This window comes from Kitasatospora sp. NPDC088346 (genome assembly GCF_044740765.1).
Taxonomy (GTDB): domain Bacteria; phylum Actinomycetota; class Actinomycetes; order Streptomycetales; family Streptomycetaceae; genus Kitasatospora.
The window spans coordinates 1-53,183 of sequence record NZ_JBIURH010000049.1; the positions used below are offsets into that span (position 1 = coordinate 1).

Annotated in this window: 47 protein-coding genes; 24 read left to right on the top strand and 23 right to left on the bottom strand. The window is 75.3% G+C overall.

Annotation, left to right across the window (positions count from 1 at the left end):
* The first annotated feature begins 546 nt into the window (after positions 1 to 546).
* Positions 547 to 996, top strand: a complete 450-nt coding sequence (locus ACIOFR_RS35080; protein WP_401003714.1) for a PTS glucose transporter subunit IIA — start codon at positions 547 to 549, stop codon at positions 994 to 996.
* 23 nt (positions 997 to 1,019) lie between these two features.
* Positions 1,020 to 2,690: a phosphoenolpyruvate--protein phosphotransferase gene (ptsP, locus tag ACIOFR_RS35085; protein ID WP_401003716.1), complete on the top strand. Its 1,671-nt coding sequence runs from the start codon at positions 1,020 to 1,022 to the stop codon at positions 2,688 to 2,690.
* Between the two features lie 66 nt (positions 2,691 to 2,756).
* Here the strand turns inward: ptsP and ACIOFR_RS35090 are convergent, their stop codons facing one another.
* The 3 genes from ACIOFR_RS35090 to ACIOFR_RS35100 form a co-directional block, all read right to left on the bottom strand.
* Positions 2,757 to 4,775 carry an acetoacetate--CoA ligase gene (locus ACIOFR_RS35090; RefSeq protein ID WP_401003718.1) on the bottom strand — a complete coding sequence of 673 codons (2,019 nt, stop codon included), beginning with the start codon at positions 4,773 to 4,775 and terminating at the stop codon, positions 2,757 to 2,759.
* 135 nt (positions 4,776 to 4,910) lie between these two features.
* Complete coding sequence (locus ACIOFR_RS35095) at positions 4,911 to 5,462, bottom strand: NUDIX domain-containing protein (protein WP_401003720.1); 552 nt, start codon at positions 5,460 to 5,462, stop codon at positions 4,911 to 4,913.
* Between the two features lie 33 nt (positions 5,463 to 5,495).
* On the bottom strand, positions 5,496 to 6,347 hold the full coding sequence (locus ACIOFR_RS35100) for an NUDIX hydrolase (RefSeq protein WP_401003722.1): 852 nt from the start codon (positions 6,345 to 6,347) through the stop codon (positions 5,496 to 5,498).
* Between the two features lie 113 nt (positions 6,348 to 6,460).
* On the opposite strand from ACIOFR_RS35100, the gene mmuM reads away from it, so the two are divergent.
* The 5 genes from mmuM to ACIOFR_RS35125 all read left to right on the top strand — a co-directional run bounded on the left by mmuM (position 6,461) and on the right by ACIOFR_RS35125 (position 12,706).
* The gene (mmuM, locus tag ACIOFR_RS35105) at positions 6,461 to 7,402 is read left to right on the top strand and encodes a homocysteine S-methyltransferase (RefSeq protein ID WP_401003724.1); all 942 of its coding nucleotides are present in this window, start codon (positions 6,461 to 6,463) and stop codon (positions 7,400 to 7,402) included.
* A gap of 93 nt (positions 7,403 to 7,495) precedes the next feature.
* Positions 7,496 to 8,260: an IclR family transcriptional regulator gene (locus ACIOFR_RS35110; RefSeq protein WP_401003726.1), complete on the top strand. Its 765-nt coding sequence runs from the start codon at positions 7,496 to 7,498 to the stop codon at positions 8,258 to 8,260.
* Positions 8,261 to 8,604: 344 nt separating this feature from the next.
* Positions 8,605 to 9,324 (top strand): MIP/aquaporin family protein, encoded by a 720-nt coding sequence (locus ACIOFR_RS35115; protein ID WP_401003728.1) that lies wholly within the window; start codon positions 8,605 to 8,607, stop codon positions 9,322 to 9,324.
* 101 nt (positions 9,325 to 9,425) lie between these two features.
* Positions 9,426 to 10,958 carry a glycerol kinase GlpK gene (gene glpK, locus ACIOFR_RS35120; RefSeq protein ID WP_401003729.1) on the top strand — a complete coding sequence of 511 codons (1,533 nt, stop codon included), beginning with the start codon at positions 9,426 to 9,428 and terminating at the stop codon, positions 10,956 to 10,958.
* 152 nt (positions 10,959 to 11,110) lie between these two features.
* A complete protein-coding gene (locus ACIOFR_RS35125; RefSeq protein WP_401003731.1) occupies positions 11,111 to 12,706 on the top strand; it encodes a glycerol-3-phosphate dehydrogenase/oxidase in 1,596 nt (531 codons plus the stop codon).
* A gap of 121 nt (positions 12,707 to 12,827) precedes the next feature.
* On the opposite strand, the gene ACIOFR_RS35130 is transcribed toward ACIOFR_RS35125, so the two are convergent.
* Positions 12,828 to 14,405 (bottom strand): DHA2 family efflux MFS transporter permease subunit, encoded by a 1,578-nt coding sequence (locus ACIOFR_RS35130; protein WP_401003733.1) that lies wholly within the window; start codon positions 14,403 to 14,405, stop codon positions 12,828 to 12,830.
* An 88-nt stretch (positions 14,406 to 14,493) separates the two neighbouring features.
* Between ACIOFR_RS35130 and ACIOFR_RS35135 the strand changes: the two genes are divergently transcribed.
* The gene (locus tag ACIOFR_RS35135) at positions 14,494 to 15,144 is read left to right on the top strand and encodes a TetR/AcrR family transcriptional regulator (RefSeq protein ID WP_401003735.1); all 651 of its coding nucleotides are present in this window, start codon (positions 14,494 to 14,496) and stop codon (positions 15,142 to 15,144) included.
* 115 nt (positions 15,145 to 15,259) lie between these two features.
* On the opposite strand, the gene ACIOFR_RS35140 is transcribed toward ACIOFR_RS35135, so the two are convergent.
* A complete protein-coding gene (locus ACIOFR_RS35140; protein ID WP_401003737.1) occupies positions 15,260 to 16,663 on the bottom strand; it encodes a gluconate:H+ symporter in 1,404 nt (467 codons plus the stop codon).
* Between the two features lie 112 nt (positions 16,664 to 16,775).
* Positions 16,776 to 17,306 (bottom strand): gluconokinase, encoded by a 531-nt coding sequence (locus tag ACIOFR_RS35145; RefSeq protein WP_401003739.1) that lies wholly within the window; start codon positions 17,304 to 17,306, stop codon positions 16,776 to 16,778.
* A gap of 112 nt (positions 17,307 to 17,418) precedes the next feature.
* On the opposite strand from ACIOFR_RS35145, the gene ACIOFR_RS35150 reads away from it, so the two are divergent.
* Both ACIOFR_RS35150 and ACIOFR_RS35155 read left to right on the top strand, forming a co-directional pair.
* On the top strand, positions 17,419 to 18,114 hold the full coding sequence (locus ACIOFR_RS35150; protein WP_401003740.1) for a FadR/GntR family transcriptional regulator: 696 nt from the start codon (positions 17,419 to 17,421) through the stop codon (positions 18,112 to 18,114).
* Between the two features lie 121 nt (positions 18,115 to 18,235).
* Positions 18,236 to 18,556 carry a hypothetical protein gene (locus ACIOFR_RS35155; protein ID WP_401003742.1) on the top strand — a complete coding sequence of 107 codons (321 nt, stop codon included), beginning with the start codon at positions 18,236 to 18,238 and terminating at the stop codon, positions 18,554 to 18,556.
* A 13-nt stretch (positions 18,557 to 18,569) separates the two neighbouring features.
* Here the strand turns inward: ACIOFR_RS35155 and ACIOFR_RS35160 are convergent, their stop codons facing one another.
* The gene (locus tag ACIOFR_RS35160; protein WP_401003744.1) at positions 18,570 to 19,661 is read right to left on the bottom strand and encodes an NADH:flavin oxidoreductase/NADH oxidase; all 1,092 of its coding nucleotides are present in this window, start codon (positions 19,659 to 19,661) and stop codon (positions 18,570 to 18,572) included.
* A gap of 244 nt (positions 19,662 to 19,905) precedes the next feature.
* Here ACIOFR_RS35160 and ACIOFR_RS35165 point away from each other — a divergent pair, with 244 nt between their 5' ends.
* A complete protein-coding gene (locus ACIOFR_RS35165; RefSeq protein WP_401003798.1) occupies positions 19,906 to 20,229 on the top strand; it encodes an ArsR/SmtB family transcription factor in 324 nt (107 codons plus the stop codon).
* A gap of 42 nt (positions 20,230 to 20,271) precedes the next feature.
* Here ACIOFR_RS35165 and ACIOFR_RS35170 read toward each other — a convergent pair whose 3' ends face one another.
* Positions 20,272 to 20,460 carry a hypothetical protein gene (locus ACIOFR_RS35170; protein ID WP_401003746.1) on the bottom strand — a complete coding sequence of 63 codons (189 nt, stop codon included), beginning with the start codon at positions 20,458 to 20,460 and terminating at the stop codon, positions 20,272 to 20,274.
* A gap of 295 nt (positions 20,461 to 20,755) precedes the next feature.
* On the opposite strand from ACIOFR_RS35170, the gene ACIOFR_RS35175 reads away from it, so the two are divergent.
* Positions 20,756 to 22,417: a glycosyltransferase family 2 protein gene (locus tag ACIOFR_RS35175; protein WP_401003748.1), complete on the top strand. Its 1,662-nt coding sequence runs from the start codon at positions 20,756 to 20,758 to the stop codon at positions 22,415 to 22,417.
* Positions 22,418 to 22,432: 15 nt separating this feature from the next.
* Positions 22,433 to 25,363 (top strand): SGNH hydrolase domain-containing protein, encoded by a 2,931-nt coding sequence (locus tag ACIOFR_RS35180; RefSeq protein ID WP_401003750.1) that lies wholly within the window; start codon positions 22,433 to 22,435, stop codon positions 25,361 to 25,363.
* A 7-nt stretch (positions 25,364 to 25,370) separates the two neighbouring features.
* On the opposite strand, the gene ACIOFR_RS35185 is transcribed toward ACIOFR_RS35180, so the two are convergent.
* From ACIOFR_RS35185 to ACIOFR_RS35195, 3 genes are all read right to left on the bottom strand, one after another.
* The gene (locus tag ACIOFR_RS35185; RefSeq protein WP_401003752.1) at positions 25,371 to 25,937 is read right to left on the bottom strand and encodes an NUDIX domain-containing protein; all 567 of its coding nucleotides are present in this window, start codon (positions 25,935 to 25,937) and stop codon (positions 25,371 to 25,373) included.
* A 62-nt stretch (positions 25,938 to 25,999) separates the two neighbouring features.
* Complete coding sequence (locus tag ACIOFR_RS35190; protein ID WP_401003754.1) at positions 26,000 to 26,209, bottom strand: DUF397 domain-containing protein; 210 nt, start codon at positions 26,207 to 26,209, stop codon at positions 26,000 to 26,002.
* Positions 26,193 to 27,032 carry a helix-turn-helix transcriptional regulator gene (locus tag ACIOFR_RS35195; protein ID WP_401003755.1) on the bottom strand — a complete coding sequence of 280 codons (840 nt, stop codon included), beginning with the start codon at positions 27,030 to 27,032 and terminating at the stop codon, positions 26,193 to 26,195. Before ACIOFR_RS35195 ends, ACIOFR_RS35190 begins: the two co-directional genes overlap by 17 nt.
* 264 nt (positions 27,033 to 27,296) lie before the next feature.
* On the opposite strand from ACIOFR_RS35195, the gene ACIOFR_RS35200 reads away from it, so the two are divergent.
* The 4 genes from ACIOFR_RS35200 to ACIOFR_RS35215 all read left to right on the top strand — a co-directional run bounded on the left by ACIOFR_RS35200 (position 27,297) and on the right by ACIOFR_RS35215 (position 30,293).
* Positions 27,297 to 27,605, top strand: a complete 309-nt coding sequence (locus tag ACIOFR_RS35200; RefSeq protein ID WP_401003757.1) for a hypothetical protein — start codon at positions 27,297 to 27,299, stop codon at positions 27,603 to 27,605.
* 266 nt (positions 27,606 to 27,871) lie between these two features.
* A complete protein-coding gene (locus ACIOFR_RS35205; RefSeq protein ID WP_401003759.1) occupies positions 27,872 to 28,399 on the top strand; it encodes a hypothetical protein in 528 nt (175 codons plus the stop codon).
* Positions 28,400 to 28,593: 194 nt separating this feature from the next.
* Entirely contained in the window at positions 28,594 to 29,673 is a 1,080-nt protein-coding gene (locus ACIOFR_RS35210) for a beta-ketoacyl-[acyl-carrier-protein] synthase family protein (protein WP_401003760.1), read from the top strand.
* Positions 29,670 to 30,293 (top strand): hypothetical protein, encoded by a 624-nt coding sequence (locus tag ACIOFR_RS35215; RefSeq protein WP_401003762.1) that lies wholly within the window; start codon positions 29,670 to 29,672, stop codon positions 30,291 to 30,293. The genes ACIOFR_RS35210 and ACIOFR_RS35215 overlap by 4 nt, the downstream gene beginning before the upstream one ends.
* Here ACIOFR_RS35215 and ACIOFR_RS35220 read toward each other — a convergent pair.
* From ACIOFR_RS35220 to ACIOFR_RS35230, 3 genes are all read right to left on the bottom strand, one after another.
* Positions 30,208 to 34,824, bottom strand: a complete 4,617-nt coding sequence (locus ACIOFR_RS35220) for a hypothetical protein (RefSeq protein ID WP_401003764.1) — start codon at positions 34,822 to 34,824, stop codon at positions 30,208 to 30,210. The genes ACIOFR_RS35215 and ACIOFR_RS35220 overlap by 86 nt on opposite strands.
* A gap of 83 nt (positions 34,825 to 34,907) precedes the next feature.
* Positions 34,908 to 35,780: a hypothetical protein gene (locus ACIOFR_RS35225; RefSeq protein WP_401003766.1), complete on the bottom strand. Its 873-nt coding sequence runs from the start codon at positions 35,778 to 35,780 to the stop codon at positions 34,908 to 34,910.
* A gap of 103 nt (positions 35,781 to 35,883) precedes the next feature.
* On the bottom strand, positions 35,884 to 37,416 hold the full coding sequence (locus ACIOFR_RS35230; RefSeq protein WP_401003768.1) for a hypothetical protein: 1,533 nt from the start codon (positions 37,414 to 37,416) through the stop codon (positions 35,884 to 35,886).
* A 279-nt stretch (positions 37,417 to 37,695) separates the two neighbouring features.
* Between ACIOFR_RS35230 and ACIOFR_RS35235 the strand changes: the two genes are divergently transcribed.
* The 4 genes from ACIOFR_RS35235 to ACIOFR_RS35250 all read left to right on the top strand — a co-directional run bounded on the left by ACIOFR_RS35235 (position 37,696) and on the right by ACIOFR_RS35250 (position 40,753).
* Complete coding sequence (locus ACIOFR_RS35235) at positions 37,696 to 38,226, top strand: hypothetical protein (RefSeq protein WP_401003770.1); 531 nt, start codon at positions 37,696 to 37,698, stop codon at positions 38,224 to 38,226.
* Between the two features lie 123 nt (positions 38,227 to 38,349).
* Positions 38,350 to 39,126 (top strand): LamB/YcsF family protein, encoded by a 777-nt coding sequence (locus tag ACIOFR_RS35240; protein ID WP_401003772.1) that lies wholly within the window; start codon positions 38,350 to 38,352, stop codon positions 39,124 to 39,126.
* On the top strand, positions 39,126 to 39,824 hold the full coding sequence (locus tag ACIOFR_RS35245; RefSeq protein WP_401003774.1) for an allophanate hydrolase subunit 1: 699 nt from the start codon (positions 39,126 to 39,128) through the stop codon (positions 39,822 to 39,824). The genes ACIOFR_RS35240 and ACIOFR_RS35245 overlap by 1 nt, the downstream gene beginning before the upstream one ends.
* Positions 39,821 to 40,753 carry a biotin-dependent carboxyltransferase family protein gene (locus ACIOFR_RS35250; RefSeq protein WP_401003776.1) on the top strand — a complete coding sequence of 311 codons (933 nt, stop codon included), beginning with the start codon at positions 39,821 to 39,823 and terminating at the stop codon, positions 40,751 to 40,753. The genes ACIOFR_RS35245 and ACIOFR_RS35250 overlap by 4 nt, the downstream gene beginning before the upstream one ends.
* A gap of 41 nt (positions 40,754 to 40,794) precedes the next feature.
* On the opposite strand, the gene ACIOFR_RS35255 is transcribed toward ACIOFR_RS35250, so the two are convergent.
* From ACIOFR_RS35255 to ACIOFR_RS35275, 5 genes are all read right to left on the bottom strand, one after another.
* Positions 40,795 to 41,160 carry a hypothetical protein gene (locus ACIOFR_RS35255; protein WP_401003778.1) on the bottom strand — a complete coding sequence of 122 codons (366 nt, stop codon included), beginning with the start codon at positions 41,158 to 41,160 and terminating at the stop codon, positions 40,795 to 40,797.
* A 71-nt stretch (positions 41,161 to 41,231) separates the two neighbouring features.
* Positions 41,232 to 41,804 (bottom strand): SMI1/KNR4 family protein, encoded by a 573-nt coding sequence (locus ACIOFR_RS35260; protein ID WP_401003779.1) that lies wholly within the window; start codon positions 41,802 to 41,804, stop codon positions 41,232 to 41,234.
* 50 nt (positions 41,805 to 41,854) lie between these two features.
* Entirely contained in the window at positions 41,855 to 42,400 is a 546-nt protein-coding gene (locus ACIOFR_RS35265) for a hypothetical protein (RefSeq protein WP_401003781.1), read from the bottom strand.
* Between the two features lie 327 nt (positions 42,401 to 42,727).
* Positions 42,728 to 43,441 (bottom strand): LmeA family phospholipid-binding protein, encoded by a 714-nt coding sequence (locus tag ACIOFR_RS35270; RefSeq protein WP_401003783.1) that lies wholly within the window; start codon positions 43,439 to 43,441, stop codon positions 42,728 to 42,730.
* A complete protein-coding gene (locus tag ACIOFR_RS35275; protein WP_401003785.1) occupies positions 43,438 to 45,642 on the bottom strand; it encodes an MMPL family transporter in 2,205 nt (734 codons plus the stop codon). Before ACIOFR_RS35275 ends, ACIOFR_RS35270 begins: the two co-directional genes overlap by 4 nt.
* Positions 45,643 to 45,790: 148 nt before the next feature.
* Between ACIOFR_RS35275 and ACIOFR_RS35280 the strand changes: the two genes are divergently transcribed.
* On the top strand, positions 45,791 to 46,483 hold the full coding sequence (locus ACIOFR_RS35280; RefSeq protein WP_401003786.1) for a response regulator transcription factor: 693 nt from the start codon (positions 45,791 to 45,793) through the stop codon (positions 46,481 to 46,483).
* Entirely contained in the window at positions 46,480 to 47,868 is a 1,389-nt protein-coding gene (locus tag ACIOFR_RS35285) for a sensor histidine kinase (RefSeq protein ID WP_401003788.1), read from the top strand. Before ACIOFR_RS35280 ends, ACIOFR_RS35285 begins: the two co-directional genes overlap by 4 nt.
* A gap of 22 nt (positions 47,869 to 47,890) precedes the next feature.
* On the opposite strand, the gene ACIOFR_RS35290 is transcribed toward ACIOFR_RS35285, so the two are convergent.
* From ACIOFR_RS35290 to ACIOFR_RS35300, 3 genes are all read right to left on the bottom strand, one after another.
* Positions 47,891 to 49,285 carry a beta-propeller fold lactonase family protein gene (locus ACIOFR_RS35290; protein WP_401003790.1) on the bottom strand — a complete coding sequence of 465 codons (1,395 nt, stop codon included), beginning with the start codon at positions 49,283 to 49,285 and terminating at the stop codon, positions 47,891 to 47,893.
* Positions 49,286 to 49,513: 228 nt separating this feature from the next.
* Positions 49,514 to 50,296 carry an SDR family NAD(P)-dependent oxidoreductase gene (locus tag ACIOFR_RS35295; protein ID WP_401003792.1) on the bottom strand — a complete coding sequence of 261 codons (783 nt, stop codon included), beginning with the start codon at positions 50,294 to 50,296 and terminating at the stop codon, positions 49,514 to 49,516.
* A 99-nt stretch (positions 50,297 to 50,395) separates the two neighbouring features.
* Positions 50,396 to 50,770 carry a hypothetical protein gene (locus ACIOFR_RS35300; protein WP_401003794.1) on the bottom strand — a complete coding sequence of 125 codons (375 nt, stop codon included), beginning with the start codon at positions 50,768 to 50,770 and terminating at the stop codon, positions 50,396 to 50,398.
* Positions 50,771 to 50,999: 229 nt separating this feature from the next.
* On the opposite strand from ACIOFR_RS35300, the gene ACIOFR_RS35305 reads away from it, so the two are divergent.
* A complete protein-coding gene (locus tag ACIOFR_RS35305; RefSeq protein WP_401003800.1) occupies positions 51,000 to 51,842 on the top strand; it encodes an undecaprenyl-diphosphate phosphatase in 843 nt (280 codons plus the stop codon).
* A 121-nt stretch (positions 51,843 to 51,963) separates the two neighbouring features.
* Here ACIOFR_RS35305 and ACIOFR_RS35310 read toward each other — a convergent pair whose 3' ends face one another.
* On the bottom strand, positions 51,964 to 52,686 hold the full coding sequence (locus ACIOFR_RS35310) for a DUF1775 domain-containing protein (RefSeq protein WP_401003796.1): 723 nt from the start codon (positions 52,684 to 52,686) through the stop codon (positions 51,964 to 51,966).
* Between the last annotated feature and the right edge of the window lie 497 nt (positions 52,687 to 53,183).

Consider the following 53,183-nt stretch of genomic DNA (forward strand, 5'->3'; position numbering starts at 1 on the left):
TCTGGCGTTGACTTTTGGCACGCTGTTGAGTTCTCAAGGAACGGACACTTCCTTCGGACCGCCTTCCAGCGGGCCCTCCGGGCGCTTCGTTCGTGATTCGAGCTTATCAGATCCGTTTACCCGGTTTTAACCGGGTCTTTGCGATCTCGACTTGCTCCGTTCACCGCGGTGTCGCGGCGACTCGGCCAACCATAGCGGCCTGCGGGCCGAGCACCTAATCGAGTCGCCCCGGTTGTCACCCGGACGGGTGCACCGCGGGGCGCCCGGCGGGCGGGGGCGGGGCGTCGTCGGCACTCACCTCGATGCCGTAGAGTGCCGCCCGTCGACCAAGAGGACTAGACCACTTGGGCGCCCATGGTCCGGCCGGCGCCGGACTGCGGCTCGATTCGTGCACGGCCGTCTCCACGGGCCGGACACATCGAGCCCCGGGCGACCTGGCGGTATGTCATGAGATGTCCGAAGTTGACATAATTTAGGCTTCAGTCGATGTACGAGCCGCTGTTCCGCGGCCATACGCGCTGTACTCCGCACCTGGGAGGCTCCACCATGACCACTGTGACGTCGCCGCTCGCCGGTCGCGCCGTCGGGCTCGCCGCCGTGCCCGACCCCGTCTTCGCCGGCGCCATGGTGGGCCCCGGCACCGCGATCGACCCGGTGCGCGAGCCCACCGCGGCGGTGGCGCCGGTGGACGGTCTGGTGGTGTCCATGCACCCGCACGCCTTCGTCGTGATGGACGAGAACGGCCGCGGCGTACTGACCCACCTGGGGATCGACACCGTGCAGTTGAACGGCGAGGGCTTCGAGCTGCTGGTCAACAAGGGCGACCAGGTGCGGCGCGGCCAGCCGGTCATCAAGTGGAACCCGGCCGCGGTCGAGGCCGCCGGGAAGTCGCCGATCTCCCCGATCGTCGCGCTGGAGGCACCGGCCGAGGCGCTCAGCGCGGTGGCCGAGGCCGGCGACGTGCCGGTCGGCGGCGCGCTGTTCACCTGGAACTGACGGTGGTGAGAGGAATTCAGGAGATGGAGCAGTCGCTGCGCGGCGTCGGCGTCAGCCACGGTGTCGCGATCGGGCAGGTCCGGCACATGGGGACGGCCGTCCTGGAGCCGCCCGCCACGCAGATCCCGACCGCGGACGCGCCCCACGAGCAGGCACGGGCCCAGGCCGCCGTCGACGCGGTGGCCGCCGACCTGATCGCCCGGGGGAACCTGGCCGGTGGTGAGGCGCAGGCGGTGCTGGAGGCCCAGGCGCTGATGGCGCAGGACCCGGAGCTGATGGCGGACGTCAGCCGCCGGATCGCGGTCGGCAGCAGTGCCGAGCGCGGGGTGTACGACGCGTTCGCCGCGTACCGGGCGCTGCTGGCCTCGGCCGGGGACTACCTCGCCGGGCGGGTCGCCGACCTGGACGACGTGCGCAACCGGATCGTGGCGCGGCTGCTGGGCGTGCCGATGCCCGGGGTGCCGGACAGCGACGAGCCGTACGTGCTGTTCGCGCGGGACCTGGCGCCGGCGGACACCGCGCTGCTGGACCCGACCCTGGTGCTCGGGTTCGTGACCGAGGAGGGCGGGCCGACCAGCCACAGCGCCATCCTGGCGCGGGCGATGGGGGTGCCGGCCGTGGTCGCGCTGCCGGGCGCCACCGACGTGGCCGAGGGCACCACCGTGGCGGTGGACGGCAGTTCCGGTGACGTGCTGGTGGAACCGAGCACCGCGCGGCAGGAGGAGCTGCGGCGGGTGGCCGCCGAACGGAGGGCCGCGCTGGCGGCGTCCTCCGGTCCCGGCCGCACCTCGGACGGGCACCGGGTGCCGCTGCTCGCCAACATCGGCGGGCCGGCCGATCTGCCGGCGGCGCTGGAGGCGGGGGCGGAGGGCGTGGGCCTGTTCCGCACCGAGTTCCTGTTCCTGGACGACTCGGCGAAGGCACCGGGCGAGGCGAAGCAGGTCGAGGCGTACCGCACGGTGCTGGAGGCCTTCCCGGAGAGCCGGGTGGTGGTCCGGGTGCTGGACGCGGGTGCGGACAAGCCGCTGGACTTCCTGACCCCGGCGGACGAGCCCAACCCCGCGCTCGGGGTGCGCGGTCTGCGGACGCTGCTGGAGCACCCGGAGGTGCTCGCCACCCAGCTGCGCGCACTGGCGAAGGCCGCCGAGGGGCTGCCGGTGCACCTGGAGGTGATGGCCCCGATGGTGGCCGACCGGGTGGACGCCAGGGCGTTCGCGGACGCCTGCCGCAGGGCCGGGCTGGACGCCAAGTTCGGCGCGATGGTGGAGATCCCGTCGGCCGCGCTGCGGGCCCGCTCGGTGCTGCAGGAGGTCGAGTTCCTCTCGCTGGGGACCAACGACCTGGCCCAGTACGCCTTCGCCGCCGACCGGCAGGTCGGGGCGCTGGCACGGCTGCAGGACGCCTGGCAGCCGGCCCTGCTGGACCTGGTCGCGCTGTCCGCGGAGGCGGCGAAGGCGGTCGGGAAGACCTGCGGCGTGTGCGGCGAGGGCGCCTCGGACCCGCTGCTGGCCTGCGTCCTGACCGGCCTGGGCGTCACCAGCCTGTCGATGGGCGCCGCGTCGATCCCGTACGTGCGGACCGCGCTGGCCAGGTACACGCTGGCGCAGTGCCGCCGGGCGGCCGAGGCGGCGCGGGCCACCGACACCGCCGAGGAGGCGCGGGCCGCCGCGCACCAGGTGCTGTCCGGGGAGTGATCCCGGGACGGGTGAGGGAGGAGGGGCGCTGCCACCGTGGGGGTTGGCAGCGCCCCTCCGGGCTGTTCAGGCCCGGCGCTCGCGGCCGAGCTGCTCGAAGAACCGCAGGTGGTCGAGGTTGTCGACGGACCCGGGGTTGACCGCCTGGGCGAGCGGGGTGCCGGACAGCAGGCGCTTGACCGGGACCTCGATGCGCTTGCCGGTGAGGGTGTGCGGCAGGCCGGTGACGGCGATGACCTCGTCGGGGACGTGCCGCGGGGAGAGCTCGGTGCGCAGCGAGGTGCGGATGCGGCCGATCAGGGCGTCGTCGAGGACGGCCCCGGGGGCGAGGACGACGAACAGCGGCATCCAGTAGCCGCCCTCCGGCTCCTCCAGTCCGATGACGAGCGACTCGGCGATCTCGGGGAGCCGCTCGACCACCTCGTAGATGTCGGCGGAGCCCATCCGGACGCCCTGCCGGTTGAGGGTGGAGTCGGAACGGCCGTGGATGACCACGGTGCCGCGGGAGGTGACGGTGATCCAGTCGCCGTGGCGCCAGGTGCCCGGGTACGTCTCGAAGTAGCTGTCGCGGTAGCGGGTGCCGTCCGGGTCGTTCCAGAAGCCGGTGGGCATGGACGGCAGCGGCTTGGTGACGACCAGCTCGCCGACCTCGTCGGTGTGCGGCTTGCCCTGGACGTCCCAGGACTCGACGGCGGCGCCGAGGCAGGGGGCCTGGATCTCGCCGAGGTACACCGGGAGGGTGGGGACGCCGCCGACGAAGCAGGAGCAGACGTCGGTGCCGCCGCTGACGGAGGCCAGCCAGAGGTCCCGCTCGACCTCGTCGTAGATCCACTGGAAGCCGTCGGGGGGCAGCGGGGAGCCGGTGGTGCCGAGGCAGCGCATCGCGGACAGGTCGAGGTCGCGGCCGGGGTGCAGACCGGCCTTGCGGCTGGCGATGACGTACGCGGCGGAGGTGCCGACGACGGTGGCGCGGGTGCGGGCGGCGACCGACCAGAAGGCGCCGGTGTCGGGGTGGCCGGGGCTGCCGTCGTAGGTGACGATCGTGGATCCGACCAGGAGACCGGCGATGAGGAAGTTCCACATCATCCAGCCGGTGGAGGTGTACCAGAGGAAGCGGTCCTCGGGGCCGAGGTCCAGGTGGAGCGAGGCCTGCTTGTGGTGCTCCAGCAGGATGCCGCCCTGGCTCTGCACGATGGCCTTGGGCAGGCCGGTGGTGCCGGAGGAGTAGAGGACCCAGAGCGGGTGCTCGAAGGGGACCTGCTCGAAGACCGGTTCGGCGTCGCCGGCGGTCACCCCGGCCCAGTCGAGGGCGCCCTCGGGGGCGGCGCCGCCGAGCAGCGGGACGTGCACGACGGTGTGCAGGGAGGGCAGCGCGGCGCGCAGTTCGCAGACCACCTCGGTGCGGTCGTGGTCCTTGCCGCCGTAGTGGTAGCCGTCGACGGCGAAGAGGACGACGGGCTCGATCTGCTGGAGCCGGTCGAGGACACTGCGGGCGCCGAAGTCGGGGGCGCAGCTGGTCCAGACGGCGCCGACGGCGGCGGTGGCGAGGAGGGCGACGGCGGCCTGCGGGATGTTGGGCAGGTAGGCGCCGACCCGGTCGCCCGGGCGGACGCCGCGGGCGCGCAGGGCGGCGGCGAGGGCACCGACCTGGCGGCGCAGCTCGGCCCAGCTGGTGGCGACGGGCTCGGCGGTGGTCTCGTCGAGGTGCAGGACGGCCGGTTCGGCGGCGTGGGCCGGGTCCTCGCCGTGGCGCAGGGCGTGCTCGGCGTAGTTGAGGCGGGCGCCGGGGAACCAGCGGGCGCCGGGCATGGCCGGGTCCGCGAGGACGGCCTCGGGCGGGGTGCCGAAGCGGATGTCGAAGTACTCGGTGACGGCCTGCCAGAAGCGGTCGAGGTCCTCGGTGGACCAGGCGTGCAGGGCGGCGTAGCGGGCGGCGGCCTGCTCGTCGTCGGCGGCGGGTGCGAGCGGCGCGGCCGGAGCTCCGTGGTGCTCGGCGGCCCAGGCCTGGAACGCGACCAACCGGGTGGCGGCGGCGCGGTCGGGGGCGGGGCGCCAGAGCGGCTGGTCCTGGGATGGGGTGCTCACGGTGGTGGTCTCCCGGCCGGTACGTGGGGACGGGCGGTGCTTGTGGCGGGCCCGCCCGAGGGACGCTGACGGAGCAGACCATGCCATGCGATCGTCTGCCGCGCCAGGGTCCGCCACGCCACCCCGAGGCGCTGGTCAGTGGGGGTCGGCCACAAGGTGGTCGTACTCGCCCTTGAACCAGGCCGCGGAGACCCGGGTGTGGAAGGGGAAGGCGAGCGGGGTGCCGGGGTCGGCGAGCTGCCAGCCGTCGGTCTCCTCGGTGGGGGCGGAGGGCGGCAGGTCGGCGAGGGCGCGGACGGCCAGCAGGCCGAACAGGCAGATGAAGCCGCCGGCGGCGTCGGAGTCGGTGGCGACCAGGGTGACGTCGGCGGGGTCGGCCTCGATGCCGGTCTCCTCGCGCAGTTCCCGGGCGGCGGCCTGCTGCCAGCTCTCGCCGAAGTCGACGTAGCCGCCGGGCAGGGCGAGCTCGCCGTAGCCGGGTTCGATGGTGCGGCGGATGACGACCAGGCCGCGGGTGCCGTCGGGCCGGTCGACGGGGAGCAGGACGACGGTGACGGGCAGCGGGTTGCGGTAGCTGATCTCGGTGCAGCCGGCGCAGGTGCGGGGCCAGCCGTCGGTGTTCGGCGGGTACGGCGTGCCGCACCAGTGGCAGTGGGAGTTGGGGCGGTGGGACTGCGCGGTCGTCATGGGACGGATGGTAGTGCGGCGGTGGTCGCCCGGTCAGGGGATCGGCCGGTCGCGGCCGGGGCGCAGCAGTGGGGGGTGCAGGCGCCGGGCGTCGCCGGCGCGGTAGTGGCGGGCGCGGGGGCCGCCGCGGGTGCCGCCGCGGTCGCTGGTGGTGCCGGTGTGTTCGACGAAGCCGGGGACGGAGAGCACCTTGCGGTGGAAGTTGCCGGCGTGCAGCTTCTCGCCCCAGACGGCCTCGTAGACCGCGCGCAGCTCGGGGATGGTGAAGGTGGGGTCGAGGAAGGCGGTGGCGAGGGGGCGGTACTCGAGTTTGGCGCGGGCGCGGTCGAGGCCGTGGGTGAGGATCGCGGCGTGGTCGAAGGCGAGCGGGGTGCCTCCGGTGCCGGTGCCGGCGAGGTCGAGGGTGTGGACGGGGTGCCAGGCGGCGGCCGCCGCGTCGGTGCCGGCGGTGGGGGCGGGCAGGTCGGGGGCGAAGGCGAGGTGGGCGACGGAGACCACGTGCATCCGGGGGTCGCGGGCGGGGTCGCCGAAGGTGCCGAGCTGTTCGAGGTGGAGGCGGCCGAGGGTGGCGGCGCCGTCGGTGCCGTCCAGGGCGGTCTCCTCGGCCAGTTCGCGGACGGCGGCCTGTTCGAGGTTCTCCTGGCCTGCGCGGAGGAAGCCGCCGGGCAGGGCCCAGTGCCCCTGGAAGGGCGGTTCGGCGCGCTGGACGAGCAGGACGCAGAGTTCGCCCGCGCGCAGGGTCAGCGCGACGACGTCGACGGTGACGGCGACGGGGGCGTAGGCGCGGGGGTCGTAGGCGGCGAGCCACTCCTGCTCGGCGGTCGGTTCGGCCGCGGGGTTCGCGGGGGTGGCCGCGGGCGGCTCCGCGGCGGGGTCGGCGGGCACGGGGCCTCCTGCGGTCGGGTGTCGTGCTCGGGGTGAGCGCAACATAGCGCACCGGACGGCCGGGCGTGCCTAGAGTGGCGGGGGATGCCCCTGCTGCGTGCCAGGAGGTCGCCGTGGTCACCTCTCCCCCGCAACCGCCCCTCCCCGGAGGGCTCCCGGGCTCGTTCGCGGCCGCCCTGGCGGCCGGGCCGCTGGTGCTGGACGGCGGGCTGTCGAACCAGCTGGTGGCGGCCGGGTACGTGCTGGCGGACGAGCTCTGGTCGGCCCGGCTGCTGATGGACCGGCCGCAGGCGCTGGTCGACGCGCACCTCGGGTACTTCCGGGCCGGGGCCCAGGTGGCGATCACCGCCAGCTACCAGGCGAGCTTCGAGGGGTTCGCCCGGCGCGGGGTGGACCGGGCCGGGGCGGCCCGGCTGCTGGCCTCCAGCGTGGAGCTGGCCCGGACGGCGGCCGCCTCCGCCGGGCCGGGGCGGCGGTGGGTGGCGGCGTCGGTCGGGCCGTACGGGGCGGTGCTGGCGGACGGGTCGGAGTACCGGGGGCGGTACGGGCTGAGCGTGGCGCAGCTGGAGCGGTGGCACCGGCCGCGGGTGGAGGTGCTGGCGGCGGCCGGGCCGGACGTGCTGGCCCTGGAGACCGTGCCGGACGTGGACGAGGCGGAGGCGCTGCTGCGGGTGGTGCAGGGGCTGGGGGTGCCGGTGTGGCTGTCGTTCAGTGCGGCGGGCGGGCTGACCCGGGCGGGGCAGCCGCTGGCGGAGGCGTTCGCGATGGCGGCCGAGGTGCCGGAGGTGGTGGCGGTGGGGGTGAACTGCTGCCCGCCGCCGGACGCGGACCTGGCGGTGCCGCTGGCGGCGCAGGTGTCGGGCAAGCCCGTGGTGGTGTACCCGAACAGCGGTGAGCGGTGGGACGCGGGGGCGCGCGGCTGGACGGGCGGGGCGACGTTCCGGGGCGACCGGGTGGCGCTCTGGGTGGGCGACGGCGCGCGGCTGGTGGGCGGCTGCTGCCGGGTCGGGGAGCGGGAGATCGGCGAGCTGGCGCGGGTCGTCCGGGGCCGGTGATCCGGAAAGGTGCACGTACGGCCTGTGGCCTGGCAGACTCATGGCGATACTCTTGCGGTCGACATTGTCGACCGTCTGTCAGGGAGGTAGCCGATGCCCGGCCCGATCCAGTCGCTCTCCCGGGCCGCCGCGATACTGCGGCTGCTGGCCGGAGGTGAGCGCCGGCTCGGCCTGTCCGAGGTGGCCACGGCTCTGGACCTGGCCAAGGGGACGGCGCACGGGATCCTGCGCACCCTCCAGCAGGAGGGGTTCGTCGAGCAGGATGCCGAGAGCGGGAAGTACCAGTTGGGGGCCGAACTGCTGCGGCTCGGCCAGAGCTACCTGGACGTGCACGAGCTGCGCGCCCGCGCCCTGGTCTGGGCCGACGACCTGGCCCGCGCCTCCGGCGAGACGGTCTACCTGGGGGTGCTGCACCAGCAGGGCGTGCTGATCGTGCACCACGTCTTCCGCCCGGACGACACCCGGCAGGTGCTGGAGGTCGGCTCGATGCAGCCGCTGCACAGCACCGCGCTGGGCAAGGTGCTGCTGGCGTACGACCCGGTGGCGCGCGGCCAGCTGGGCGAGGGCCCGCTGGAGTCGTACACGCTGCGCACCCTGACCGACCCGGCCGTGGTGGACGCCGAGTGCGCGCTGATCCGTGAGCGCGGCTGGGCGGACGCGGTCGAGGAGACCTGGGAGGGGGTGGCGTCGATCGGCGCGCTGATCCAGGACCGGCGGCGCAACCCGGTGGGCGCGGTGTGCATCTCGGGGGCGGTGGAGACGGTCTGCGAGGACGGTTTCGTGAAGCCCTCGCTGGTCGCGTCCGTGCGCAGCGCCGCGCGGGCGATCTCCCGCGACCTGGGGGCCGGCCGCTTCTGATCCGTTCCGCCCTTCCGTAGAACCCCTCCGCCATGGCGCGGGCAGGCCTGTGGGCCGCCCGCGCCACGGCTTTTCGCGTTCCGGGCGGGGGGCTGCGGGATCGATGAGTCACAGGTACGTAACCCGGCCTTGACGCAGGGGTGACCGGGGAGAGAAGCTTCCGCATGTCGGTCGACAATGTCGAACGATGGTTGGACTGAACCGCACTCCCCCGGCGCTCACCCGCTCAGCGGTCAGCCCAGCCGCCCCCCGGTACGAATCCCCGGGACGGGAGCCGTACCGCCTGCCCCCACCCTTGCTCCGGACCATTCGGACATAGGAGCCAGACAGACGAAGGAGTCTGTGTGTCCGCGTTCTCCAACGGCGACATCTTTGTCGGCGAGACCCTCGGTACTGCCGCGCTGATACTCCTCGGCGGTGGCGTCTGCGCCGCTGTCACTCTCAAGAAGTCCAAGGCGATCAACGCCGGCTGGCTGGCCATCACCTTCGGCTGGGGCTTCGCGGTCATGATCGCCGCCTACATGTCGGCCCCCAAGTCCGGTGCCCACCTCAATCCGGCCGTCACCCTCGCGATCGCCGCCGACACCGGCGAGTGGGGCAAGGTGCCGCTCTACCTCGGCTCGCAGCTGCTCGGCGCGATGATCGGCGCCGTCCTGGTCTGGGCCACCTACCTCGGCCAGTTCCAGGCCAACGAGGAGCCGACCCTCGGCATCTTCTCGACCGGTCCGGAGATCCGGAACACCTTCCAGAACCTGCTGACCGAGATCATCGGCACCTTCGTGCTCTGCCTCGCCATCCTGACCCAGGGCCTCAACAAGGGCCTGGGCCTGTCCGGCACCGGCATCCTGATCGTCGCCTTCACCGTGGTCGGCATCGGCCTGTCGCTCGGCGGCCCGACCGGCTACGCGATCAACCCGGTCCGCGACCTCGGCCCGCGCATCATCCACTCGCTGCTGCCCATCCCCCACAAGGGCGGCTCCGACTGGTCCTACGCGTGGATCCCGGTGGCCGGCCCGGTCATCGGCGGCCTGCTGGCGGGTGGCTTCTACCACCTCGCCTTCTGACCGGGTAGCGCCGGATGGGGTTTGCCCCACTCCCGCTCCCGGGGACTGACCTCACGTCAGGCCCGCCCACCCCGAACCCCTCATCCCGAGCCGAGGACCTCATGACCACCACTGGCAACGCCTCCGGCAACTACATCGCCGCGATCGACCAGGGCACGACCTCCAGCCGTTGCATCATCTTCGGCGCCGACGGCCGGATCGTCGCCGTCGACCAGCAGGAGCACTCGCAGATCTTCCCGCAGCCCGGCTGGGTCGAGCACGACGCCGCCGAGATCTGGACCCGCGTCCAGTCGGTGGTCCGCGGTGCCCTGGAGAAGGCGGGCCTGACCAAGGACGACATCCGCGCGATCGGCATCACCAACCAGCGCGAGACCACCGTCCTGTGGGACAGGAACACCGGCGAGCCGGTCCACAACGCGCTGGTCTGGCAGGACACCCGGACCGAGGCGCTCTGCCGCGAGCTCGGCCGCAACGTCGGCCAGGACCGCTTCCGCCGCGAGACCGGCCTGCCGCTGGCCAGCTACTTCGCCGGTCCGAAGATCCGCTGGCTGCTGGACAACGTCGAGGGCCTGCGGGAGCGCGCCGAGGCCGGCGACATCCTGTTCGGCACCATGGACACCTGGGTGATCTGGAACCTCACCGGCGGGGTGAACGGCGGCAAGCACATCACCGATGTGACCAACGCCAGCCGCACCATGCTGATGAACCTCTCCACCCTGGCCTGGGACGAGAAGATCGCCGAGTCGATGGGCGTGCCGCTGGCCGTCCTGCCGGAGATCCGCTCCTCCGCCGAGGTCTACGGCAACGCCGTCGGCGACCTGGAGGGCGTGCCCGTCGCCTCCGCGCTCGGCGACCAGCAGGCCGCCCTGTTCGGCCAGACCTGCTTCAGCGAGGGCGAGGCCAAGTCGACCTACGGCACCGGCACCTTCCTGCTGCTGAACACCGGCGAGAAGATCGTCAACTCGTACCACGGCCTGCTCACCACGGTCGGCTACCGGATCGGCGACCAGGCCCCGGTGTACGCCCTGGAGGGCTCGATCGCGGTCACCGGGTCGCTCGTGCAGTGGCTGCGCGACCAGCTCGGCATCATCTCCACCGCCGCCGAGATCGAGACCCTGGCCAACACGGTCGAGGACAACGGCGGCGCCTACTTCGTCCCGGCCTTCTCCGGCCTGTTCGCCCCGTACTGGCGCTCCGACGCCCGCGGTGTGATCGCCGGTCTCACCCGGTACGTCACCAAGGGCCACCTGGCCCGCGCCGTCCTGGAGGCCACCGCCTGGCAGACCCGCGAGGTCGTCGACGCCATGCAGAAGGACTCCGGCGTCGAGCTGACGGCCCTCAAGGTCGACGGCGGCATGACCTCCAACAACCTGCTGATGCAGAACATCGCCGACGTCCTGGACGCTCCCGTCGAGCGCCCGTACGTCGCCGAGACCACCGCCCTCGGCGCGGCCTACGCGGCCGGCCTCGCGGTCGGCTTCTGGCCCGACCTGGACACCCTGCGGGCCAACTGGCACCGCGCCGCCGAGTGGACCCCCCGCATGAACGAGGCCACCCGGGAGCGGGAGTACAAGAAGTGGCTCAAGGCCGTGGAGCGCACCATGGGCTGGGTGGAGGAGGACGAGCAGAGCTGACCGGGCAACCGGCCGGGGCCACGGGCCCCGGCCGGTCGTTCCGGTTTCCAACCCGGCCCGCCGCACCGGGCCGACCGGCCTGCAGCACCAGGCCGCACCGCACAACGAGAGGAGAAACGGCGCCGCCCGACCCGCGCCGCCGTAACCACACCATGGCAACCATCCCGACCCTGGGCGCCGAGCGCACCGCCGGCCGTACCGCCTCCCGCGCCGAGACCCGCGAACTGCTGGGCAAGGCCACCTACGACCTGCTGGTGATCGGCGGCGGCATCCTCGGCACCGCCACCGCCTGGACGGCCGCCCAGGCCGGTCTCAAGGTCGCCATGGTCGACGCCGGCGACTTCGCCGGCGCCACCTCCAGCGCCTCCTCCAAGCTCGTCCACGGCGGCCTGCGCTACCTGCAGACCGGCGCGGTCAAGCTGGTCGCGGAGAACCACAAGGAGCGCCGCGCCCTCGCCACCGACGTGGCCCCGCACCTGGTCAACCCGCTGACCTTCTTCGTGCCCGTGTACAAGGGCGGCCCGCACAGCGCCCCCAAGCTCGGCGCCGGCGTCTTCCTGTACTCCGCGCTGTCCGCCTTCCGCGACGGCATGGGCCGGGTCTCCACCGCCGCGCACGCCGCCCAGCAGGTGCCCGCGCTGCGCACCGAGGGCCTGCAGGCCGTCGCGGTCTACGGCGACCACCAGATGAACGACTCCCGGGTCGCCGTGATGACCGTGCGCGCCGCCGTCGACGCGGGCGCCGTCGCGCTCAACCACGCCGAGGTCACCGGCCTGCGCTTCACCGGCACCCGGGTCACCGGCGCCGAGCTGCGCGACCGCCTGGACGGCACCGAGTTCGGCGTCTCCGCCCGCCTGGTGCTCAACGCCACCGGCCCCTGGGTCGACCACCTGCGCAAGATGGAGGACGCCGGCGCCGCGCCGTCGATCCGCCTGTCCAAGGGCGCGCACGTCGTCGTCAAGCGCCGCACCCCGTGGCGCGCCGCGCTGACCATCCCGATCGACAAGTACCGCGTCTCCTTCGCCATCCCGTGGGAGGACCACGTCCTGCTCGGCACCACGGACGAGGAGTACACCGGCGACCCGCAGGACGTCCGCGCCACCGAGGCCGACATCGACCAGATCATGGACGAGGCCGGCCACGCGATCCGCGACGAGCACCTCGACCGGGACCTGATCACCTACTCCTTCGCCGGCCTGCGGGTGCTGCCCGGCGGCCCCGGCGACACCGCCGCCGCCAAGCGCGAGACCGTCGTCACCGAGGGCCGCGGCGGCATGCTGTCGGTGGCCGGCGGCAAGTGGACCACCTACCGGCACATCGGCCGCACCGTGCTGGAGAAGCTCAAGCACGTCCCCGGCACCGGCTTCGCCGAGGACGTCTCGCCGTTCCCGGCCACCGTGCCGCTGCCCGGCATCGGCGCGCCGAACGCCGTCGCGCACCGGCTGCTGATGGACCGCGAGGCCGGCTCCCGGATGGAGCCGCTGGTCGCCAAGCACCTGGCCAGCCACTACGGCACCCTCTCCTTCGACATCGCCCGCCTGATCGCCGACCGCCCCGAGCTCGGCGAGCCGATCCACGCCGACGGCCCCGACGTGTGGGCCCAGGTCGCGTACGCCGCCGACAACGAGTGGGCGTACACCGTGGACGACGTGCTGCGCCGCCGCACCACCATGACCGTCCGCGGCCTGGACACCCCGGAGGTCCGGGCCAAGGTCGAGGCGTTCCTGGCCGAGCGCGGCACCGCGTAACACCCCTCCGGCGACGTGCGGTTCGCCGGAGAACCCGTCGCCCCCTTCCCCCACCGATGCCTGGCATCCGGCGGCGGAAGGGGGCGATTCGCGTGGTGCGCAGGACGCCGTCGGGAGGGGGTCAGCCGGCGCGGCCGGCCGGGGTGCGGCCGGCCGGGGTGCGGGCGGGCGGGGTGGCGGGTGCGGCGGCGGCCGGGGCCGGGGGGTGGAGCAGCAGGAGGGCGGCGGCCGCGCCGGCCAGGGCGATCGCGGCGCAGGTCCAGGTGCCGCTGTGCATGGCGGTGGTGAAGGCGTGGTCGGCCGCGTCCGCCAGGCGGGCGCCCTGGGGCGGCGGGAGGTGGGCGGCGACGGCGTGGGCCGACGGGAGGTCGGCGTCGGCGGGCGGCGGGGCGAGCGGCAGGGCGGTGTGCAGGTGGTCGCGGTAGGCCGCGGAGACCACGGTGCCGACCACCGCGATGCCGAGGACGCCGCCGAGTTCGCGGACCACGCCGTTGAGGGCGCTCGCCATCGGGGCCTTCTCGCGGGGCAGGGCGGCGACCGCCGTCGCACTGGCCGGGGCCATGATCAGGCCCATGCCCGCGCCCACCACCGCCATCGCGACGGAGAGCAGCGCGAACGGGGTGTCGACCCGGACCAGCGAGACCCCGGCGAGGCCGAGCGCCATCAGGGCGAGACCGCCGGCGATGGACCGGCGGGCGCCGATCCGGGCGGTGGTGCGGTCGCTGGTGGCGGCGGTGGCGGCCATCGCGAGGGCGAACGGGAGCGCGCCCAGACCGGCGTCGAGCGGGCTGTAGCCGTGCACCAGCTGGAGGTACTGGGTGTAGACGAAGAGCAGGCCGAACAGGGCGAAGAAGGTGACGGCCAGCACCGCGCCCGCGACGCTGACCGCGCGCACGGCGAACATCCTGATGTCGACCATCGGCTGAGCGGCCCTCAGTTCCCAGAGCGCGAACGCGGCCAGCAGGACGGCCGCCGCGGCGGCCTCGACGAGCGAGCCCGAGGAGAGCCAGCCGCGCTCCGGGCCACGGACGATCACGTCGACCAGGGCGGCCAGGCCGGTGGCGGACAGCAGCAGGCCGGGGACGTCGACGGGACCGCTCCGACGGCCCGGCAGGGCCGGGATCAGGGTGACTGCGGCGGCGAGCGCGGCGGCGACCAGCGGCACGTTGATCCAGAACACGCTGCCCCAGGAGAAGTGTTCGAGCAGCAGGCCACCGGCGATCGGGCCGATCACGATGCCGAGCCCGGCGGTGGCGGACCAGACGGCGATGGCCTTGGGGCGTTCCCGCTCGCCGAACAGCGACACGATGGTGGACAGCGTGGCCGGCATGACGAAGGCCGCACCCAGGCCCATCACCGCGCGCAGCGCGATCAGTTGGGCCGCCGAGTCGGCGTTGGCGGCGACCGCGGAGGCCAGGGCGAAGACCGTCAGACCGGCGATCAGCGAGCGGCGCTGGCCGAATCGGGCACCGAGCCCGCCCGCGGTGATCAGCATCGCGGCGAAGACCAGGGTGTAGGCGTTGTTGATCCACTGCAGGTCGGCGGTGGAGGCGTGCAGCGCCGCGGCGAGGGCCGGCAGTGCGGTGTTGAGCACGGTGTTGTCGATGGTGACGACCACCAGCGAGGAGCACAGGGCGGCCAGGGCCGCCCAGCGACGCGGGTGGCCGGGGTCCGGATCGGGCGCGGTGGTGGGGCCCATGGGCGTCCTAACTCTCGTAACCTTACGGCCGTTAGCCGTTGGGTCGGGAAGCTAGCGCACTGGCCTAACAGGTGTAAAGTCACTACTCATGGAGAAGGAGCCCACCGCCACCGACCTGCGGGAAGAGCCACCGGCCCGGCCCAGGAACCGTCGCGGCGAGGGGCCCCGGCTGCGCGAGGAGATCATCCGCGCGGCCATCGCACTGATCGAACGCGAAGGGTCCAAGGAGGCCGTCACGCTGCGCGCGGTGGCCCGGGAGGTCGGCATCGCCGCCCCCTCCATCTACGGCCACTTCGCCGACCGGGACGCCATCGTGGACGCCGTCGTCACCGAGGCGCTGGCCCGGCTCCAGCGGATGACCGACACCGCCACCGCCGCCCACCACGACCCGGTGGACGCGCTGCTCGCGGGCTGCGCCGCGTACGTCGAGTTCGGCACCCGCGAGCCGGCCTGCTACCGGATCGTCTTCGGCTCCTCCCGGCAGCGGGTGGAGCCGTCCCCGTGCGAGGGTCCGGGCCGACCGGCCGGGCTGGACTCGTTCATGGCCCTGGTGCGCAGCCTGGAGGCCTGCGTCGGGGCCGGACGGTCCGCCAGCACCGATCCGTTCGGTGACGCCGTGGCGCTCTGGACGGCCCTGCACGGGCAGGTCACGCTGCGGGCCGCGCTGCCGGACTTCCCCTGGCCGCCGACCGACACCGTGGAACAGCTGGTCCGCCGGCTCGGCCTGATCATCGGTTAGGCCCAGTCCGGCCGATCGTGCCGGGCCGGCCGGGGCCCACGGCCTGCGGTTCGTCGCGCCGGGCGCACGGAAGGGGGCGCCCGGACCACCGGGCGCCCCCTCGACGGAACGTCCGTCAGATGATCAGGCTGAGCGGCAGGATCAGGGCGATCGCCACCACCGAGATCACCGTCTCCATCACCGACCAGGACTTGACCGTCTGGCCGACCGTCATCCCGAAGTACTCCTTGACCAGCCAGAACCCCGCGTCGTTGACGTGCGAGAAGAACAGCGAGCCCGCCCCGATCGCGAGCACCAGCAGGGACGCGTGGGTGCCGGACATCCCGGCGGCGAGCGGCGCGACGATGCCCGCGGCGGTGATGGTGGCGACGGTGGCCGACCCGGTCGCCAACCGGATCAGGACGGCGATCAGCCAGCCGAGCAGCAGGGCGGAGATGTGCCACTTGCTCGACCAGGCGCTGACCGCGTTGCCGACGCCCACGTCGATCAGGGTCTGCTTGAAGCCGCCGCCCGCGCCGACGATGAAGACGATGCCGGCGATCGGGGCGAGGGACTTCTCGACGGTGCGCGAGATCCCCGCCTTGTCGAAGCCGGCCGCCCGGCCGAGGGTCAGCATGCCGAGCAGGGTGGCCGCGAGCAGGGCGATCAGCGGTGAGCCGATGAAGTCGAAGATCCGCTGCGAGGTGGCCTTCGGGTCGTCGACCACCACGTCGACCAGCGCCTTGCCGAGCATCAGCACCACCGGCAGCAGGATGGTGGCGAGCACGGCACCGAACCGCGGGGTGCGCTCGGGCCGTTCGGCCTCGGCCGGCGCGGTCTCGGCCGGGAGCTCCAGCGGCCCGACCCAGCGCTCGGCGACCCGGGCGAACAGCGGCCCGGCGATCACCAGCGTCGGCACCGCGATCAGCAGGCCGAGCGCCAGGGTGATGCCGAGGTCGGCCTTGAGGGCGTCGACCGCGACCAGCGGGCCGGGGTGCGGGGGCACCAGACCGTGCAGGACGGACAGGCCGGCCAGCGCCGGGATGCCGATCCGCAGCAACGGGATGTTGCCGCGCCGGGCGACCAGCAGCACGATCGGCACCAGCAGGACGACGCCGACCTCGAAGAACAGCGGCAGCCCGAGCACCGCGGCGATCAGCGCCATCGCCCAGGGCAGCGCCCGGCGGCCGGAGCGGGCCAGCACGGTGTCCGCGATGGTGTTCGCCCCGCCGGAGTCGGCGAGCAGCTTGCCGAGCATCGCACCGAGCCCGATCAGCAGGCCGACGCTGCTCACGGTGGCGCCGAAGCCGGTGGCGAAGCTGCTGGTCAGCTTGTCGAAGGGCGCGCCGGCCACCGCGGCGAGCAGCCCGGAGCCGAGCGTCAGGGCGAGGAAGGGGTGCAGCTTGAGGCGGGTGATCAGCAGCACGATGGCGGCGATGCTGGCCAGCACCGCGATCAGCAGGGTGGTGTCGTCGGTGGTGTGCGGCAGGGCCGGTGGGGCGGCGGCGAGCAGCGAGGTGGGGGTCACGCGGGTCTCCATTGACGGGGCGTACCGGCAGGGTGGGGTGGAGCGGAACCGGGCAGGACAGGGACAGCGACAGCGACAGGGGCGGGGCAGGGAAGGGACAGGGTGGGTACGGGTGCGGAACGGCTCAGCCCAGGGCGGGGCGGAGCAGGTCGACGGCCGCCGCGACGAGGTCCTCGGGGGCGGGGCCGACGTCGAGGGCGGCGCCGCGCTCGTCCGGCCGGAGCGGTTCGAGCGCGGCGTACTGGGAGTCGAGCAGGGAGACCGGCATGAAGTGGCCGCTGCGGTGGGCGAGGCGGTCCTCGACCAGGCGGTGGCTGCCGGCCAGGTGCAGGAAGAACGCGTCCGGGCAGTGGGCGCGCAGGGTGTCGCGGTAGTGGCGTTTCAGCGCGGAGCAGGTGACCACTCCGCCCGTCCCGGCGGCCCGGCGCTCGGCGAGCCAGCCGCCGAGGGCGATCAGCCAGGGTGCGCGGTCCCGGTCGTCGAGCGGGGTGCCGGCCGACATCTTGGCGATGTTGGCGGCGGGGTGGAAGTCGTCGGCCTCCGCGTACGGGAGGTGGAGGCGGGCGGCCAGCAACTCGGCGACGGTGGTCTTGCCGACGCCCGAGACGCCCATGACGACGACCGCGGGTGGCTGGTTCTCGACGGTGAGAGCCATGGGTGGTGCTCCTGTTCTGCCTGTTCCGGGGGTAACTGTGACCCAAAGGTATGACTTATTCAAGAGGGCGAAACTCAATCGTCATACTTTTACTGACCGATAGGCTGGCCCGATGGAGATCCAGGGCCTGCCGGGCCGACTGCTCGCGGACCTCGGTCCGGCCATCGCCTCGGGCGACATCCCGGTCGGCAGCGTCCTGCGGGCCGAGGAGCTGGAGGACCGGTACGGGGTGTCCCGGACGGTGGTGCGGGAGGCCGTGCGGATCCTGGAGTCGATGCGGATGGTCGAGTCCCGGCGCCGGGTGGGCAGCACCGTGCTACCGAAGAGCGCCTGGGACGTCTTCGACCCGCTGGTGATCCGCTGGCGGCTGGCCGGCGCCGACCGCGCCGCACAGCTGCGGTCGCTCGGATCCCTGCGGGTGGCGGTCGAGCCCGCCGCCGCGGCCCTGGCGGCCCGTCAGGCCGGCGACGACGCGCGCCGGGAGCTGAGCGCCCTGGCCGTCGAACTGACCGTCACCGCGCGCGCCGCCGACCTGGAGTCCTTCCTGCGGCACGACATCGCCTTCCACTCGGCGGTGCTGCGGGCCAGCGGGAACGAGATGTTCGCGCACCTGGGCAGCACCGTCGGCGCGGTGCTCACCGGCCGCACCGAGCACCACCTGATGCCGCACCGGCCGGCCGAGTACGCCGTGCGGCTGCACCGCGAGGTGGCGGACGCGATCTGCGCGGGCGACCCGGAGACCGCCGAACGGGCGATGCGCACGATCGTGCTGGGGGCGCTGGAGGAGCTCGACGCGACCCTGGAGTGAACCGGGCGCTCGACCGCAGGGGTGGAATGATCCGGGGCGCGACGGGCAGGCTGGGCCTGGGCGCGCCACCACTCCGCCGCGGGGGCGACCGGGGCGCGCACGCGACCATGGGGGTTGTCGAATGTCCGCCGCGCGCCGCCGCCTTCCCGACGAGGTGCGGTCCGCCGCCGTCCGGGCCTTCCTCTGCTTCGCGTTCACCCTGGTCGCGCTGATCGTGGCGAGCCTGGCCTCGTACGCGCGCAGCGGGCTGCTGACGCCGGCCCTGCTGGGGATGGCGCTCGGGGTGTTCGGCTGTGCCTGGTGCTTACTGGAGATCGTGATCGCCCGCCAGATCGCCGCCCAGCGGATGCGCGGGCCCAACTCCGCCTCGCCGCTGGCGGGCAGCCGGGAGCCACGGCGACGGCGCCCGGCCGTGGAGGGGCGGGCGCCGTCGCGCGGCTGACGGACGGCGCGGATCAGCCGCGGGCGCCCACCGCGAAGCCGTACTGCTCGGGCCAGCGCCGCTCGGCGCCGAGGGTGCGGGCCGCGCGCTGCGGCCAGTACGGGTCGCGGAGCAACTCGCGGCCGAGCATCACGGCGTCGGCCAGGCCGTCGGTGAGGATCCGCTCGGCCTGCTCGGGCTCGGTGATCAGGCCGACCGCGCTGACCGGCAGCCCACCGTGCTCGCGGACCCGGGCCGCGAACGGCACCTGGTAGCCGGGGCCGACCCGGACGTCGGCGTGCGGGGCGAGACCCCCGCTGGAGACGTCCACCAGGTCGACGCCGACGCCCTGCAGCTCCTTGGCGAGCAGCACCGTCTCGTCCACCGTCCAGCTCGGCTCCCCGGGCAGCCAGTCGGTGGCGGAGACCCGGAAGAAGACCGGCAGGTCCTCCGGCCAGACCGCGCGGACGGCCGCCGCCACCTCCAGCGCCAGGCGGGCGCGGCCGGCGAAACCGCCGCCGTAGCCGTCGGTGCGGTGGTTGGCGGCCGGCGAGAGGAAGGAGTGGATCAGGTAGCCGTGCGCACCGTGCACCTCGGCCACCCGGAAGCCGGCGGCGAGCGCCCGCTGCGCCGCCTCGGCGAAGGAGCGGACGACGGCTCCGATCTCCTCGACGCTCAGCTCGTGCGGGACGGGGTTGGCGCCGAACGGCAGCGCGGACGGGCCGACCGGCTGCCAGCCGCCCTCCCGGGGCGGGACGGGCGCGCCGCCCAGCCAGGGCTGCCGGGTGCCCGCCTTGCGGCCGCTGTGGCCGAGCTGGACGGCCGGCACCGCGCCGTGGCGGGCGACCAGGCCGGCGATCCGGCCGAGCGCCTGCTGCTGGCGCTCGTTCCACAGTCCGAGGTCGTACGGCGAGATCCGGCCCTCCGGGCGGACCGCGGTGGCCTCGACCATCACCAGGCCCGCGCCGCCGGCCGCGCGGGAGCCCAGGTGCGCGAGGTGGAAGTCGGTCGCCACGCCCTGGTCGGCGCCGTCGGCGGCGGCCGAGTACATGCACATCGGCGCCATCCAGACCCGGTTGGGAATGGTCAGCGAGCGCAGGGTGAGCGGCTCGAACAGGGCACTCATGGCAAGGTCCTCCGGGAGGTCGGCCGGTGTCGCGGTGGCTCCCGCACCCTACGCGCCTTAGTACGACGTCTGTCAAACTACGACGTTCCTCGTACCATGAGGTGTGCCCGCGACCCCGCCCGACGCCCCGACCCCGCCCGACGCCCCGACCCCGCCCGCCCCGACCCCGCCCGCCCCGACCCCGCCCGACACCCCGACCGCCCCCGCGACCCCGCCCGCCCCCGGACCCGCCGCACCGGCGGTCCTGCCGGAGCCGGCGGCGGCGGAGATCCGGCTGGAGTGCGTGCTGCACGCGCTGGCCGATCCGGTGCGGCTGCTGATCGTGTCCGAGCTGGCAGCGCCGGGCGCCGAGCTCAACTGCCTGGCCTTCGACCTGCCGGTGACCAAGTCGACCAGCACCCACCACTTCCGGGTGCTGCGCGAGGCGGGGGTGCTCCGGCAGTGGCGGCGCGGCACCTCGAAGATGAACGCGCTGCGCCGGACGGACCTGGCGCGGCGGTACCCGGGCCTGCTGGAGAGCGTGCTGGCGGCCCTGGGCGACCGGCCGGCCGGGGCCGGGCAGGAGTAGGCCCCGGGCCGGGCCGACCTCCGCCCGACGGCTCCCGGGCGCTCAGTCCTGTTCCTCGTCCGCGGTGTGCGGGAGGTCGATGCCGTGCCGGGCCGCGATCCGCAGCAGGCCGGTGATCCTGCCGCGGTACGCCTCGACCCCGTCCTCGTCCGCGGCGGCGCGCGCCTGCTCCAGGGCCCGCCGGGCGGACGCCAGCTGTTCGCGAAGCTCCTCGCCGAATTCCTCTGTCACGGCCGCCCTCCGGTGCCGATGTGGACGAAGACCCGCTGATCCGGGAGTACGCCCGGGGCGTCCAGCATGGACGAAGGCGGACAAATCATCAACCAGCCGGCACCGACTCGGCCGCCGCACCCTCGACGGGGCGGCCCGACCGAGTCCACGCCGCGCGCCCGCCGTGCCCGCGCCACGCACCCGCAACGCGCCCGCCACCGGAGTTGTCCGGACGTTCACCCATGATCGACAGATGGTCTATACCAATCCGGTAGGGTGGCCGCCGAAGCTGCAATTCACCGGCTGTGGGGGCCTCATGACTGCCGATCACCTACCCGCACCACCGAGCGACCGGGAGCTGTACTGGTACTTCGGCCCGCAGCGCCGCTGGGTGCCGATCCTCTCCTCGCTCGCGTTCGTCTGCTCCGCGCTGACGATGGTGTCCTTCTCCCTGCGGACCGTCGCGCTCTGGCCGTTCCTGGCCGTGCTCGGCATCAACCTGGTCGCGCTCACCCTGTCCTGCGTGAACGGGCTGCGCGGGCGCCGCTTCACCCGGCGCTCGCACGAGCTGCTGATCTCCGCCTGGCAGCCCGCCCGCGTCCCGTCCGTCGACCTCTACCTGCCCACCTGCGGCGAGCCGCTGCCGGTCCTGGCCAACGCCTACCGGGCCGTCGCGGACGTGCGGTGGCGGGGCGACCTCACCGTCTGGGTGCTGGACGACGCCGACCGCCCCGAGGTCGCCGACCTCGCCCGGCGGCACGGCTACCGCTACGTGGTGCGGCCCGACCGCGGCCACCTGAAGAAGGCCGGCAACCTCAACCACGCGCTCGGCCTCGGCGCCGGCGAGTTCATCGCCATCCTGGACGCCGACTTCGCCCCCCGCCCGGACTTCCTGCGCCACCTGCTCCCGTACCTCTCCGACCCGCGGGTCGGCATCGTGCAGAGCCCGCAGTGCTTCGACACCGACCCGGCGATGGGCTGGATCGAACGGGCCGCCGGCGCCGCCCAGGAGTGGTTCTTCCGCTGGATCCAGCCCTCCCGGGACGCCAGCGACGCCGCGATCTGCTGCGGCAGCAACGCCGTCTACCGCAGGGCCGCGATCGAGGCCGCCGGCGGCTTCGCCCGGCTCGACCACAGCGAGGACATGTACACCGGCCTGGCCCTGCACGAGCGCGGCTACCGCACCGTCTACGTCCCGGTGCTGGTCGCCAAGGGCACCTCCCCGGCCGGCCTGGCCCCCTTCGTCAACCAGCAGTACCGCTGGGCGATGGGCAACCTGCACCTGCTCGGGCGCTCCGAGCTCGCCCGGCTCGGACTGCCCTGGCGGATGCGGCTGTGCTACTACGAGGGCGTGGTCGGCTACCTGACCATGTTCGTCAACATCGTCACCGCGCCGCTGCCACCGCTGGTGATGCTCTTCTGGTACCCCGGCCAGGTCCGGGCCTGGTACGCGCTGCCGCTGATCTCGCTGCTCTGGCTGTGGCACGTGCTGCTGCCCCGGGTGAGCCGCACCCGCTGGCGGATCGAGGTGATCCGCGCCAACACCCTGATGGCGTTCGCCGCCGGCGCCGCGATCCTGCACACCCTGCGCGGACGCAGCGCCGCCTGGGTGCCCACCGGCGCCGGGCGGGCCCGGCCCGGCGGGATGGCCCGCCGGGTGGTGCTGGTGACCATGCTGTGGACGGCCGGCACCGTCGCCGCCACCGCCGTGGGCCTGGCCCTCGCGGTCGCCCGCTACGGCTGGTGGCCCACCTGGGGACTCGCCCTGTACCTGCTGGTGCAGGCCCAGATCGGCCTGCCGCTGGTCCGCGACCTGGCCGTGGAGCTGCGCGGCTCCACCCGGCCCGGCCGGGCCCGGCCGGCCTCCGCGATGCGCCCGCGCCGCTGGCCCGAGGCGCTGGCCGTCACCAGCTCACTCGCCCTGATCGCCCTGATCGCGTCCGGCTGGGTGGCCCCGATGCTGCCCTGGCTGGGCTGAAAGGTCGTCACACCCGTGTCCACCAGCGCTGTTCCCGACCGGCGGCCCGACCTGCTCACCGTGCTGACCCCGGCGCCCGCGCCGGCCCCGCCGCGCTTCCGCCCCGACATCGAGGGCCTGCGCGCCGTCGCCCTGCTCGCCGTCCTCGGCTTCCACGCCGCCGTCCCCGGCCTGGCCGGCGGATTCGTGGGCGTGGACGTCTTCTTCGTCCTCTCCGGCTACCTGATCACCGGCCTGCTGGTGCAGGAGGCCGCCACCACCGGCCGGATCGGGCTCGCGGAGTTCTTCTCCCGGCGCGCCCGACGGCTGCTCCCCTCCGCCGCCCTGGTCCTGGCCGCGGTGGCCCTGGCCGGCGCCTGGCTCACCGTGCCGCTGCGCCGCACCGACCTCGAACACGACGTGCTGGCCGCCGCGCTGTCCGTCGCGAACTGGCGGTTCGTCGGGCAGCAGACCGACTACCTGGCGGCCGGACGGGACCAGAGCCCGCTGCTGCACTTCTGGTCGCTCGCGATCGAGGAGCAGTTCTACCTCGCCTGGGCGCCGCTGCTGGCCCTGGTGGTGGTGCTGACCGCCCGCCGCGGGCGCGGGCTGCGGCCCGTCCTGCTGCTGCTGACCGCCGGGCTGACCGCCGCCTCGTTCGCGCTGGCCCTGCACTGGACGGCCGGCTCGGTCTCGCTCGCCTACCTGGGCACGCCGTCGCGGGCCTGGCAGTTCGGGGCGGGCGCCCTGCTGGCCGTGCTGCCCTGGCACCGGCTGCACGGACCGCGGGTGCTGCGGGAGGCACTCGGCTGGGCGGGCCTGGCCGCGATCGCCTGGTCCGTGCTGCGGTACGACGCCGCCACCCCGTACCCGGGCTGGGCCGCGCTGCTGCCGACGGCCGGCTCGGCGGCCGTGATCCTGGCGGGGACACCCGGACGGGACGGCCTCGCCGACCACGGCACCGGACGGCTGCTCGGCACCCGGGCGCCCCGCGCGGTCGGCCGGCTCTCCTACAACCTCTACCTGTGGCACTGGCCGGTGCTGGTACTCGCCGAGGCCCGGCTGGGTGCCCTCGGCTGGCCGGCGAAGGCCGCACTCACCGCGGCCGCCGCGCTGCCCGCGTACGCGGCGATGCGCTGGCTGGAGCGGCCGCTGCGGCGCAGCCGGGTGGTGGCCGAACTGCCCAGGCGCGGGCTCTCGCTCGGGCTGACGGCGGTGGTGGTACCGGTGGTGCTGGCCCTGGTGGTGGGCACCGGGACGCTGCGGCTGCTCGGCCCGGCCGGGCCGGTCGACCTGGCGGGCCTGGCCCCCGGCAACCCGGACGGGACGTCCCTGCTGCAACCGGGCGGGCCGGCCCGCGGACCGGTCGTGCCCAACCCGGTGCAGGCCCGGCAGGACTTCCCGCCGGACGGCGCCTGCGAGGTGCCGCCGACGGCCGTGACCAGCCCCGAGTGCCGGTTCGGCGAGGCCGCCGCCACCGACCGGATCGTGCTGCTCGGCGACTCGCACGCGGGCCAGTGGTTCTCCCCGCTGCTGGGCATCGCGGCGCAGCGGCACTGGGCGCTGGAGGAGCTGGTCAAGCAGGGCTGCCCGCTGCCGCAGGTCCCGGTGGTCAACCCGCAGCTCGGGCGGACGTACCGGGAGTGCGACGAGTGGCGTGCCGCCGCGCTGGAGCGGCTGCGCGTCGGACCGAAGCCGAAGCTGATCGTGATCGCCGCGCTGAACCGCTACAACGCGGACCGGGAGCAGCTGCTGCGCGGCTGGCAGCAGACCCTGGAGCAGCTGCGGACGGTCGGCGCGCCGGTCGTCTACCTCCAGGACACCCCGGTCCCGGGGCTGGACGTGCCCGCCTGCCTGTCCGGCCACACCGGCGACCCGGCGGCCTGCGAGTTCCTGCGCGCCAACGGCCTGTGGGCGGACCCGCTCGCCGACGCGGTCGCCGCCGGGCAGGTGCCGGACGTGCGGACGGTGTCGGTGAACCCGGTGCTCTGCCCCGGCTCGGGCCGCAGCTGCCCGGCCGTCCTGGACCGGGTGGTCCTGTACCGGGACGACGCGCACCTCACCAACACCGCCGCGGTGGTGCTGGCGCCCCGGCTGGAGCGGCTGCTGACCGAGGCCGGTCTGCTGCCCGGGCCCGGCGCGGGCGGCGCCGCCGGGTGGCGGGAGCTGCTGCGGGACGACTTCGACGGCCCGGCCGGCAGTGCGCCGTCCGCCGCGCTGTGGCAGCACGACCTGGGCACCTGCTACCCGGGCTGCCCGGCCCCGCAGTGGGGGACGGGGGAGGTCGAGACGGTGACCGACTCGACGGAGAACGTCCGGCTGGACGGGAAGGGCGCGTTGGAGATCCGGCCGACGCTCACCGGGGGCGGGTGGAGCTCCGGGCGGATCGAGTCGCGCCGGGCCGACCTGGCCGCACCGGCCGGCGGGGTGCTGCGGATCGAGGCGTCGATCGCGCTGCCCGGGGTGAACGGCCCGGCCGCCGCCGGGTACTGGCCGGCGTTCTGGGCGCTGGGCGGCGGGCTGCGGGACGGCTACACCGGCTGGCCGGGGATCGGCGAGGTGGACGTGCTGGAGTCGGTGAACGGCCGGGGCACGGTGTTCGGCACGCTGCACTGCGGGACGGTCGGCGGCGGCCCGTGCCAGGAGCCGAACGGCCTCGGCTCGGGCGAGCAGCGCTGCGACGGCTGCTGGGGCGGCGGGTTCCACACGTACGCGGTGGAGGTCGACCGGTCGACGGCGCCCGAGCAGCTGCGGTGGTACCTGGACGGCCGGGAGTTCCACCGGGTGACGGCGGACCGGGTCGACCCCGGGGCCTGGGACCGCGCCGTGCACGGCGGGATGTTCCTGATCCTGAACGTCGCGATCGGCGGCAACCTGCCGGCGGCGTACGGCGGTTCGGTCGGTCCGGCCACGGAGCCGGGGCATCCGATGCGGGTGGCGTACGTGTCGGCGGCGGTGCGCGGCTGACCCGGGGTCAGCCGCTGCGGTCGGGAGCGCCGCCGAGGAGCTCGGGGGCGGCGAGGAACAGCGCGGCGACGCTGCCGGCCTCCGAGATCTCACCGGCCCGGACCCGGGCGATCGCGACGGCCGGGGCGATCCGGTGCACGGTCATCGCCGACTCGGTGGGATCCCGGGCGATCCGGCCGGGTTCGAGGCCGGCGGCGAGGAACAGGTGGGTGGCGGCACCGGTGCTGGCGGGCAGCGGGTGGATCCGGCCGAGCGGGCGCCAGCTCGCGGCCCGCCATCCGGTCTCCTCCTCCAGCTCGCGGCGGGCGGCCGCCTGCGGTTCCTCGCCGGGCTCGATGCCGCCGCCTGGCAGGTGCGGCATCCGGAGCCCGGTGAGGTGGAAGTCGTCCTCGACGAGCAGCAGCAGGCCGTCCCGGTCCAGTGCGACGACGCGCACCGCGTCCCGGACCTCGATGTGCTCGTACACGTAGGGACCTTGCGGGCCGGCGACCGTGTCGGCCACCAGCCGCAGGTGCGGGCCTTCGTGCAGGACCCGGCGGTCGGGCGGGCCGCCGTTCTCGGCGTCGGCTGCCATCGGTGGTCTCCCTCGGTGGGTGCGTCGGGCTCGGCGGGTGGCGCCGCGGCCGGACGGGCCGGTCAGACCTCGCCGAACTCCCCGCGGGCGGCGGCGGTGACGAAGGCCTGCCAGGCGGCGGGCGGGAAGGCCAGCCGGGGGCCGTCCGGGTCCTTGCTGTCGCGGACCAGGCCGGGCGTGGCGTCGTCGACCTCGACGCAGTTCCCGCCGGTGCCGTCGCTGTGGCTCGACCTGCGCCAGACGGCGGCGCCGACCTCAGACGTGTTGGGCATCCTCGTACTCCTCCGCCGTCGCCTCGATCGCCGCGAGGGATGCCTGCGGCGACAGCGCGGCAGCCCTGACCAGATCGTACGACCTCTGACAGCGCGCCACCACGGCCGGATCGTCCAGCAGTTGGCCCGAGTGCAAGGCCTCCACGTACGCGGCGGGCGGCGCGTCGGCGAAGGTCATCAGGAAGACGGATCCGGACATCATCGCGTACGCCCCGGCCGAGAACGGCAGGACCTGCACCAACGCCTTCCCCTCGCGCCCCAGCGCGGCCACCTGACGCAGCTGCCCGGCCATCACGTCCGGCCCGCCGACCGGCGTCCGCAGCACGGTCTCGTGCAGGATCACCCACAACTGCGGTGCTGTCGGACCGTCCAGGATCCGGGCCCGCTCCAGCCGGGCCGCGACGCTCGCGTCGACCTCGGCCGGGGCGGCGAAGGGCAGCGCTGCGCGGATCACGGCGCGGGCGTAGCCGGCGGTCTGCAGCAGGCCGGGCACCAGGGCGGGCGCGTACTCGCAGATGGTGTCCGCGGTGGCCTCCAGCTCGGCGGCCTGGGCGAAGTAGGCGGCGTGCCGCGAGCGGGCGACCAGCGGGTAGAGGCGCTGGAAGAAGCCGTCCGTGCCGAGCACCGCGTCGAGGCGTTCGGAGAGGTCCTTCTGCGGTTTGCGGGCGGCCGCCTCCAGGTAGCCGATGTAGGCGCCGGAGTGGAAGACCAGCTCGCCCAGGGCCTCCTGGCTGAGCCCCCTGGCCTCGCGCAACCGGCGGAGCTCCGCGCCGTAGAAGGCCTTCGGGGATTCGGACGGGTCGAGATCGCGGGGACCGGCCATCGCTGAGCACCTCCGTGCCGACAGTGCGGCTGTCGGGTCGTCACCTCTGGCCAAGGCTAGCTGCCGAGAGCGACGCTGGAGGCACGGAATGTGACGATCGGCCACGGGCGGCCCACCGGGGCGCCCCGGGAGAGGATTTCCACACCATGAGCAACACCCTTGCAGGGCCTTCGAACTGGCGCCCGGGCGCCGGCGGTCCGGCGGACGGCCCACGACGGGACCGGACCGGCGCGCACCACGGCGCGCACCACGGCGAGGACGGCGGTGCCCGTCGTGCGTGAGCGGGCGATGGACCTCGCCGCCAGGCTGGCCGAGGCGGCCGGTGCGCGGGTGTTCCTGGTCGGGTCGCGATCCGGATACCTGCTGACCACGCCGGTGCCGCGGGACCCGGCGCGGATCGAGGTCGTCCTGCCGGCGCTCCGACTGGCCGACCGCTTCGGGCACAGCACGCGCAACGGCGGGGTGCTCTGGTGCGAGGTCGGACCGCGGGGGCGGCCGGTCCGCGATCCGGAGGCGGAGCCCTGGGGCGATCCGGAGGCGGAATACACACCAGCTGTCGCGACGGAAGGGTGACTTGTCGCCAGTTGACGCCCGGTCCGGTGCCCACCGACCGCCGCACGGACTCCCCCTCCAGGGAGGGGACTTGGTGGGCGGGGCGGGTGTCGGCCGGACGGCCGGCCCACCTCCCGACCGCCTCCCACCTGCGGCCATGACGTCTCGAACGAGGGACGGCGGTGGGCCGGAAAGCTGCTGTTGGTCGTGTCCCCGTCACGCTAGGAAGGAGTCAGGACGGGGACTCCCCCGGCCCGACCACCCACGCCGACAAGGAGCCGCCACCCGTGAGCCCTCTCCGCACCCGCCTGCGCACCGCCGCCGTCGTCCTCGGCACGGCCACCGCACTCGCCGTCCCGCTGTCCCCGGCCGCGCAGGCCGCCCCCGGCGACACCACCGACCTCTGCCAGACCTCCTGGACGCCGACCGGCTGGGTCGACGTGCAGTGGTGGAACAGCTTCAGCTGCGGTTCGACGTTCAGCCCCAACATGAAGCGCGTCCAGCAGCTCACCGGCTACCCGGCCGGGACGACGGTCAACGCCTGTTCCTCCAGCCTGCCGCCGGCCGGCTGGGTGCAGGTCGCCATCTCCTACAGCAGCGCCTGCAACTACAGCGCGAACCCGAGCTTCAACAAGAACTCCTGGCAGCTCAAGCAGCTCACCGGCTACCCGGTCGGCACCGTCGTCAACGCCTGCAACTCCAGCCTCCCGCCGTCCGGCTGGGTCCAGCTGAACGAGTACTACGACAGCGGCTGCCAGTCCTCCTCCGTCCCGAGCAACAGCAAGAACGCCTGGCAGCTCAAGCGCGTCTCCTGACGTCCCGGGCCGCCGGCCGCCCCCGACGTGCGGGTCGGGGGCCGCGGGCCCGGCCGCCCCCTCGATCACCGGGCCGCAACCGGCGTTTCCCTGCGCGGAGTTGACCGCGACCGGTGATAACGTGCGTGCTCGATGCGCCTCTTAGAGATCGGCCTTCACCCACGGCCCGCCGCCCGCCGGAGCGAGGTGGTCCGATGGCCGTGATCACCGGACTGGCCACCCTCACCGCGTACGGACGGGGCACCGGCCCGCTCTGGGACGGAGTGCTCGGCGGCATACCGGCACTGTCGCCGGTCACCAGGTTCGACCTCACCGGCCGCCGGGCCCGGTACGCCGCCACCCTGCCCGGACACCCCGACCTCACCGGGGAACTCGCCACCCTGATCGACGGCGCCTGCACCCAGGCCGGGCTGACGGCGGACGAGCGGGCGGCGACCCCGCTGCTCCTGGCCCGGCACCTCACCGGTCCGGTCGACCCGGCCACCGCGGCCCTCGCCGGAACCTGCGGCCTGCGCCGCCTGGAGCGGATCCACACCAACGCCTGCGCCGCCGCGGGCTCCGCGGTCGCCGACGCCGCCGCGTCACTGCTGCTCGACGAGTACCCCCGGGTCGTGGTCGCGGCCGGCCAACTCGTCGACGCCGACGGCTTCGCCAGCTTCGACAGCGCGGGCGTACTGGCCCCGGACGGGATCTCCCGGCCGTTCAGCGCCGGCCGGCAGGGACCGGTGCTCGGCGACGGCGCCGGAGCCCTGGTGATCGAGACGCCCGCCGAAGCCCGCCGCCGGGGCGCCGAACCCCTGGTCCGGCTGGCCGGCTGGGGACAGGCGGGCGACGCCCACCACGTCGCCCGGCCGCACCCCGAGGGCCGCGGCACCGCCCGGGCCGTCGCGGCGGCGCTGCGCCGGGCGGGCGTCGGCGCGCAGGACGTCGGGTACGTCAACGCCCACGCCACCTCCACCCCCGCCTTCGACTCCGCCGAGGCGGCCGGGCTGCGCCGGGCGTTCGGCCCGTACACCGGCCGGGTGCCGGTCAGTTCGACCAAACCGCTGCACGGCCACTGCCTCACCGCCGCCGGCATGGTCGAGCTGGCGGTCTGCGCGCTGGCCCTGCGGCACGGCCTGCTGCCGGTCAACGCCGGGTACCTCGGCCCCGACCCGAGTTGCCGGCTCGACCTGGTGCTCGACCGCCCGAGACCCGTCGCGGCGCGGTACGCGCTCAGCCTCAGCGCCGGATTCGGCGGAACCTGCACCGCCCTGCTGCTGGAGGTCGTGTGAGCGATCGCGCGGGGAGTCCCGTCGTGCTGGCCGAGGCGCACTGGCCCCCACCGGACGACCCGGACGCCCGACCCGACCAGGGCCGCTTCCTGCACTCCCGCTTCCCGCCGCTGATCGCGGCCACCGCCGAGGCGTGCCTGCGGCTGCACTACGGCGAACCGCCGGCGCCGGCCGGGCGCGGACGGCGGACGGCGGTGCTGCTCTCCTCGCTCGGCGCGGACCGGGCGACCGCCGCACGAGTGGCCGAGGCCGTCGGCGCGGGCGCCCAGGTCGCCAAACCCCTGCTGTTCCAGTCCGCGCCGACGGCCGCGCTCGGCCTGGTCACGGCCCGCTGGGGGCTGGCCGGACCGATGCTCTCGATCACCCCGCTCGGCGACCGCCTCAAGGACGCACTGGCCCTCGCCGGACGGCTGTTGGCGGTCGGCGAGGCCGCGGAGGTCCTGCTGGTCTGCGCCGACCTCGCGGACCGGCCGGGGACGCCGGACCGGGCTCAGGCCCTGCTGCTGGGGCCGCCGGCCCGCACCCCGGCGCCGCTCACTCCTCCACCTCGCGTCGCTCCTCCACCGGCCCGGCCCCCGGCGCGGCCACCGGAACGGGCACCGGCTCCGCCGGGCGCTTGAACATCCGGGTCGCGGTGATCTCGCCGTGGATCGCCGGGCCGTCCGGGTCCTGGGCGGCCGGCAGACCGGGGCGCAGGTGCTCCTCCACCGAGATGTACTTCAGCCCGGCCCGCAGGTCGGCGTCGTTGCGCAGCCGGATGACCAGCGGGAACTCGGCCAGCGCGGTGGTGTCGAACAGGCCGGTGGTGTAGATCAGCTGGACGCCGAGCGCGTCGGCCACCGCCCGCTGGAGCTCCAGCAGGTAGGTGGCGTTGGCCCGGCCGATCGGATTGTCGAGGAAGAGCGTGCCGGCGTGCCGCAGCTGGGACTGCCCGCGGTCGTTGGCGCGCAGCGCCGCCATCGTGCAGTACAGCGCGATGGCCGCGGTCAGCAGTTGGCCGCCGGAGAACACGTCGGACATCTGGCCGACGCTGACCCGCTCGGCGCGCAGCACCGCGTCGGGCTTGAGGATCTCCACGCCGACGCCCTTGGGGCCGATCGCGGCGGCGACCCCGCGCAGCAGCAGCGACATGCCGTCGCGGCGCAGGTCGGAGTTCTTCTTCACGGCGGCCCGGGTGGCCTCGTCGATCACCTCGCCGAGCCGCTCGACCAGCAGGGTCTGGTCCGGGTCCTCGAAGCGGATCCGCAGGAACTCCTGGCCGGACCACTCCCCCAGGCCCTCGGGGAGGCGGGAGAGCCGCTGGGCGGCGCGCAGGGTGGTCAGCGAGGACTCCACCAGGCCGCGCAGGCGGTCCACGATGCTGCTGCGGTTGCGCTCCAGCTGGGTCAGCTCGTCGGTCAGCACCCGCAGCCGGGGCGCGAACGCGTCGGCCCAGGCGGCGGCGTGGTCCGGCAGGGCGGCGGCGGGCAGCTCGCGGATCTGGTGCCGGGCGGGCGTGCGGACGGCCTCGTAGCGGGCCGCGTTGGCGTGCCGGACCAGCGCGTCGCAGGCGTCCCGGACGGCGAGCTCCGCCCCGGTGAGCTCGGTGGCGGCGGTCCGCAGGGACCGCCGGGTGTCGGTGGCGGTGGCGCGGGCGTCGGCCAGGCCGTCGAGGTAGGAGTCGACCGGCTGCTCGGACTCCTCGGTGTGCTCCCGCAGGCCGTCCCTGAGCTGGCCGGACAGCTCCTCGAAGTCGGTGGTGGCGGACTGCGCGCTCTCCAGGGTGCGCTGGAGGTCGGCGTGCTCGGTGCGGGCCGCGTCGACCCGCTCCCGGCGCTCGGCGAGCCGGCTGGTGGCGGTGCGCAGCAGGCTCTGGGCGTGCTCGGGGTCGGTGGGGACGAGGTCCTCGGGCAGCTCGGTGTGCGCCTCCCCGTTCACCGGGGCGGAGCGCTCGGCCTCGCCGCGCAGCCGGCCGAGCTGCTCGCTGGCGGTGGCGGCGCGGGCCTCGATGGTGGCGACCAGCTCCTCGGCGCGGGTGGCCGCGGCCTGGCGGGCCGGTCCGTCGGCGCCGTCGGGGCTGGCGAGCAGCTCCTCGGCGCGGGTGCGGACCTTGTTGGTCAGCCGGTCGAGTTCGGCGGCGGCGGCGGCTTCGTCGCCCTCGGCGCGGGCCTGCTCGGCCCGCAGGTCGGCGCCGACGCCGACCTTCTCGTAGACCTGCGAGGCGGCCCGGTAGGCCTCGCGCAGCGCGGGCAGCGAGGCGGTGCCGCCGGTCGGCTCCGGGGCGTCCTCGGCGAGGCCGGCCAGCTCGGCGCGCTCGGCGCGCAGGGTGCGGACGGTGCGGCGGGCGTCGTCGGCGGCGCGCTGGGCGGCGCGGCGGTCCTCGTCGCAGGTGCGGGCGCGTTCGGTGCAGACGGCCTGGCGGCGCTCGCACTCGGCGGCGTCCTCGGCGAGTTCGCGCTGCCGCCTGGTCCAGTTGGCGCGCTCGCGCAGGCGGAAGGCCAGACCGGCCAGCGCGTCGGCGGAGCGGCGGGCCTGCTGGGCGGCCTCGCGGTGCTCCTCGTACCGGGCGGCGGCCAGTGCGTGGTCGGTCTCGGCCTCGGCGTGCTCGGCGCGAAGGGTGGCGAGCACGCCGGCGGCCGTCTCGGCCTGCTCGACGGCGGCGTGGGCGGCCTCGGCGAGCTCGGCGAGGGTGCCGGGCGGGCACTGGGTGTGCCAGGACGCCAGCCGGGCGGCCAGCGCCCGGTCGCCGCCGAGGCGGGCGGCGAGCTCGCGGATGTGCTCCTCGCGGGCGGTGGCCCGGGTGCGCAGCTCGCGGCGCTCGTCGTCGGCGGCGCGCTCGTCGTGCATGGCCGGGTTGGGCGGCACCAGGAAGAAGGCGGGCTCGGCCTCGATCGGGGCGATCAGGGCGGCGGCGGTGCCGACGGCGACGGTCGAACGGGGCAGCAGGGCGGCGGCCCGGAGGGCGTCCCGGGCGCGGTCCAGCGAGGACGGGTCGGTGACCACGACGCCGTCGACCAGCTCCGGCCGGGCGGCCAGGATCGCCTCGTGGTCGGCCGGGTCGACGGACTGGGCGAGGTAGCGCCAGCCGGGCAGCGCGGGGATGCCGTGTTCGCCGAGGTACTCGACGGTGGCCAGCACGTCCGGACCGGGCGGCAGCAGGCCGCCGTCGCCGAGGGCGGCGAGGATCCGGGAGTCGTCGGCGGCAGCCGTGCGCAGGTCGAACAGGGTGCGCTCGGCGGTGGCGACGGACTGGTCGAGCCGGTCGCGGAGGTCCTCGGCGTTGGCGTCCAGGAGCCGCGGCGTCAGGTAGCCCTCCTGCTCGTCGCCGCCCTCCTGGTACGGGGTCAGCGAGAGCAGCTCGGCGAGCCGGGGCTCGGCGGCGAGCTGGGCGGCGGTGCGGCGCTCGGCGGCGACCGCGCGCTGGGCGGCGGTGCGGGCGTCGGTGGCGCGGGCGGCGGCCAGCTCCGCGCGGGCCTCCGCGGCGGCGGACTCCCGGACGCGCGCCGCGGACTGCTCGGCGGCCGTCCGGGCCTGGGCGAGCGCGGCGGTGGCCGCCTTCTCGGCGTCCGAGGCGTGCAGGGCCGCGCGGGCCGGGTCGGGCTCCTGGGTGCCGGGGTCGATCCAGCCGGCCTCGACGGCGGCCTGGGTCTCCTGCTCGACCTCGGCGAGACGCTGGCGCAGGTGCTCGGCCTCGCTGCGGGCCTTCTGGGCGGCGGTGGCCGCCGCGGTGGCCTCGGCCTGGGCGGCGGAGCCGTCCCGCTGGATCTCGCCGGCCCGCAGCTCCTCCTGGTCCGCCCGGGTCTCGGCGGCGAGTGCGGCGCTCTCCAGGGCGCGGGCCAGCGCACCGGCCGCCTGGGCGCGGGCGGCCAGCGCGGGCGCGGCGTCGAGCTCGGCCTCCCGGATCGCGACCGACACCCGGGCCGCGCGGTCGGCGGCGGCGCGGTGGCGCAGGACGGCCTCGGCGGCCTGCCAGGCCGCGTGCAGGGTACGGGCCTCGGTCAGCTCGCGGCGCAGGCCGGCGGCCTCGGTGGTGGCGGCGGCGAGGCCCAGGGTGGCGTGCCGGTGGGTGAGTTCGGCGGCGATCAGGGAGTGCCGGGTGCGGTCCGCCTCGGCGGCGGTGACGGCGCTCGCGGCGGCCGAGACCTCGATGGCCAGGTCGTGCACCCGGGAGCGTTCGACGCCGGCCCGGGCGGTGAGGGCCTGGGCGAGCCGGCGGGCGCGGCGCTCCGCGGTGCGGTGCGTCTCGCGGACGCCCTCGCGGGCGGCGGTGGCCTCGACGATCCGCTGGAGCAGGTCGACCGAGCCGGCGGTGAAGTCCCGCTCGGCGGTGAGCTCGGAGCGGCGGCCGAGCTTGGCGGCGAAGCCGTGGACGAGGTCGGCGAGACCGTCCGTGTCACGGGTGTCGGTGACGGCGCGCAGCAGCAGGTCGGTGAAGTCGGAGTCGTGCTTGACCGCGAACAGGCCGGCCGCCTCGCCCTCGTCCGCGTTCATCTCGCGCTGGTAGCGGAAGAGTTCGGGGTCGAGGCCGAGCTCGCCCAAGTGCTCGTTCCAGCGGTCGTGGATGTCCTCGAAGACCAGGTCGAGGTGCGCGTGGGCCTTGCCCGCCTCGGTGAGCGAGTCGCGGAAACCCTTCATGGTGCGGCGGCGGCCGCGGGCCCTGCCGTCCGGGCCGAGGCCGGGGCGCTCGGCGACCGGGAGGGAGTCCAGGGTGAGGCCGGGCCCGGGCCGGAACGAGTACCAGGTCTCGGCGAACTTGCGCGGGTCGGACGATACCTGGCGGCCCCGCCACTCGCTGACCTTGCCGACCACGATCAGCTCGCCGGTGACGGTGTGCTGCCACTCCAGGGCGACGTGGCCGCAGTCGTCCGCCAGCAGGAACTTGCGCAGCACGCCGGAGCTGGCGCCGCCCAGGGTGTTGCGGTGGCCGGGCAGCATGACCGAGAAGATCAGCTTGAGCAGGACGGACTTGCCGCCTCCGTTCTCCAGGAAGAGCACGCCGGCGGGCGCCGGGCGGCGCTGCGGGCCCTCGGGCTCCTCGCCGAACAGGCCGATCTGCTGCGGCCGGGGCTCGGCCACCGGCTCGCCGACGCCGCGCAGGTCGAGCACCGTGTCGGCGTAGCGCGCGCCGGCCGGTCCGATCGAGTACAGGCGGACCCGGTTGAGCTCGTACATGGGGGGCGGTTCTCCAGGGGGCGGGACGGGTGGACGTCGGGGGGCGGGGCTCGGGCGGCGGGCGGTCGGGCGGCGGGCCGGTCTCAGAGGGCGTGGAACGGGAGACCGGCGTCGGCGACCAGGTCGTCGGAGTGGTCGGGCGGCAGCAGGGTCGGGCTGCCGTCGGTGACCGGGACCACGCCGAGGTCGGTCAGCTCGGCCATCGCGGCGCTGCCGGCCAGGTCGCGGACCTGGAGCTGGTAACGGGCGGTCGTGCGGTAGGTCCCGCCGGCGTCGTCCGAGGTCTTCTGCAGGAAGCCGGAGTCGACCAGGAAGAGCACCGCCTTGGAGACGATGCCGATGGTGGAGCCGGACAGCCGGCGGGCGTCCTTGGTGGCACCGGTGGCGGAGCGGCGGGCCCACACCCGCCAGGCGGCCTCCAGACCGGGGGCGTCGCTGGCCGGGTCGGAGTTGGTGCCCTCGGCCTCGGCGCGCTCCTCCAGCCGGCGGCAGGCCTGCCGGACGAAGGCGTCCACGCCGTTGACGGTGACCCGGCCCAGGTAGCCCTCGTCGGCGAGGTCCTCGGGGCGGGGGAAGGCCAGGGCGGCGACGGCCAGGTGGGCCAGGCCGTGCAGGAACCGGTCGGTGGACTCGGAGGCGGCGCGGCGCGAGTAGTCGCCCATCCGGACCGCGAACACCGAGTCCTCGGCCGCGGCCACGGCCATGCCGGCCCGCGGTGACACCTCCAGCACCACCAGGCCCATGCCGGTGGCGACGGCGTCCGCGAGGCGGGCGAAGCCCGGGTCCTCCCGGTGCCGGCGGACCAGCTCGGCGTACTCGGCGTCCCGGCCGGGCAGCAGCTTGGCCTGCAGCCCGAAGGAGACCAGCCGGGCGGCGTCCGCGACGTCGGCGGGGGTCAGGGCGACCGGGGCGGCGGGCTCGGACTCGGAGGGCCGGGCCACGTCGTGCGGGGTCATCACGGGCGGGGCTCCTTGGTGCGGGACGAAGGGTGCTCACGACGAGCGGGGCGCAGGCCGGGGGCGCCGGGGGTGCCTCCGGCGCCGCTGGGGCGAGTGGGCATCAGCTGGCCTCCTTGCGGTCGGCGGCCATGCCGGCCGCGTCGAGGAGGGCGCTGCCGACGATGAGGTCGGCGCCGCCGAACTCCGGGTCGTCGAGGCGGGTGCCGTCGTCGACGGCGAACAGGAGGCGCTCCTCGCCCTGGCGGTAGGCGGTGCCGACCGGGGGGCTGGCGGCGTGGACGGCGAGCAGGGCGACCAGGTACGGGAGGTCCGGGTCGCGGCGGCGGGCGTCGGCGAGCAGGCCGGAGAGCCGGCGGGGGGCGTCGGCGGGCAGGTCGAGCAGGTCGAGGGCGGACTCCAGCTGGGCCTCGGAGAAGCGGCTGTCGTCCGGGGTGGCGACCAGGTCGGGCTCGGGCAGCTCGGCGCCCAGGTGCTCGCGTTCGACGGGCGGGGTGAGGAGCAGGTCGACCAGGTCGCAGACGCGCACCGAGACCGGCGTGCGCAGGCCCGCGCCGCGGGCGAAGAAGGCGTCGGTGGGGCGGATCGCCCGGTCGACGGGCAGCTGGAGCAGCGGGGCCAGCAGGTGCCCGTACAGGTCGATGCCGCTGCGGGCGGCGGGGGCCGCGAAGGCCTGGCGGTCCTGCTCGGCGCGGAACAGCGGGCCGGCCTCCAGGAGGCGGGTCTGCAGCTGGGTGTGGCGGCGGATGCAGTCCTTGACGATGTCGACCAGCTCGGCGGCGCGGCGCTTGTGCTCGGGCTCCTCGGCCTCGTCGCGGGCCTTGCGGATGTTGGTGAGGATCGCGTTCTCGTGCCGGTAGCGGTCGGCGATGTGGTCGAGCGCCTCGTCGATCAGGTCGGGGACGGTCTCCATCCAGTCGACCGCGCGGACGTTGCGCCGGGTGGCCTCCAGGGCACGGCGCAGCGTCTCGGCGTACTGGACGGTGCGGTAGCGGGCCTGCTCGGCGGCGAGCTGGGCGTCGGCGAGGCGGCCGCGCCGGATCAGCACCTCCAGCTTGACCTCGGCGGCGATCTGCGCGGAGGTGACGTCGGTGTCGAGCGCGCCGACCAGGACGTTGACGGCCTCGTCGGTGGTGCGCAGGTAGACGCCGCCGTCGGGGCCCGGGACCTCCTCGATCAGCTTGAAGTCGTAGTCGCGGCGGACGTAGCCGCCGTCCGGGCCGAAGGTGCCGTAGACGGCGCGGAAGCCGCGGTCGACGCTGCCGACGTTGATCAGCGACTCCAGCACCCAGCGGGCGACCCGCTCGTGCTCGGTGGCGGCGCGGCCCGGGTTCTGGGCGGCGATCCGGGGCAGCAGGCGGCCGAGCACTATGTCCCGGTCGGCGCCGGTGTCGAAGTCCATGTTGAGCGTGACGAGGTCGATCGCGGCCAGGCCGACCTCGGCCATCGTGTACGAGCCGTACTCGCCGGCCAGGTTGACCTTGCGACTGTCCAGGTCGTGCAGCGGCGCGGTGCAGGCCAGGGCCTTGAGCCGGCGGGCGAGCCCCTCGTCGGCGGCGGGCCCGGGGGCGGGCCGGGCGGCTGCGGCGGCCGGCCGGAGCTGCTGGTCGGCGGGCTGGTCTGCGATGGCGGTCACGGGGGACAACAGTAGAGGTTCGCACCGACAACATCCGAAACGAGCCCGGTTGTACCGGTTGACCCCGCCGCCGTCCCGGCCCGCCCCGGTTGCCCGTCCCGGCCCGCCCCGGTTGCCGTGGCGGTCAGCCCCCGTCGCCGTGGCGGTCAGCCCCCCGTCGCCGTCCCGGCCGGGCCCCCGCCCGAGCAGTGTTGAACGTGTTCAATTTTGTGTCTAGAGTCATCCCCGGGCAGGTCGGGGACGGTCCCGGCCCGCTGTGCCGACATGGGGGTACGGAAGATGACCGACAACCCGGAGCAGGTCCGCCGGAGCGTCCGCCGGTGGCTGTGGATCTTCATCGTCTGCCTGGTGCTGAGCGGCCTGACGGCCTTCCCGCTGGAGGCCGAGACCCGCTGGCTGGCCGACCTGCTCGGCGGCGGCCCGGTCGCCGAGTGGTTCCCGGCCCTGGCCGACCGGGCCGCGCACGTCCACGACGCGCTGGCCGAGACCAACGCCCGGTACCCCTTCCTCGCCTACGGCACCGACTGGCTGGCCTTCGCCCACCTGGTGATCGCGGTGGCCTTCTGGGGGCCGCTCAGGGACCCCGTGCGCAACGTCTGGGTGATCAGGTGGGCCGTGATCGCCTGCGCCGGGGTCATCCCGCTCGCGCTGATCTGCGGCCCGCTCCGCGGCATCCCGCTGTACTGGCGATTCATCGACATGTCGTTCGGGGTCGTCGGGGTGGTACCGCTGCTGATCGTGCTCCGCGGCATCCGCCGGCTGGAGTGGGCCCAGGCGGTCCGAACCCGCCCGATGGACCTCACCGCCTGACGCCCCGCCAGCAGGGCGCACGCTCCTTCCGGGGGGCGCGCGCCCGCCGTCGACCACCTGCGTCACCGCACCACCGCGCAGGCTCTACGATCGGCGCAGGAAGCTGCTGGGAGGCGGGCAGGCGTGACCGAGACGGTGATCGATCTCAACGCGGACCTCGGTGAGGGGTTCGGGCGGTGGACACTGACGGACGACGAGGCACTGCTGTCCGTCGTGACCAGCGCCAACGTGGCCTGCGGCTTCCACGCCGGAGATCCCTCGACCATGCGCCGGGTGTGCGCACTGGCCGCCGAACGCGGTGTGCGGATCGGCGCCCAGGTCTCCTACCGCGACCTGGCCGGCTTCGGACGGCGCGCGATGGACGTCCCACCCGAGGAGCTCGCCGACGAGATCGCCTACCAGATCGGCGCGCTCCAGGTCTTCGCCCGTGCGGCCGGCTCCCGGGTCTCGTACGTCAAACCGCACGGCGCGCTCTACAACCGCGTGGTGCAGGACAACGAACAGGCCGAGGCCGTGGTCTCCGGCGTGCTGCGGGCCGGGGCCGTCTGCGACGGGCCGCTGCCGGTGCTCGGCCTGCCCGGGTCGCGGCTGCTCGCGGTGGCGGAGGGGGTCGGCCTGCCGGTGGTGGCGGAAGCTTTCGCCGACCGCGCGTACACCTGGGCCGGGACCCTCGTCCCGCGGCGCGACCCGGACGCCGTGGTGCACGACCCGGAGGCGGTGATCGCCCGCGCGGTGAGCATCGCCCGGGACGGCGAGGTGACCGCGATCGGCGGCGAGCTGGTCGACGTCGAGGCCCGCTCGCTGTGCGTGCACGGCGACACCCCGGGCGCGGCCCAGCTCGCCTGGCGGGTCCGCGGGGCGCTGGCCTCGGCCGGCGTGCGGGTGGAGGCCTTCACCTGATGGCCACCGGGCCGCTCGGAGCGGACGCCGGCCCGCCGCGCCCCGGCACGGACGGCCCCGGCCCGCGGGTCACGCCGGTCGGCGAGGACGCGCTGCTGGTCGAGGTCGACTCCGCCGAGCAGGTCGCCGCGCTGTACGCGCTGCTGACCTCCCGCCGGGACGAGCTGCCGGCCGTCACCGAGATCGTCCCGGCCGCCCGCACCGTCCTGCTCGACGGGGTGGCGGACCGCCGCGCGCTGGCCGCCGCCCTGACCGACCGGCCACTGCCCGAACACCCGCCCGCCGAAGGCCCGCTGGTGGAGATCCCGACCCGCTACGACGGCGCCGACCTGGCCGAGGTCGCCGCGTTGTGGGGGGTGTCCGCCGAGGCCGCCGTCCGGATCCACAGCGAGGCCGAGTACCGGGTCGCGTTCTGCGGCTTCGCCCCGGGCTTCGGCTACCTGACCGGCCTGCCCGCCCGGTACGAGGTTCCGCGTCGCGACACCCCCCGCAGCTCGGTGCCGGCCGGATCCGTCGCGCTGGCCGGCCCGTACACCGGCGTCTACCCGCGCTCCTCCCCCGGCGGCTGGCAGCTGCTCGGGCGGACCACCGCCGTGCTCTGGGACCTCGGCCGGGAACCGGCGGCGCTGCTCGCCCCCGGTGTCCGGGTCCGCTTCCGGCCGGTGACGGGCCGCGACCGATCCGGCGGCGGGCCATGACCGAGACGGAGTGGCCCGCGACGGGGCCGGGGGCGGCCGAGCACGGGGCGGCCGAGCACGGGGCGGCCGGACTGGAGGTGGTCCGGCCGGGACCGCTCACCACCGTGCAGGACCTGGGCCGGCGCGGGGTCGCGCACCTGGGCGTGCCGCGCGCCGGCGCGCTGGACGAACCCGCCCTGCGCGCCGCCAACCGGCTGGTCGGCAACCCGGACGGCGCGGCGGCCCTGGAGACCACCGTCGGCGGGGTCGCCCTGCGGGCGCTCGGCGCCGTCCTGGTGGCGGTCACCGGCGCGCCCGCACCGGTCACCGTCGACGGCAGACCGGCCGCCTGGGGTACGGCGGTCCGGGTCCCGGCCGGGGCCGTGCTGGAGGTCGGACCCGCCACCCACGGCGTCCGCAGCTACCTGGCGGTCGCCGGCGGGCTGGCCGTACCGGCCGTTCTCGGCAGCCGCTCCACCGACCTGCTGTCCGGGCTCGGCCCCGCGCGCCTGGCCGGCGGCGACCGCCTCCCGGTCGGGCCCCCCGCGGCCGGGCCGCGCGCCGACCTGGTCCCGGCCGCCGCTCCCCCGGCGGAGCTGGTCCTGCGGCTGCGGCTCGGGCCGCACACCGACTGGTTCACCACCGTCCACGGCCTCGCCCGGGACACCTACCGGGTCGCCGCCGCCAGCAACCGGGTGGCCCTGCGCACCGAGGGCCCGGGACTGCGGCGCGCCCGGCCGGGCGAACTCCCCAGCGCGGGCATGGTGCTGGGCGCCGTCCAGGTGCCGCCCGACGGGCAGCCGGTGGTCTTCCTCGCCGACCACCCCACCACCGGCGGCTACCCCGTGGTCGGCGTGGTGCCCGCACCCGACCTGGCCGCCGCCGCGCAGGCCCGGCCGGGCACCCCGGTGCGGTTCGTCCTGCTCCGCGGCCACGGGCTGCCGCTCTGACGCGCCGAGCGCAGCCGCCCGGCCCGGGGCGAGGCGGTCGGCTACTCCTGCGACGTCGTCCCGAACACCGCCGGTCCGTCCTTCCGGGCGCGGCCCTCCCCCACCACCGGGCCCCGGGCCGGGCAGTCCCGGTCGGCGCAATCGATCTCGTGGCCCGCCTCGTCGATCAGGTGGAAGCAGTCGCCGTACGGCCACACCGTGACCGCGTCCGGGCGGTGGTCCACCTCGAACGACGCCCCCGCCGACGTCCCCGACCGGGAACCGTCCTCCGCCGGCACGTGCGTGACGACGACACAGCTGCGACCCGGCAGGATCCGGTACGCGTCCGCCCACGGCTCCACCGTCAGCTCCAACGGCGCGGCACCCCTGTTGTGCAGCCGCAGCCGCGCGGTTCCCCCGGTGAACATCTCCGGTACCCCTCCTCGCTCCCACGGACGTTCCCGCCCGAGCACACCGTCCACCCGACCTGCCTGACTCCTCACCAGACGGCCACCTCGGCCCGGACCCGGGGCAGCCCCCAGGGTTCCAGCACCCCGCCGACCAGGTCGGCGAGGAACTGCACCGCCCCGCCGGTGTAGTGCCACCAGACGGAACTCCGCGAGGCGACCGTGACCGTCCACTCCCCCGGGTCGGCGGGGCCGGTGCTCCAGTGGAAGAAGTCCCCCTGCGAGGACGCGCCCCAGGGGAGCAGACCGCCCGGAGCGGGGAACGCCCGCAGCGGGACCGTCAGGTCGGCCTCCGCACACCACTCGGCGACGGTCTCCAGTTCCTCGCGCGTCGTCTCCACCCACCCGGCCTCCTCCCCGGGCGCCGGACCGCCGACGGCCAGGAAGTCGCCGATGACGAGGGACGGGTAGAGCTCGCAGAGGAGTCGGTAGTCGGCGGGCAGCCCGACCCCCAACTCGGCCTCCAACCCGGACCAGTCGATGCCGCGCGGGGCAGGCAGCCGCAGCCCGGCCAGGCCCGGCAGCGCACGCTCCAGCGCCGCGACCGCATCGGCCGGACCGGCCGGACGACGAGGAGGTGACTGGGTGCCGACGAGGTGGTCCATGCGATCAGGGTGCCAGAGCAGGCCCCGGCGCCCCCGGCCCGGGCGGCGGGTCAGCCGCTGAGCGCCTTCAGGCAGAGCACGTACCTGGTGGAGCCGCGCACCTCCACGAAGGCGGCGGTGGAATCGGTGTACGGATCGCACCTGGCCATGTCGTCGCTGTCGTCGAACTTCGCGATCAGCCGGTACTCGGCGTCACTGCCGGAGCACGGCACCACGGTCATCCTGGGGAAGCGGTCGCTCCCGCCGTTGTTCAGGCAGTCCCCGGCCGACCCGAATTCCGGGTCCCGCTGGACGACCCAGACGATCCCGGCCACGATCACGGGGAGGAGCAGCGCCGGGACCACCAGGCCGGCGATCGCGGCTCGCCGGTACAGCGGCTTCCCCGGGTCCAGCGGCCTGCCCGGGGCGCCCGGGACCGGCTCCGGCAGCCTGTCGATCTTCGCTCGCTGCGGCAGGTTGACCAGCAGGGTGAGCGGGTTGACCAGCATGGACCCGATGCCCCACCAGCCCTGCCACAGGCTCTTCGCGGTCATGTCGCGGTGGGCGGCGATGCCGCAGGTACGGCAGAAGGGACCGTGGAGACTCAGGAACCGCATGACGACGAGGAATCCCTGGTGGCCCCGGATCATCGCCTCCGTCGCCGGCACGGCCCCGCAGACCCGGCAGGACGGCCCGTACCCGACCGGCCCGGCGGGCGGTCCCCACGGTTGCACGGGCGGGGCGGCCGCCGGGGATCCGTACGGGGGCCGGGGCGGTGGTGGAACGGACATGGCGGTTTCCTCGAACTGGTCTGCGGGGCCTGCGAGCTGCTGGACTCTACCGGCCGCCGACGACAACGCGGTCCGCCGGGTGCGAGGACCCCGGCGTGGGACGCTGCTGCACCGACGGACAGTCAGCCGCCCGGGCGGGCCCGGGGGCCGGCGTCAGGGTGCCGGGAGGTCGGCCGGGCCGCCGTCGAGGGTGATCCGGACGCCGTCCGGGAGGACCGTGGCCGTGGTGGCCCGGAGGGCGAGCGGGTACGGGCGCTGCGGGCCGGCCGCCGGGCCGAGGCCGTGCGCGGCCGCTCCGAGGCGTTCGGGCGGGACGGACCGGCCGAGCAGGGTGAGTTCGGCGACCGGGAAGGAGACCCGGCCCGCGTCGAGCGTCGGGCGCAGCGTCAGCCGGCCGATGCCGCCGCGGCCGAGGGTGACCACCACCGTCCCCGCGGCCGGGTCGGTGGTGACGGCGCCGACCGGCATCGAGGGGACGGCGTCCTGGACCGCCGCGCCGATGGACGCTGTCGGGACGGTGACCTCGGCGTGGCTGCCGGCGACCCGGGCGGTGGTGCCGCCGAGCCGCACGCCGTCCAGGTGGGCGCGCACGGAGGCGTGCGCCAGCGGCCCCACCAGGGCGTCGTCGCTGCTGACGTCGAGCCGGGGGATCCGCCGGTGGAGCAGGTCCCAGAGCGCCGAGCCGTCCGGGTGGACGGCCGGGTCGCCGCCGAGGGACGGCGCCGCCGCGAGGACGCGGTGCCGGATCAGACCGCGGGCGGCGTACTCGCCGGCTCCTGCGGCGGCCACGACGGTCAGGGCCGCGACGGCGCTCACCAGGGCGGCGCGGCGGCGCCGGGGCCGGCGGGCCTGCGGGCGGGCGTTCATCGTTCGGCACCCCCTGCCGGGGCGGCGGCGGGCCCTTCGGGGTCGAAGCGGGGCAGCAGACGGTCCAGCCAGGCCGGCAGCCACCAGTTGGCCCGTCCGAAGAGGTACATGGTGGCGGGCACCAGCAGCAGGCGGACGACGGTGGCGTCCACGACGACGCTGACGCCCAGTCCGAGCGCGAGCATCTTGACCACCACGCTGGTGGAGAGCAGGAACGCCAGGAACACGCTGGCCATGATCATCGCAGCGCAGGTGATCACCCGCGCCGTGGCGGCCAGCCCGGTGGCGACCGCCGCGCGGTTGTCCCGCCGCTCCAGCCACGCCTCCCGGATCCGGGACAGCAGGAACACCTCGTAGTCCATCGAGAGCCCGAAGGCGATCGCGAACATCATCATCGGCACGTACGACTCCACCGGCACCGGCTCGGTGACTCCGAGCAGCGGGCCGCCCCACCCCCACTGGAAGACCGCCACGACGACGCCGTACGCGGCGGCGATGGAGAACAGGTTGAGCACGGCGGCCTTGACCGCGACCAGCAGGCTGCGGAACACCGTCAGCAGCAGCAGGAACGCCGCCGCGACGACCACCCCGATGATCAGCGGCAGCCGGGCGACCAGGGTGTCCGTGAACGTCAGCCCGGCGGCCGTGCCACCCGCGACGTAGCCGACCGCGCCGGTGTGCGCGAGCGCGCCGGGCACGACGGTGTCCTGGAGGGTGTGGAACAGGCGGGCGGTGGCCGCGTCCTGCGGTCCGGTGGCCGGCGTGACGGTGGCGATGAGCAGGGCTCCGTCGGGGCCCGTCACCGGCGCGGTGACGGCGGCGACCCCGGCGGTGGCGGCCAGGTCGCGCCGCAGCCCGTCGGCGAGCTCCTGGCGCCGGGCGCCGTCCGCCATCCGCCCGCTGTCGAGCTGGACCACCACGGTGAGCGGCCCGTTGGCGCCCGGACCGAAGCCCTCGCTGACCAGGTCGTAGGCACGGCGGTCGGTCCGGCCGGTCGGCTGCGCGCCGGCGTCGACGTGGCCGAGCCGCATCGAGGCGACCGGCACGGCCAGCACGCCGAGCGTGAGCAGGCCGCAGACCAGGAAGGTCCACGGCCGGCGGCCGACCGCGGCGGCCCAGCGGTGCCAGACGTCCGACTCCCCGACCGGCTCCGCGACCGGCGTGCGCACCCGCAGGCGGTCGATCCGGCCGCCGAGCAGCCCCAGCAGCGCGGGCGTCAGCGTCACCGAGGCCGCCGCGGCGACCAGGACGGTCAGCCCGGCGGCGGCGCCCAGCGACCCGATGAACCCGACGCCCGAGGCGAACAGCCCGGCCAGCGCCATGGCGACCGTCGCGGCGGCCACCAGCACCGCCCGGCCGCTGGTGGCGACCGCCCGGCCGGCCGACTCGGCCGGGTCCCCGCCGTCGTGCAGCAGCGCCCGGTGGCGGGTCACCAGGAACAGCGCGTAGTCGATGCCGACGCCGAGACCCATCATCGCGGCGAGCGTGGGCGCCGCCTGGGCGAAGTCCACCCGGGCGGCGAGCAGGCCGAGCCCGCCGAGGCCGGCGGCCAGTCCCAGCACCGCGGTCAGCAGCGGCAGCCCGGCCGCCGCCACGCTGCCGAACCCGACCAGCAGCACCAGCACGGCGACCGCGAGGCCGATCGCCTCGGACGCCCGGTCGGCCGACTTCGGCGCGGCCAACTGGCCGAGCGGGGCGCCGAGTTCGACGGTCACCCGGTCGACCCGCAGCGGTTCGACGGCGGTGTCGACCAGCGCCACGTAGCCCGGGTCGAAGCCGGCCGGGTTCTCGGCGAAGCGGACCGTCAGCATGCCGATCGTGCCGTCCGAGGACACCGCGCCGGGCGTGCCGAGCGGGTCGGCCACCGACAGCACCTCGGGCAGCCGGCCGAGGTCCGCCACCGCGGTGGCGACCGCGGCCCGGTGGTCGGTGAGCGGTCCCCGTTCGCTCCGCAGCACGACCGGCGCGGCCACGCCCGCGGCGCCGCTGCCGCCGTGCGCGCCGAGCAGGTCCGCCCCGGTCTGGGCGCGGGTGCCGGGCAGCGAGAAGCTGTCCGCGAAGGAGCCGCCCCAGGCGCCGTTCGCCAGCGCGACCGCGCCGAGCAGCAGGGTCCAGACGGTGATGACGTACCAGGAGCGGCGGGCGCACCAGCGCCCGAGCCGGTGCAGGGCTCCGGGCCGGTCGGTCGGTTCGGTGTTCATGGGCCGTCACCCTGCGCGACCCGGATGGGCGGAGCGTCTGCGCCGTGTTCGGGGAATGTACGGGCTGCGCCGCACCCCGCGGTCGGGGCCGCCGCCCACCGCTACCATCGGTCACGTTTCCGCACGTGAGAGAGGCAGTGATGGCGCAGTGACGACCACCTCGAAGGGCCTGGTGCTGGTCGTCGAGGACGAGCGCGCCATCGCCGACGTGCAGCGGCTCTACCTGGCCCGCGAGGGTTTCGGCGTCCACGTCGAGTCCGACGGGACGGCCGGTCTGGCCGCCGCCCGGCGGATGCACCCGGTGGCGATCGTGCTCGACATCGGGCTGCCGGGCCTGGACGGCATCGCGTTCTGCCGGGCCCTGCGCGACGCCGGGGACTGGACGCCCGTCCTGCTGGTGACCGCGCGCGGCGAGGAGGCCGACCGGATCCTCGGCCTGGAACTGGGCGCCGACGACTACCTGACGAAGCCCTTCTCGCCGCGCGAGCTGGTCGCCCGGGTCAAGACCGTGCTGCGCCGGGCGACCGCCGGCCCCCCGACCGTCCTGGCGACCGGCGGCGGCCGGCTCACCGTCGACCCCGACAGCCGCACCGTGCGCCGCGACGGCGAACCGGTGGAGCTCACCGCCACCGAGTTCAACCTGATCGCCCACCTGCTCGGTCGCCCCGGACGGGTCTTCACCCGCGAACAGCTGCTGGCCCAGGTCTGGGGCTACCCCGGCTACCGCGACACCCGGATGGTCGACGTCTTCGTCTCGCAGCTGCGCGCCAAGCTCGGCGACGCCAGCCCCATCCGTACCGTCCGCGGTGTCGGGTACAGCGCGACGGACCCCGGCGCGTGAACCGCGACCGCCCCGCGCGCGGCCCGCTCGCCCGCCACCTCGTCCTGCTCACCACCGTGGTGGCGGCACTCGCGGTGGTCCTCACCGGGCTGGTCGCCTGGCAGACCGCGGCCCACAGCGCGGAGCAGCGCGAGCGCGAGCAGCTGGTGCGGCAGGCCACGGTCCTCAGCCGGCTCCCCGCGCTGTCGGAGGTGCTCTTCAACGGCGCCCAGACCCTCGGCGGGCCGAACGGCGTCGAACTCGCCGTGATCGCCCCCGGCGGCTCGGTCGGCGGCACCGCCGCACCCGCCGTCGACACCGCGTCCAAGGCCGAGCTGCTGGCCGGACGGCCGGTCTCCCGCGACGGCGTGCTCGGCGGCGCGGACGTCCTGCTGGTGGGCGTGCCCGGGGTCCGCGGCGGGGCCGTGGTCCTCACCGAGCCGTACACGGTGGTCGAGCAGAACACCAGCCAGATCCGCCGCAACACCCTGCTGCCGCTGGTCGTCGGCATGGTCGGGGCGGCCCTGGCCGGCGCCCTGATGGCCCGCCGCACCGCCCGCCCGCTCGCGGCGGCCGCCCGGGCCGCGCACCGGATCGCCGACGGCGAGCGCGGCGTGCGGGCGCCCGTCGCCGGCACCCGCGAGACCGCGGAGATCGGACACGCCCTCAACACCCTGGACGACGCCCTGGCGCGCAGCGAGAACCGGCAGCGGGACTTCCTGCTCTCGGTCTCGCACGAGCTGCGCACGCCGCTGACCGCGCTGCAGGGCTACGCCGAGGCCCTCGCCGACGGCCTGATCGAGCCGGAGCGACTCCCCGAGGTCGGCACCACCCTGGCCGGCGAGACCAGACGCCTGGACCGCTTCCTCGACGACCTGCTGGCCCTGGCCCGGTTGGAGGGCGACGACTTCCGACTGGAACCCGCCCGGACCGACCTCTGCGCGCTGGTCGCCGAGGCCGCCGCGTTCTGGGCCGGCCAGGGCGCGCGCAGCGGCGTCGACCTGCGACTGGAGCGGCTCGGGCCGGCCGGGGCGCCGGTCGTCGTCGACACCGACGCCTTCCGGGTCCGGCAGCTGCTCGACGGGCTGGTGCAGAACGCCCTGCGGGTCACCCCCGGCGGCCGGCCGCTGGTCCTCGCGGTCGGGCCGGCCGACGGGGGCGGGGCCCGGCTCCAGGTCCGCGACGGCGGGCCCGGCCTCACCGAGGACGACGTCCGGGTCGCGTTCGACAGCGGCGCCCTGCACCGGCGCTACCGCGCCACCCGCCCGGTCGGCAGCGGCCTGGGCCTGGCCATCGCGCACCGCCTGACCGGGCTGCTCGGCGGGACCGTCACCGTCGACGGGCACGGGCCGGAGGGTGGCGCCTCGTTCACGGTGACCCTGCCGCCCGCGCCGCCCACCGGCTGACCGGACCGCCGTCCGGCAGGTGTCAGCAGCGCACCAGCAGGGCGGAGAGCACGGTGCAGGTGGCGCTGCCGGAGTCGTTCGCGGCGTTCGGGTCCGCCGGGGTGGAGGCGGTGCGGGTGGCGGTGGCGGTGACCGGGCCGAGGCCGAGCAGTCCGACCGCGGTGCGGAAGCCCGAGGTGGCGGTGGCGCCGTTGGCGAGGGTCCCGTAGCTGCAGGTGACGGTGCGGCCGGCGGCGGTGCAGCCGGAGCTGAGGTTGGTGGCGGTCGCCCCCGCCGGGAGGACCGTGGTGACGGTGGCCGAACCGACCGCCGCCGGGCCGTTGTTCCGGGTGGTCAGGGTGTAGCTGATGGCGCCGGGCAGCAGCGCCGGGGCCTGGGCGGTGAGCGTCACCGCGAGGTCGGCCCGGGGCTGGGCGGCTGGGCGTGGGACGAAGGCGACGCCGGTGGGGAAGGCTCCCACCGCGGTGGTCGCCGCGACGGCTCCGGTCGCGGTGTCGACCACCGTCACGGTGTCGCCGCCGGCCCCGGTGACGTACAGGAAGGCGCCGGACGGGCTGACGGCGGCCGCCGACGGGGCCGGACCGACCGGGACGGTGCCGGTGACCGTGTCGGAGGCGGTGTCGATCACCGAGACCGTGCCGTCCGAGAGGTTGGCGACGTAGGCGCGGGTCCCGGACGGGTTCAGCGTGACGGCGTGCGGGATCCTGCCGACCGGGACGGTCGCGGTGACCGTACCGGTCGCGGTGTCGATCACCGAGACGCTGGCGGCGTAGGAGTTGGCGACGTACACCCGGGTGCCGGATGGGTTCACGGCGGCGGCGACCGGTCCGGACCCGACGGTGACCGTCCCGGTGACGGTGTTGGTGGCGGTGTCGACCACCGAGACCGTGTTGCCGCCCGCGTTGGCGGTGTAGAGCCTGGTCCCGGCCGGGTTGACCGCGACCGCGTTCGGGTTCGGGCCGACCGGGACGGTCGCGGTGACGGTGTTCGTCGCGGTGTCGACCACGGACACCGTGTTGCCGCCCGCATTGGCGACGTAGGCGCGGGTCCCGGCCGGGTTGACCACCACCGAGCTCGGGTACTGCCCGACCCGCACGGTCGCGGCCACCGAGGCCCCGGCGGTGTCGATCACCGAGACCGTCTCGTCGGAGAGGTTGGCGACATAGGCGCGGGTCCCGGCCGGATTGACGGCCACCCCGTCGGGGCCCCGGCCGACCGGCACGGTCGCGACCACGACGTGGGTGGTCGCGTCGATCACCGACACCGTGTCGTCGTGCGCGTTGACCACGTAGGCGCGGTCGGCGAGCCCCGCCGCCGCGTGGGCCGGCGGGGCACCGAGCCCCGCCGCGGCCAGTAAGCCGACGGCGGCCGCGGCCAGGGCGGTCCATCGCGGGCGGGAACGGTCGGCGCGAGGCATGCGGGTGCTCCTTCGGGGAGGGGCGCGGAGGCGGTGCGGCGGTACGGAGGCGCGGTCGTCCAGCAGTGCAGCAGTGCGGCGGTGCGGAGGCGCGGTGGTACGGCGGGCCGGGTCGTGCGCGCGGCGCTCGCCGCACCGGACGGTCGCGACGAGTAGCAACCTAGGGGCGCTGAGTGATCGGCACAAGACCGGCCCGCGCCGGGCGCCCGCGGCTGCGGCGCGCGGCGCTCACTGCGCCAGGTAACCGCCGTCCACCGGCAGCACGACGCCGGTGACGAACGAGGCCTCGTCGGAGGCCAGGAAGAGGATCGCCCGGGCGACCTCCTCCGGTTCGCCCAGCCGTCCGATCGGGTGCCGCAGCACGATCGCGTCCAGGTACTCGGGGCCGCCGGGCTCGTCGGCGAGCCGCCGGACCCGGTCGGTCCTGATGGTGCCGGGGGCGACCGCGTTGACCCGGATGCCCCGGGCCGCCCACTCGACGGCCAGATGCATGGTCAGCCCGCTCGCGACGAACTTCGCCGGCCCGTAGACGGCCTGGTCCGCCTGACCGGCCAGGCCGGAGATCGAGGACAGGCAGACGATCGAGCCGCCGCCCGCCGCCGCCATGTGCTCGATCGCGTACTTGCAGGTGAGGAACATCCCGCGGCCGTCGACGGCCATCACCCGGTCCCAGTCCTCCGGCGTGGCGTCCAGGACGTTCTGCAGCGGCAGGATCCCGGCGTTGGCGACCAGCACGTCGATCCGGCCGTAGCCGGTGACGGCCTCCTCCACCATCCGCCGGGCGTCGGCCGGTTCCGCGACGTCGCCGGCCACCGCCCGGACCTCGGCCCCGGCCGCCGCCAACCGGCCGCGCAGTTGCTCCAGTTCGGCGGCTGCCACGTCGGTCACCACCAGCCGGGCGCCCTCGGCGGCGAACAGTTCGGCCGTGGCCCGCCCGATGCCCCTGGCCGCACCGGTCACCACCGCCGACTTCCCCGCCAGCCGTCCACCCGTCGATCCCGTCGCCGCCATCGTCCGCTCCCTTCCGCCGGCCCCCGGCACCAGGGTGGCCCACCCACCCGGGCCGGACCCGGCAGGCGCGACGACCGGCCGGCACGGCCGACCGGAGGGTCAGCGGGCCACCGCGGCCAGGAACGCCTCGGGATCGGTGACGCTCAGCCTCAGTTCCCTCAGCCGGACGGGCAGTTGGACGGCCCTGGCACGGACGGCGGGCTCCAGCTCCAGCCGGACCAGCCCGCGGGCGGAGCCGTTCACCAGCCAGTACCCGCCGAGTCCGTGGACGCCGAACCCGCTGACGGGCCGCCGGTCGGGCCCCGCCGACCGGATCGCGGAGAGCGGTATCCCGGCCCGGAACGCCCAGCCCATCCGGACCGTCAGCACCCCGCCGGCCACCCTCACCTCGGCCCGCCGTGGCCCCATCCCCAGTGGGACGGCCAGTTTGGTGAACCAACCGTCGTACCGCAGCGCGAAATCGTTCGTCGACATCCCGTCAGCCTCGCACGCGGGCGGCCCACATGGGAGCCGGCCATACAGGATCTTGACGCACAGGACGGATTCACGTCATCTTCACCGCCTATCGTCACAACCCGCGCCGCACGGTGCTCAGTGCCGTTGACGCGTCCTGGCCGGGTGCCGCTGCCACATGCCTCCCGCGACGACGAACAGGACCGCAGATGCGCATCCGCCGACCGATATCCCTGGCCGGTATCCGGTGATCGACTGGTTCCACGGGGCCGTGCTCGGCCTGATCCAGGGCCTCACCGAGTTCCTGCCGATCTCCTCCAGCGCCCATCTGAGGGTCTCCTCCGCGCTGCTCGGCTGGGACGACCCGGGCGCCGCCTTCACGGCGGTCACCCAGCTCGGCACCGAGTCCGCGGTACTGATCTACTTCCGCAAGGACATCGCGGCGATCGTCTCGGCCTGGGCGGTCTCCCTGGTCAGGCCGGAGCGGCGGCAGGACCCGAACGCCCGGCTCGGCTGGTTCGTGATCATGGGTACGCTGCCGATCGGCCTCCTCGGCGCCGCGTTCCAGCACACCATCGAGACCTCGCTGCGCGACCTCCGCGTGATCGGCACCACGTTGATCGTCTTCGGCCTGATCCTGGCGGTCGCCGACCGCAGCCGGGCCGTCCGCAACGCCCGGCCGATCAGCTCGCTCACCCTGCCGCACGCCGTCGGCTACGGCCTGGCCCAGTCCCTGGCGCTGATCCCCGGGGTGTCCCGCTCCGGCGGGACGATCAGCGCCGGCCTGCTGCTGGGCTACAGCCGCGAGGCCGCGGCCCGCTACTCCTTCCTGCTGGCCGTCCCCGCCGTACTGGCCTCCGGCACGCTGGAGCTCTTCAAGATCGGCGAAGGGCCGGCCCCCTCCTGGGGACCGACCCTGCTGGCCACCGCGATCGCCTTCGTGGTGGGCTACGCGGCGATCGCCTGGTTCCTGAAGTACATCTCGCACAACAGCTTCATGCCGTTCGTGGTGTACCGGGTGGTCCTCGGCGTGGTGCTGATCGGCCTGGTCACCACCGGCCACCTGGCCCCGGACGCCGGCGCCGTCGAGTAGTCCACGGCACCCGAACGCGAGGGCCCGCCACCGGAGACCGGGGCGGGCCCTGCGGCGTCTCAGCCCTCCCGCGTCTCAGCGCCGCGACGTCTCAGCCCGCGACGTCTCAGCCCGCGGCATCTCAGCCCCGCGACGACCGGCGCCACACGGCGACACCCGCGCCGAGCGCCAGCACGGCCACCACACCGATCAGCGCGGCGCGGCCGGCCGCGGAGCCGCCCGAGCCGGCGGCGGCCACCGGGCTCGGCGAGGCCGGTACGGGGGCCGCGGCGGGCGTCGCGGGCTCGGTGGCGGCGGGCGACGGCGTGGGAACCGGGGAGGGCGACGGCGGCGGGGTCGCCGCCAGCGGCGCGGCGCCCGGGGCGGCGGCGGTCAGCTTCAGCACCGGCGCGGGGTGGGCCGGCTCCGCGCCGGCCTGCGGCAGTTCGATCCAGCGGTCCACCTGGCCGTCGGTGTACGTCACCACGGACTTGAAGGCCAGCTCCGCGGCGGCGGGCAGCTGCCGCACCTTCACCCGGTACTCGGCGTCCTCGCCCGGGGCCAGGGCCGGGCCGGCCACGGTGTACCCGTCCTCGGCCGGGGTCAGCGTCCAGCCCTCCGGGCCCCCGGCGAGGCTCACGTCGGCGGGCGCCAAGCCGGCCGGCAGCACCACCCGGACCTCCTTGATCCCGGCCGACGAGGACTCGCCCTCGGCGTCGAAGGCCACCACCGCGTCCACGGCGAGGGCCTGCGGCGTGGACGAGGTGACCTCGACATGGGCGGACGCCGGGCCGGCGAGGGCCGACAGCCCCACCAGGGCGGCGGCCAGCACGGCGGCGCGGGCGAGCGGACGGGAACGCTTCATGGGCCGGACACTCCAGGGGCGGGGGGACGGGCTCGGACTGCGGCCATCATCCACCATCGCGCGGCGAGCAGGCCGGCAGCTCCGGCCGGACACGCCCGCACCGAGCCACTCGTACGGGCCGCTCGTCCCCGGCCCCCGGCGTCGCGGGCTCGGCAGGATCCGCCGGACGGGGAGCCCAGGGCGCGGTGCGCGGAGTCGCGTCGGATGAGGCCGCGGCGGTGGGACGCCCGGGGGCACCTCCCCGGCCTTCGGCCGGGGAGGTGCCCCCGGGCGTCGACCCGGCGGGACTTCGCACACACGCGCTGGGTGCGATGCCACCGACTTGGCAGCGATGGCGAGTCGCTGACCTGCGACGATGCTTCGGCCGGAGAGTCGTGGAAGGCCGCAGGGTCAGGGGTACGACCCTAGAAGGCTCGTGAAGATCTTGGGTTCTGGCCCCGCCGCGTGAGCGGCGGGGCCAGACTGCTTCTTGTGGCAATGGGGGAATGGGCCGGGGA

Excerpts from the sequence above, each read along its gene's own strand:
- ACIOFR_RS35270 (WP_401003783.1), bottom strand. The coding sequence starts at position 43,441 with ATGAACGCCCGCCCGCAGGCCCGCCGGCCCCGGCGCCGCCGCGCCGCC.
- ACIOFR_RS35310 (WP_401003796.1), bottom strand. The coding sequence starts at position 52,686 with ATGAAGCGTTCCCGTCCGCTCGCCCGCGCCGCCGTGCTGGCCGCCGCC.
- ACIOFR_RS35290 (WP_401003790.1), bottom strand. The coding sequence starts at position 49,285 with ATGCCTCGCGCCGACCGTTCCCGCCCGCGATGGACCGCCCTGGCCGCG.
- ACIOFR_RS35130 (WP_401003733.1), bottom strand. The coding sequence starts at position 14,405 with ATGGGCCCCACCACCGCGCCCGATCCGGACCCCGGCCACCCGCGTCGC.
- ACIOFR_RS35300 (WP_401003794.1), bottom strand. The coding sequence starts at position 50,770 with ATGTCGACGAACGATTTCGCGCTGCGGTACGACGGTTGGTTCACCAAA.
- ACIOFR_RS35150 (WP_401003740.1), top strand. The coding sequence starts at position 17,419 with ATGGAGATCCAGGGCCTGCCGGGCCGACTGCTCGCGGACCTCGGTCCG.
- ACIOFR_RS35250 (WP_401003776.1), top strand. The coding sequence starts at position 39,821 with ATGACCGAGACGGAGTGGCCCGCGACGGGGCCGGGGGCGGCCGAGCAC.
- ACIOFR_RS35175 (WP_401003748.1), top strand. The coding sequence starts at position 20,756 with ATGACTGCCGATCACCTACCCGCACCACCGAGCGACCGGGAGCTGTAC.
- ACIOFR_RS35225 (WP_401003766.1), bottom strand. The coding sequence starts at position 35,780 with ATGACCCCGCACGACGTGGCCCGGCCCTCCGAGTCCGAGCCCGCCGCC.
- ACIOFR_RS35095 (WP_401003720.1), bottom strand. The coding sequence starts at position 5,462 with ATGACGACCGCGCAGTCCCACCGCCCCAACTCCCACTGCCACTGGTGC.
- ACIOFR_RS35260 (WP_401003779.1), bottom strand. The coding sequence starts at position 41,804 with ATGGACCACCTCGTCGGCACCCAGTCACCTCCTCGTCGTCCGGCCGGT.
- ACIOFR_RS35185 (WP_401003752.1), bottom strand. The coding sequence starts at position 25,937 with ATGGCAGCCGACGCCGAGAACGGCGGCCCGCCCGACCGCCGGGTCCTG.
- ACIOFR_RS35275 (WP_401003785.1), bottom strand. The coding sequence starts at position 45,642 with ATGAACACCGAACCGACCGACCGGCCCGGAGCCCTGCACCGGCTCGGG.
- glpK (WP_401003729.1), top strand. The coding sequence starts at position 9,426 with ATGACCACCACTGGCAACGCCTCCGGCAACTACATCGCCGCGATCGAC.
- ACIOFR_RS35145 (WP_401003739.1), bottom strand. The coding sequence starts at position 17,306 with ATGGCTCTCACCGTCGAGAACCAGCCACCCGCGGTCGTCGTCATGGGC.
- ACIOFR_RS35295 (WP_401003792.1), bottom strand. The coding sequence starts at position 50,296 with ATGGCGGCGACGGGATCGACGGGTGGACGGCTGGCGGGGAAGTCGGCG.
- ACIOFR_RS35140 (WP_401003737.1), bottom strand. The coding sequence starts at position 16,663 with ATGGAGACCCGCGTGACCCCCACCTCGCTGCTCGCCGCCGCCCCACCG.
- ACIOFR_RS35155 (WP_401003742.1), top strand. The coding sequence starts at position 18,236 with ATGTCCGCCGCGCGCCGCCGCCTTCCCGACGAGGTGCGGTCCGCCGCC.
- ACIOFR_RS35195 (WP_401003755.1), bottom strand. The coding sequence starts at position 27,032 with ATGGCCGGTCCCCGCGATCTCGACCCGTCCGAATCCCCGAAGGCCTTC.
- ACIOFR_RS35220 (WP_401003764.1), bottom strand. The coding sequence starts at position 34,824 with ATGTACGAGCTCAACCGGGTCCGCCTGTACTCGATCGGACCGGCCGGC.
- ACIOFR_RS35080 (WP_401003714.1), top strand. The coding sequence starts at position 547 with ATGACCACTGTGACGTCGCCGCTCGCCGGTCGCGCCGTCGGGCTCGCC.
- ACIOFR_RS35160 (WP_401003744.1), bottom strand. The coding sequence starts at position 19,661 with ATGAGTGCCCTGTTCGAGCCGCTCACCCTGCGCTCGCTGACCATTCCC.
- ACIOFR_RS35190 (WP_401003754.1), bottom strand. The coding sequence starts at position 26,209 with ATGCCCAACACGTCTGAGGTCGGCGCCGCCGTCTGGCGCAGGTCGAGC.
- ptsP (WP_401003716.1), top strand. The coding sequence starts at position 1,020 with ATGGAGCAGTCGCTGCGCGGCGTCGGCGTCAGCCACGGTGTCGCGATC.
- ACIOFR_RS35235 (WP_401003770.1), top strand. The coding sequence starts at position 37,696 with ATGACCGACAACCCGGAGCAGGTCCGCCGGAGCGTCCGCCGGTGGCTG.
- ACIOFR_RS35110 (WP_401003726.1), top strand. The coding sequence starts at position 7,496 with ATGCCCGGCCCGATCCAGTCGCTCTCCCGGGCCGCCGCGATACTGCGG.
- ACIOFR_RS35135 (WP_401003735.1), top strand. The coding sequence starts at position 14,494 with ATGGAGAAGGAGCCCACCGCCACCGACCTGCGGGAAGAGCCACCGGCC.
- ACIOFR_RS35125 (WP_401003731.1), top strand. The coding sequence starts at position 11,111 with ATGGCAACCATCCCGACCCTGGGCGCCGAGCGCACCGCCGGCCGTACC.
- ACIOFR_RS35210 (WP_401003760.1), top strand. The coding sequence starts at position 28,594 with ATGGCCGTGATCACCGGACTGGCCACCCTCACCGCGTACGGACGGGGC.
- ACIOFR_RS35265 (WP_401003781.1), bottom strand. The coding sequence starts at position 42,400 with ATGCGGTTCCTGAGTCTCCACGGTCCCTTCTGCCGTACCTGCGGCATC.
- ACIOFR_RS35255 (WP_401003778.1), bottom strand. The coding sequence starts at position 41,160 with ATGTTCACCGGGGGAACCGCGCGGCTGCGGCTGCACAACAGGGGTGCC.
- ACIOFR_RS35245 (WP_401003774.1), top strand. The coding sequence starts at position 39,126 with ATGGCCACCGGGCCGCTCGGAGCGGACGCCGGCCCGCCGCGCCCCGGC.